The 55,726-nt window shown below is 72.2% G+C and carries 53 protein-coding genes (2 of these 53 only partly in view); 20 read left to right on the top strand and 33 right to left on the bottom strand.

All coding sequences use genetic code 11. The features are described from left to right. The 4 genes from DEJ49_RS02735 to DEJ49_RS02750 all read left to right on the top strand — a co-directional run. A protein-coding gene (locus tag DEJ49_RS02735) for a hypothetical protein (protein WP_150182206.1) crosses the window boundary here: on the top strand, positions 1-94 show its end. It extends 1,127 nt beyond the left edge of the window; only the last 94 of its 1,221 coding nucleotides appear in the window; its start codon lies beyond the left edge, outside the window; the stop codon is at positions 92-94. A 32-nt stretch (positions 95-126) separates the two neighbouring features. Continuing rightward, positions 127-639, top strand: a complete 513-nt coding sequence (locus DEJ49_RS02740; protein WP_150182207.1) for a hypothetical protein — start codon at positions 127-129, stop codon at positions 637-639. Positions 640-787: 148 nt separating this feature from the next. Then, the gene (locus DEJ49_RS02745) at positions 788-2,179 is read left to right on the top strand and encodes an aminopeptidase P family protein (RefSeq protein WP_223832694.1); all 1,392 of its coding nucleotides are present in this window, start codon (positions 788-790) and stop codon (positions 2,177-2,179) included. A gap of 259 nt (positions 2,180-2,438) precedes the next feature. Beyond that, positions 2,439-3,167, top strand: coding sequence for a hypothetical protein (locus DEJ49_RS02750; protein ID WP_150182208.1), 729 nt, complete (start codon positions 2,439-2,441; stop codon positions 3,165-3,167). A gap of 17 nt (positions 3,168-3,184) precedes the next feature. Here the strand turns inward: DEJ49_RS02750 and DEJ49_RS02755 are convergent, their stop codons facing one another. The 9 genes from DEJ49_RS02755 to DEJ49_RS02795 form a co-directional block, all read right to left on the bottom strand. Further along, a complete protein-coding gene (locus DEJ49_RS02755) occupies positions 3,185-4,846 on the bottom strand; it encodes an FAD-dependent oxidoreductase (protein ID WP_150182209.1) in 1,662 nt (553 codons plus the stop codon). A 33-nt stretch (positions 4,847-4,879) separates the two neighbouring features. Next, a complete protein-coding gene (locus DEJ49_RS02760) occupies positions 4,880-5,794 on the bottom strand; it encodes an AurF N-oxygenase family protein (protein ID WP_150182210.1) in 915 nt (304 codons plus the stop codon). A gap of 186 nt (positions 5,795-5,980) precedes the next feature. After that, positions 5,981-7,177, bottom strand: coding sequence for an MFS transporter (locus DEJ49_RS02765; protein ID WP_190329249.1), 1,197 nt, complete (start codon positions 7,175-7,177; stop codon positions 5,981-5,983). After that, positions 7,155-7,736: a GNAT family N-acetyltransferase gene (locus DEJ49_RS02770; RefSeq protein ID WP_150182211.1), complete on the bottom strand. Its 582-nt coding sequence runs from the start codon at positions 7,734-7,736 to the stop codon at positions 7,155-7,157. Before DEJ49_RS02770 ends, DEJ49_RS02765 begins: the two co-directional genes overlap by 23 nt. Beyond that, positions 7,733-8,929 (bottom strand): type III PLP-dependent enzyme, encoded by a 1,197-nt coding sequence (locus tag DEJ49_RS02775; protein ID WP_223832695.1) that lies wholly within the window; start codon positions 8,927-8,929, stop codon positions 7,733-7,735. The genes DEJ49_RS02770 and DEJ49_RS02775 overlap by 4 nt, the downstream gene beginning before the upstream one ends. Further along, positions 8,926-10,245 carry a DUF6271 family protein gene (locus DEJ49_RS02780; protein WP_150182213.1) on the bottom strand — a complete coding sequence of 440 codons (1,320 nt, stop codon included), beginning with the start codon at positions 10,243-10,245 and terminating at the stop codon, positions 8,926-8,928. The genes DEJ49_RS02775 and DEJ49_RS02780 overlap by 4 nt, the downstream gene beginning before the upstream one ends. Beyond that, positions 10,227-11,267, bottom strand: a complete 1,041-nt coding sequence (locus DEJ49_RS02785) for a phytanoyl-CoA dioxygenase family protein (protein ID WP_150182214.1) — start codon at positions 11,265-11,267, stop codon at positions 10,227-10,229. The genes DEJ49_RS02780 and DEJ49_RS02785 overlap by 19 nt, the downstream gene beginning before the upstream one ends. A gap of 325 nt (positions 11,268-11,592) precedes the next feature. Then, positions 11,593-13,071, bottom strand: a complete 1,479-nt coding sequence (locus DEJ49_RS02790; RefSeq protein ID WP_150182215.1) for an integrin alpha — start codon at positions 13,069-13,071, stop codon at positions 11,593-11,595. Between the two features lie 176 nt (positions 13,072-13,247). Beyond that, complete coding sequence (locus DEJ49_RS02795) at positions 13,248-14,159, bottom strand: glycoside hydrolase family 16 protein (RefSeq protein ID WP_150182216.1); 912 nt, start codon at positions 14,157-14,159, stop codon at positions 13,248-13,250. A gap of 219 nt (positions 14,160-14,378) precedes the next feature. Here DEJ49_RS02795 and DEJ49_RS02800 point away from each other — a divergent pair, with 219 nt between their 5' ends. Beyond that, positions 14,379-16,484 carry a choice-of-anchor A family protein gene (locus tag DEJ49_RS02800; protein ID WP_223832696.1) on the top strand — a complete coding sequence of 702 codons (2,106 nt, stop codon included), beginning with the start codon at positions 14,379-14,381 and terminating at the stop codon, positions 16,482-16,484. A gap of 24 nt (positions 16,485-16,508) precedes the next feature. Here DEJ49_RS02800 and DEJ49_RS02805 read toward each other — a convergent pair whose 3' ends face one another. Further along, positions 16,509-17,183, bottom strand: coding sequence for a L,D-transpeptidase (locus tag DEJ49_RS02805; RefSeq protein WP_150182217.1), 675 nt, complete (start codon positions 17,181-17,183; stop codon positions 16,509-16,511). Between the two features lie 133 nt (positions 17,184-17,316). On the opposite strand from DEJ49_RS02805, the gene DEJ49_RS02810 reads away from it, so the two are divergent. Further along, a complete protein-coding gene (locus DEJ49_RS02810) occupies positions 17,317-17,709 on the top strand; it encodes a DUF779 domain-containing protein (protein ID WP_150182218.1) in 393 nt (130 codons plus the stop codon). A 140-nt stretch (positions 17,710-17,849) separates the two neighbouring features. Beyond that, positions 17,850-19,055 carry a phosphodiester glycosidase family protein gene (locus tag DEJ49_RS02815; protein ID WP_150188004.1) on the top strand — a complete coding sequence of 402 codons (1,206 nt, stop codon included), beginning with the start codon at positions 17,850-17,852 and terminating at the stop codon, positions 19,053-19,055. Positions 19,056-19,064: 9 nt separating this feature from the next. Here DEJ49_RS02815 and DEJ49_RS02820 read toward each other — a convergent pair whose 3' ends face one another. From DEJ49_RS02820 to DEJ49_RS02875, 12 genes are all read right to left on the bottom strand, one after another. Further along, a complete protein-coding gene (locus DEJ49_RS02820; protein WP_150182219.1) occupies positions 19,065-20,633 on the bottom strand; it encodes a hypothetical protein in 1,569 nt (522 codons plus the stop codon). A gap of 79 nt (positions 20,634-20,712) precedes the next feature. Further along, a complete protein-coding gene (locus DEJ49_RS02825) occupies positions 20,713-20,907 on the bottom strand; it encodes a hypothetical protein (RefSeq protein ID WP_150164565.1) in 195 nt (64 codons plus the stop codon). Positions 20,908-21,036: 129 nt separating this feature from the next. Beyond that, on the bottom strand, positions 21,037-21,897 hold the full coding sequence (locus tag DEJ49_RS02830; protein ID WP_150182220.1) for a phosphatidylinositol-specific phospholipase C/glycerophosphodiester phosphodiesterase family protein: 861 nt from the start codon (positions 21,895-21,897) through the stop codon (positions 21,037-21,039). Positions 21,898-22,057: 160 nt separating this feature from the next. Next, on the bottom strand, positions 22,058-22,726 hold the full coding sequence (locus DEJ49_RS02835; protein WP_150182221.1) for an ABC transporter ATP-binding protein: 669 nt from the start codon (positions 22,724-22,726) through the stop codon (positions 22,058-22,060). Continuing rightward, positions 22,719-23,648, bottom strand: a complete 930-nt coding sequence (locus DEJ49_RS02840; RefSeq protein ID WP_150188005.1) for an ABC transporter ATP-binding protein — start codon at positions 23,646-23,648, stop codon at positions 22,719-22,721. The genes DEJ49_RS02835 and DEJ49_RS02840 overlap by 8 nt, the downstream gene beginning before the upstream one ends. A gap of 44 nt (positions 23,649-23,692) precedes the next feature. After that, entirely contained in the window at positions 23,693-24,586 is an 894-nt protein-coding gene (locus DEJ49_RS02845; RefSeq protein WP_150188006.1) for an ABC transporter permease, read from the bottom strand. A 1-nt stretch (position 24,587) separates the two neighbouring features. After that, complete coding sequence (locus tag DEJ49_RS02850) at positions 24,588-25,553, bottom strand: ABC transporter permease (protein ID WP_150188007.1); 966 nt, start codon at positions 25,551-25,553, stop codon at positions 24,588-24,590. Positions 25,554-25,612: 59 nt separating this feature from the next. Then, positions 25,613-27,202, bottom strand: coding sequence for an ABC transporter substrate-binding protein (locus DEJ49_RS02855; RefSeq protein ID WP_150182222.1), 1,590 nt, complete (start codon positions 27,200-27,202; stop codon positions 25,613-25,615). 141 nt (positions 27,203-27,343) lie between these two features. Further along, positions 27,344-28,447 (bottom strand): acyl-CoA dehydrogenase family protein, encoded by a 1,104-nt coding sequence (locus tag DEJ49_RS02860; protein ID WP_150182223.1) that lies wholly within the window; start codon positions 28,445-28,447, stop codon positions 27,344-27,346. Continuing rightward, on the bottom strand, positions 28,444-29,631 hold the full coding sequence (locus DEJ49_RS02865) for an acyl-CoA dehydrogenase family protein (RefSeq protein WP_150182224.1): 1,188 nt from the start codon (positions 29,629-29,631) through the stop codon (positions 28,444-28,446). The genes DEJ49_RS02860 and DEJ49_RS02865 overlap by 4 nt, the downstream gene beginning before the upstream one ends. Next, positions 29,628-30,596, bottom strand: coding sequence for an NADPH:quinone oxidoreductase family protein (locus tag DEJ49_RS02870; RefSeq protein WP_150182225.1), 969 nt, complete (start codon positions 30,594-30,596; stop codon positions 29,628-29,630). The genes DEJ49_RS02865 and DEJ49_RS02870 overlap by 4 nt, the downstream gene beginning before the upstream one ends. A gap of 98 nt (positions 30,597-30,694) precedes the next feature. Beyond that, entirely contained in the window at positions 30,695-31,336 is a 642-nt protein-coding gene (locus tag DEJ49_RS02875; protein WP_190329250.1) for a cupin domain-containing protein, read from the bottom strand. A 90-nt stretch (positions 31,337-31,426) separates the two neighbouring features. Between DEJ49_RS02875 and DEJ49_RS02880 the strand changes: the two genes are divergently transcribed. Then, on the top strand, positions 31,427-32,500 hold the full coding sequence (locus tag DEJ49_RS02880) for an NAD(P)/FAD-dependent oxidoreductase (RefSeq protein ID WP_411757132.1): 1,074 nt from the start codon (positions 31,427-31,429) through the stop codon (positions 32,498-32,500). Here DEJ49_RS02880 and DEJ49_RS02885 read toward each other — a convergent pair. Further along, positions 32,487-33,020, bottom strand: a complete 534-nt coding sequence (locus DEJ49_RS02885) for a GNAT family N-acetyltransferase (RefSeq protein WP_150182226.1) — start codon at positions 33,018-33,020, stop codon at positions 32,487-32,489. The two genes, DEJ49_RS02880 and DEJ49_RS02885, sit on opposite strands and share 14 nt — an antisense overlap. A 37-nt stretch (positions 33,021-33,057) precedes the next feature. After that, a complete protein-coding gene (locus DEJ49_RS02890; RefSeq protein ID WP_150188010.1) occupies positions 33,058-33,966 on the bottom strand; it encodes a GlxA family transcriptional regulator in 909 nt (302 codons plus the stop codon). 166 nt (positions 33,967-34,132) lie between these two features. Between DEJ49_RS02890 and DEJ49_RS02895 the strand changes: the two genes are divergently transcribed. From DEJ49_RS02895 to DEJ49_RS02910, 4 genes are all read left to right on the top strand, one after another. Then, a complete protein-coding gene (locus DEJ49_RS02895; RefSeq protein ID WP_150182227.1) occupies positions 34,133-34,726 on the top strand; it encodes an MBL fold metallo-hydrolase in 594 nt (197 codons plus the stop codon). Between the two features lie 180 nt (positions 34,727-34,906). Further along, positions 34,907-36,373 (top strand): aldehyde dehydrogenase family protein, encoded by a 1,467-nt coding sequence (locus tag DEJ49_RS02900; protein ID WP_150182228.1) that lies wholly within the window; start codon positions 34,907-34,909, stop codon positions 36,371-36,373. A gap of 54 nt (positions 36,374-36,427) precedes the next feature. Further along, the gene (locus DEJ49_RS02905) at positions 36,428-37,996 is read left to right on the top strand and encodes a GMC family oxidoreductase (protein WP_150182229.1); all 1,569 of its coding nucleotides are present in this window, start codon (positions 36,428-36,430) and stop codon (positions 37,994-37,996) included. Further along, positions 37,993-39,477, top strand: a complete 1,485-nt coding sequence (locus tag DEJ49_RS02910; protein WP_223832697.1) for an APC family permease — start codon at positions 37,993-37,995, stop codon at positions 39,475-39,477. The genes DEJ49_RS02905 and DEJ49_RS02910 overlap by 4 nt, the downstream gene beginning before the upstream one ends. Before the next feature lie 22 nt (positions 39,478-39,499). On the opposite strand, the gene DEJ49_RS02915 is transcribed toward DEJ49_RS02910, so the two are convergent. Next, positions 39,500-40,264 (bottom strand): NAD(P)-binding domain-containing protein, encoded by a 765-nt coding sequence (locus DEJ49_RS02915; RefSeq protein WP_150182230.1) that lies wholly within the window; start codon positions 40,262-40,264, stop codon positions 39,500-39,502. Positions 40,265-40,366: 102 nt separating this feature from the next. Between DEJ49_RS02915 and DEJ49_RS02920 the strand changes: the two genes are divergently transcribed. Further along, positions 40,367-41,350, top strand: a complete 984-nt coding sequence (locus DEJ49_RS02920; RefSeq protein WP_150182231.1) for an SDR family oxidoreductase — start codon at positions 40,367-40,369, stop codon at positions 41,348-41,350. Here DEJ49_RS02920 and DEJ49_RS02925 read toward each other — a convergent pair. The 3 genes from DEJ49_RS02925 to DEJ49_RS02935 all read right to left on the bottom strand — a co-directional run bounded on the left by DEJ49_RS02925 (position 41,277) and on the right by DEJ49_RS02935 (position 44,260). Next, positions 41,277-42,110, bottom strand: coding sequence for an enoyl-CoA hydratase/isomerase family protein (locus tag DEJ49_RS02925; protein ID WP_150182232.1), 834 nt, complete (start codon positions 42,108-42,110; stop codon positions 41,277-41,279). The two genes, DEJ49_RS02920 and DEJ49_RS02925, sit on opposite strands and share 74 nt — an antisense overlap. Before the next feature lie 23 nt (positions 42,111-42,133). Beyond that, complete coding sequence (locus tag DEJ49_RS02930; protein ID WP_150182233.1) at positions 42,134-42,895, bottom strand: PIG-L deacetylase family protein; 762 nt, start codon at positions 42,893-42,895, stop codon at positions 42,134-42,136. Positions 42,896-42,958: 63 nt separating this feature from the next. Next, positions 42,959-44,260 (bottom strand): alpha/beta fold hydrolase, encoded by a 1,302-nt coding sequence (locus DEJ49_RS02935; RefSeq protein ID WP_150182234.1) that lies wholly within the window; start codon positions 44,258-44,260, stop codon positions 42,959-42,961. Between the two features lie 120 nt (positions 44,261-44,380). On the opposite strand from DEJ49_RS02935, the gene DEJ49_RS02940 reads away from it, so the two are divergent. The 4 genes from DEJ49_RS02940 to DEJ49_RS02955 are packed head-to-tail and all read left to right on the top strand — an operon-like array spanning position 44,381 to position 48,483. Further along, positions 44,381-45,142 (top strand): (Fe-S)-binding protein, encoded by a 762-nt coding sequence (locus DEJ49_RS02940; protein WP_150182235.1) that lies wholly within the window; start codon positions 44,381-44,383, stop codon positions 45,140-45,142. Continuing rightward, a complete protein-coding gene (locus DEJ49_RS02945) occupies positions 45,139-46,638 on the top strand; it encodes a LutB/LldF family L-lactate oxidation iron-sulfur protein (RefSeq protein WP_150182236.1) in 1,500 nt (499 codons plus the stop codon). The genes DEJ49_RS02940 and DEJ49_RS02945 overlap by 4 nt, the downstream gene beginning before the upstream one ends. Further along, positions 46,635-47,297 (top strand): lactate utilization protein C, encoded by a 663-nt coding sequence (locus DEJ49_RS02950; RefSeq protein WP_150182237.1) that lies wholly within the window; start codon positions 46,635-46,637, stop codon positions 47,295-47,297. Before DEJ49_RS02945 ends, DEJ49_RS02950 begins: the two co-directional genes overlap by 4 nt. A 22-nt stretch (positions 47,298-47,319) precedes the next feature. Then, positions 47,320-48,483 carry a betaine/proline/choline family ABC transporter ATP-binding protein gene (locus DEJ49_RS02955; protein ID WP_150182238.1) on the top strand — a complete coding sequence of 388 codons (1,164 nt, stop codon included), beginning with the start codon at positions 47,320-47,322 and terminating at the stop codon, positions 48,481-48,483. 64 nt (positions 48,484-48,547) lie between these two features. Here the strand turns inward: DEJ49_RS02955 and DEJ49_RS02960 are convergent, their stop codons facing one another. The 5 genes from DEJ49_RS02960 to DEJ49_RS02980 all read right to left on the bottom strand — a co-directional run bounded on the left by DEJ49_RS02960 (position 48,548) and on the right by DEJ49_RS02980 (position 52,788). Then, positions 48,548-49,489, bottom strand: a complete 942-nt coding sequence (locus tag DEJ49_RS02960; RefSeq protein WP_150182239.1) for an ABC transporter substrate-binding protein — start codon at positions 49,487-49,489, stop codon at positions 48,548-48,550. Next, positions 49,486-50,166, bottom strand: coding sequence for an ABC transporter permease (locus DEJ49_RS02965; protein ID WP_150182240.1), 681 nt, complete (start codon positions 50,164-50,166; stop codon positions 49,486-49,488). Before DEJ49_RS02965 ends, DEJ49_RS02960 begins: the two co-directional genes overlap by 4 nt. Further along, positions 50,163-50,852, bottom strand: a complete 690-nt coding sequence (locus tag DEJ49_RS02970; RefSeq protein WP_150182241.1) for an ABC transporter permease — start codon at positions 50,850-50,852, stop codon at positions 50,163-50,165. The genes DEJ49_RS02965 and DEJ49_RS02970 overlap by 4 nt, the downstream gene beginning before the upstream one ends. Positions 50,853-50,938: 86 nt before the next feature. After that, positions 50,939-51,841: a serine hydrolase gene (locus DEJ49_RS02975; RefSeq protein ID WP_150182242.1), complete on the bottom strand. Its 903-nt coding sequence runs from the start codon at positions 51,839-51,841 to the stop codon at positions 50,939-50,941. Beyond that, positions 51,838-52,788: a LysR family transcriptional regulator gene (locus DEJ49_RS02980; RefSeq protein WP_223832698.1), complete on the bottom strand. Its 951-nt coding sequence runs from the start codon at positions 52,786-52,788 to the stop codon at positions 51,838-51,840. The genes DEJ49_RS02975 and DEJ49_RS02980 overlap by 4 nt, the downstream gene beginning before the upstream one ends. 115 nt (positions 52,789-52,903) lie before the next feature. Between DEJ49_RS02980 and DEJ49_RS02985 the strand changes: the two genes are divergently transcribed. The 3 genes from DEJ49_RS02985 to DEJ49_RS02995 all read left to right on the top strand — a co-directional run. Beyond that, on the top strand, positions 52,904-54,376 hold the full coding sequence (locus tag DEJ49_RS02985) for a peptidoglycan D,D-transpeptidase FtsI family protein (RefSeq protein WP_150182244.1): 1,473 nt from the start codon (positions 52,904-52,906) through the stop codon (positions 54,374-54,376). Between the two features lie 109 nt (positions 54,377-54,485). After that, the gene (locus tag DEJ49_RS02990) at positions 54,486-55,046 is read left to right on the top strand and encodes a hypothetical protein (RefSeq protein ID WP_150182245.1); all 561 of its coding nucleotides are present in this window, start codon (positions 54,486-54,488) and stop codon (positions 55,044-55,046) included. An 89-nt stretch (positions 55,047-55,135) separates the two neighbouring features. Next, a protein-coding gene (locus DEJ49_RS02995; RefSeq protein ID WP_150182246.1) for an NAD(P)-binding domain-containing protein crosses the window boundary here: on the top strand, positions 55,136-55,726 show its beginning. The gene runs 603 nt beyond the window's last position; only the first 591 of its 1,194 coding nucleotides appear in the window; its start codon is at positions 55,136-55,138; its stop codon lies off the right edge, out of view.

Here is a 55,726-nt window from a genome sequence, read left to right on the forward strand (position 1 = left end):
CGCGTTGACCGGCCGGACCTGCCACGTGGAGCACCGCGACCACGTGCCGATCGGGCGCTCCGGCAAGTACGCCTGGCTGGCCGCGCCCCAGTGACAGCGCAATCGACCCACCGGACCGGAGTCCCCATGCACACTTCCGTCTCGCACGCCCCCACCGCCGAGGAGCTGCTCGGCGCCGATCTGCACGCCGAGGTCGTACGGCACTTCGCCGCGAAGCCCGACGCCCCGGACGTCGCGTACGTCACCCACCAGGTCCGCGAATGCCTCCGCTACCTCTACCTCGTCTCCCGCCACCCGGACCGCCTCGCCGGTCTCTTCCTCCCCGTCGAGCAGGACATCGACGAGATCTGGCACTACCTGATCCTGCAGACCCGCGAGTACCGGGAACTGTGCGAACAGCGGCTGCCCGGCGGGCACTTCATCCACCACCGGAGCGTGTCGTACGACGCCTACCAGCAGGAGCCGGGGCGCGAGACGGCGGCGGAGGAGGCGCTGCGCTGGATTCCCCTCTACACCGCCGCGTTCGGCCCGTACGACGAGGAAGCGCTGCCGCACTGGACGGTCGTGCGGTTCCTCCACGAGGTCCTTGAGCTCTCGCTGCCGGAGATCGCGGCGCTCGCGGACAGCTCCGAAGGCTGAAGCCCTTCGCCGCAACTCGGTTTCGCAGCAACGGATTTGGTGCCGCACAGCGGACGCCCCATGGACCGCGCCACAGTAATGTGACATTTTACTGACCGGCCTCCGCGCCTCCGCCCGTCCGTCCGTGCGTCGTCCCCAGGGAGTCCTCGTGACCGCATCCGGCCTGCCGCAATCCGCCGCCCCGCTCCACACCGGCAGCCACGACCTGCCCGTCTCCGCCGAGCTGTCCCGCTTCATGGCGGAGTCCTGGGCGCCGTCCGCCCTGCCCGACTCCGCACGGGTCCCCGCGCACGCCGTCACCCCGGCCCGCCGGGCACGGCTCTCCGCACGCTTCCCCGGCGAGCGGCTGATCGTGCCGGCGGGTGAGCTCACGGTCCGGTCGAACGACTGCGACCACCGCTTCCGTCCGCACAGCGCGTACGCCTGGCTGACCGGCCTGACCGGGGAGGACCAGGCCGGCGGCGTACTGGTCATGGAGCCTTCGGGGCCGCACGGGCACGAGGCGGTGCTGTATCTGCGGCCGCGCTCCCCGCGCGTCGAAGGCGACGAGGAGTTCTACCGTGACCGGCGCTACGGCGAGTTCTGGGTGGGCCGCCGCCCCGACCTCGCCGAGGCGGAACGGCTCACCGGCATCCGCTGCGCCCACCTGGACACACTCGGATCGCCCACGGGCCGCAGCGCCGCCGCCGACCCCGAACTGGCCGCCGCGCTCTCCGAGTTGCGGCTCGTCAAGGACGCCTGGGAGGTCGAGCAGCTGCAGCTGGCCGTCGACCACACCACGGCCGGGTTCGAGGACGTCGTCCGTGCGCTGCCCCGCGCGCTCGCTCATCCGCGCGGGGAACGCTGGATCGAGGGAGTGTTCGGTCTGCGCGCCCGCGCCGAGGGCAACGGCACCGGCTACGAGACCATCGCGGCCTCCGGAGCTCACGCGTGCGTGCTCCACTGGATCCGCAACGACGGGCGCCTGCACCGCGACGACCTCCTGCTTCTGGACGCGGGCGTGGAGACGGACAGCCTCTACACCGCCGACATCACCCGCACCCTGCCGCTCTCCGGCCGCTTCTCCCCCGTGCAGCGCCAGGTGTACGAGCTGGTGCTCGCCGCCCAGGACGCGGGCATCGCGGCGCTGCGTCCCGGTGCGCGCTTCCGTGACTTCCACCGGGCGGCCATGGGGGTCATCTCGGAGGGGCTCGCCGAGTGGGGGGTGCTGAAGGACGCGCGGGGCGACCTGCACCGCCGCTACACCCTGTGCGGCAGCGGCCACATGCTCGGCCTCGACGTCCACGACTGCGCCAAGGCGCGCGCCGAGACGTACCTGGACGGCGTCCTGGAGGAGGGCCAGGTCCTCACCGTGGAGCCCGGCCTCTACCTCCAGCCCGACGACGAGACGCTCCCCGCCGAACTGCGCGGCATCGGCGTCCGGATCGAGGACGACCTGGTCGTCACATCGGAAGGCGCCCGCCTGATGTCGGCCGCGCTCCCGCGCACGGTCGCGGGCATCGAGGAGTGGATGGGCACGCTGCTCGACGCCCGCGCCTGAGAGCCGGTGCCCTGGCCGCGCATTTCTCTTCCACCCGCGCCATGGGGTACAGTCGATCATGTGCTCGACGCCGGAACGACGGCGCAGGGCCCGCGCGTTGGTGGTCCAAGGAAAGGCGCCCCACTTCCTGTGGGGAGATGCAGGTGCAAGGCCTGCCCAGCGCTCAGGGAAAGAAGGCCCCGGCCTCCGTCACGGAGACCGGGGCCTTCTCGCGTACCCCGAGCCCGTTCCTCCTCGCCCCGCAGGCGACACTGGGGCCATGTTCGTCGACCGTCTTCCGCCCCCGCACGTCTACGGCCGTCTCCGCGTCGAGCGGCACGACCTGTCCCCCGCCCGCTGGCTGGAGCAACGCCCGCCGGGTGCGGACGGGTTCGGGACGGTCGCCGGGGTGTGTGCCCCGGGGTTCGAGGCGTACGCGCGGATCCTGCACCCCGCACGGCTCGGCACCGCACCGGTGCGGTGGGACCGGGCCGCCGCCGCGTACGGCGCGACGGTCGGTGCGGCGACGCGCTGGCACGAACTGATCGGCGCCGAGGACCGTCTCCTCTACCGCAACGACGACACCCCGGCCGTCCCCGGCGTCTGGGACGAGCACCCGCACGAAGGGCCGACGCCCGGCGATGTGGCCCGCGCCCTGATCCCCGTCCTGGCCCGGCACACCGGGACACCCGGCCGGTGTTGGTACGGACTGTGGGCCGGCTACGGGCACATCGAATGGGACGGCGTGCCCGCCTTCGACACACCGGGCCGCGAGGAGATCCTGCTCTCCGGCCCCCTCGACGACGCCGACTCGCCCGCGCCGGGCTCCGTCGACGGGGTGCCCGAACTCCCCGACCTGTGGTGGCCCGATGACCGCGCCTGGTGCGTGGGCGGCGACGTCGGCCTCGTCAGCACGTACGTCGGAGGTTCCGCGCGGTGCGTCGCCGACATCCTCGCGACCCCGGGTCTTGAGGCGTACGAGGTCGACGAGACGTCCCCGGTGGACTGACCCCCGCGCAGAGCCGGTCAGCGCAGGAGGCCCGCCCGGCCCGACCGTGCCGTGGAGACGAGTTCGGCGACCGTGGCGATCTTGACGCGTGGTCGTCCCGCGCTCGCGCCGCGGGTGACCTCGGCCCGTTCGATGGCGGCGAGTCCGCGCGCGTCGACGACGTGACGGTTGCGGCGGCGCGCAAGACGGTGGAAGGCCTTCGTGGCGTGCCGCGGGGTGGGCAGCACGCCCGCGACCGCGTCGGCGAGGAGGGTGGTGACCGTTTCGGCGGCGCAGGTGCGGTTGGCGCCGATGCCGCCGCTGGGGCCGCGCTTGATCCAGCCCACGACATAGGTGCCGGGCCGTCCCTCGACCCGGCCGCCCTCGTGGGGCACGGTGCCGCCGGTCTCGTCGAAGGGCAGGCCTGCGACGGGTGTGCCGCGGTAGCCGATGGCGCGCAGGAGCAGGCCCGCCGGTATCGACCGCTCCCCCGCCGCCGTCGTCACGCGCACCGCGTCGACCCGTTCCGTGCCGAGGACTTCGACGGGTTCGCAGTGGAAGCGCAGCACGATCCTGCGGCCGGGCTCGGGCTGCCGTGCCCAGTCCGGCCGTGCGCGGGTGACGCCCCGCAGGACCGCCGCCTTGTCCTTCGCGTCCGCCGTGTCGATGGCGTCCGCGACGCGCGGGTCGTGGTCGTCGACGACCAGGTCCACGCCCGGCAGGTGCTTGAGGGCGAGGAGTTCGGACGTGGTGTACGCGGCGTGCGCGGGGCCGCGCCGGGCGAGCAGGACGACTTCGCGGACCTTGCTGTCGCGCAGGGCGCGCAGCGCATGGTCGGCGATGTCGGTGCGGGCGAGGGTGTCGGGGTCCGCGAGCAGGATCCGGGCGACGTCCAGGGCCACGTTTCCGTTGCCGACGACGACCGCGCGCTCCGCCGAGAGATCGATGCCGTCCGGCTTCGCGTCCGGGTGGGCGTTGTACCAGGCGACGAACGAGGTCGCGGAGATGCTGCCGGGCAGTTCCTCGCCGGGGATCGACAGACGGCGGTCGGCCGAGGCGCCCACGGCGTAGACGACCGCGTCGTGGTGGGCCGCGATCTCCTCGGGGGTGACGTCGGTGCCGACGTCGAGGCCGAGGTGCATCCGTACCCGCGGGTGGGCGTGGAAGCGGGCGAAGGTCTCGCCGACCTTCTTGGTCGCGGGGTGGTCGGGCGCGACGCCGTAGCGCACGAGTCCGCCGGCGACCGGGAGCCGGTCGATCAGGGTGACCTCGGCGCTGGTGTGGAGCAGCAGGTCCTGCACGGCGTACATCCCGGCGGGGCCCGTGCCGACGACTGCGATCTTCAGCGGTGCGAAGTCCGCGGGCAGCACGCGGGGGAAGGACGGCTCGCCCCAGGCGTGGAAGTTGGGCCCGTCCCGGTCCGGCTCGGGCGTCTCCTCCACCGTCGCGTCGTCGTAGTAGGCCGCGTTGATGGCGGCGTACTCCTTCTGCGCGAGCGGCAGGGTGTCCACCGGGAAGATCGCGTCGACGGGGCAGGCGTCGGCGCAGGCGCCGCAGGAGATGCACGTCTTCGGGTCGATGTGCAGCATCTCCGTGCTGCCGAACGCCCGCTCCTCCGGCGTGGGGTGGATGCAGTTGACCGGGCAGACGGCGACGCAGGTGGCGTCGTTGCAGCAGGTCTGGGTGATGGCGTAGGTCATGTTCGTCGGCTCGCTCGGCTCAGGTGGGTCGGCTCAGATGAGGTGGGCGCGCTTGTAGAAGACCAGGGCCGGTTTGGTGAGCAGGCCGCACGAGGCGAGGAACTCCATGAGGCCCGAACAGCTCGACCGCATCATGGACTTGTGGTGCTCGTTGGCCTTCGCCTCGGCGACGGCGCGTTCCTCGTCGAGTCCGGCGTTCGCGTACACCTTGCGGTTCACCATGCTGGTGACGATGACGTACGACGCGATGGCGATGATGAGCGAGTTGATCTCGCGGCGCACCCGGCCCGCGCCCGCGAGCTGCTTGCGCGTCTGGTCGCGGGCGAACTTCATGTGCCGCGACTCCTCGACGACATGGATGTTGTTGATGGTGCGGACGAACGGCACGACGCGCTCGTCCCGCATCCAGTCGCGCTGCATCACGTCGAGGACTTCCTCGGCGACGAGGATCGCGGCGTACGCGGCCTCCCCGAAGGCGACGGACTTGAAGACCCTGCCGAGTTCGGTCGCCCAGCGGCGCGGCCGGTAGGCGGGGGCGCCCAGCTTCTCGGCGCCGCGGGCGAACATGATGGAGTGGCGGCACTCCTCGGCGATCTCGGTGAGCGCCCACTGCACCTCGGTGCTGGTCGGGTCCTTGGCGTAGACGTCGCGCAGCACCATCTGCTGCAGGATCATCTCGAACCAGATGCCCGTGCTGGCCACTGAAGCGGCTTCCTGCCGGGTCAGCTCCTTGCGCTGCTCCTCGGTCATCTCCTGCCAGTAGGCGGTGCCGTAGAGCGTGCTCCACTCCGGGCTGGCGCCGTGGCAGTCGCGGTCGAGGGGCGTGTCCCAGTCGACTTCGACGGCCGGGTCGTACGCCAGCACGGCGGCCGAGTCCAACAGCCGCCGGGCGACATCGCCCTCCGGGGAACTGCCCTGTGTGCTCGGCCGAACAGTGCTGCTTGCCATGCTGCGGCTCCTTGGCTCGGTGACGCGTCGGCTCCGACGGCGTCAAGGCAGCGGGCACGGCGCCTCGTCACACGGCAGGCCGCGACCCCGTTGTTAGACAGAACGTATAACAAGGGGGTCGGGTACGCCTACCCTCGAGTAAGTAAGAGATTGGACAGAGCCGGTGGAGCCGTAAAGCCGCGCAGGTCAGCCGGTCGTGGCCGGCCAGCGGATCCGCGTGCTGCACGCCGAGACGACCAGCGCCGAGGCTGCGACGGCGGCCAGACCCCACACCAGGCTGCTGGCGTGGGCGATGAAACCGATCAGCGGCGGCCCGGCGAGCAGACCCGTCGTCCCCATGGCCGCCACCAGGGTCAGCGAGTCCGAGCCCTGTCCGGCCGCGGCCACGTAGACGCAGGGGGTGACGGCCGCGATGCCGAGGCCGACACAGGCGAAGCCGAGCAGCGCGGGCACAAGGCCCCCGCTCAGCAGGGCGAGCGCCAGACCCGCCCCGGCCAGCACGCTCCCGGACAGGACGACGCGGCCGTCGCCCCAGCGGCTGCGCCAGCCGTCGGCGAAGAGCCGGGCGACGACCATCATTCCGGAGACGACGGCGATGCCCAGGGGCGCCAGCTCGGCGGACGCCTCGGCGACGTCCTCCAGATAGAGCGCCGACCAGTCGTTCATGGCGCCCTCGGTGACGGTGCCGAAGGCCATGGCGACGCACATCCACAGCGTCACCCGGGACGGCACCGTCCACTTGGACTTCTTCTTCCCGGGCGCCGCGTCCTGCGCCGCACCCGACTCCTCCGCCGCACCGTCGGCCGGCTGCTGCTCGGCGAGCAGCCCCGTACGGGCGCAGAGCACCAGCAGGAGCAGGAAGAGCGCGGCCGCCCCGAAGTGCGCGGCGACCGCCGAGGTCACCGCGTTCATGCCGGACGCCAGCAGCGCGGCGAGCAGCGAACCGCCGCTGAACGTCGCGTGCAGGCGCGCCATGGCATTGCGCTCGTACCGCTTCTCCAGCTCGGCACCCTGCGCGTTCATGGCCACGTTGAGACAGCCCACGAGGACGCCGTCGACGCACATGACCAGCAGCGCCACGGGATAGTTGGGCGCCCCGGCCAGGGCGAGGAGGAGCAGCGCCAGACAGAGCGCCGACAGGAGCGCGAGTCGCTGCGAGCCGAGGCGCCGCATGAGGACGGCGACGAGCGGGAACGACACGGCCGCGCCGATGCCCGCGGCCATCAGGAGCACGCCGACCTCGGCCGCGGACAGGCCGAGGTCCTCCTTGATGGCCGGGATGCGCGACGCCCAGGTCGCGTACTGGAAGCCGAGCGAGCAGAACAGTGCCGCGATCGCCAGCTGGCTCCGATGGAAAGGATCACGCACGCGGAGCACCCGCATCAGCCCACTTCTCTGGTTCTCGCGCCGGTACGGTCACCGGTCGTGTGGTTCTCGTTGTCGTCGGGCCCGTCGTTCTCGACATGTAGACAGCCGTCGGGCCGTAGCCGGCCGGTGGCGGGCCCGCGTGTGCGGTGAAGCCGCGGCCCGACCAGAACGTCTCGCTGCCGCCGACGGCGACCAGGGAGATCTGCTCGTACCCGTGCGCGCGGGCCGTGGCCATGAGGTGGCGCAGGAGGTGCCGGGCCAGGCCGCGGTGCCGCAGGTGTTCCGCGACGACGATGTCGTGCAGGTGCAGGTTGCGCGAGGCGGGTGTCGGCCCGCGCTCGGGCCCGTTCAGCTCCGGGTACGCGGACTCCGGATACGGCAGGGCGAGCAGATAGCCCCCCAGGTGCTGTCCGAAGTCCAGTGCGAAGCACGTCCCGGGCGACGCGTCCACCCGGGACTCCAGCGCCTCCCGCCCCTCGGAGAGGCCGAGGGGCGCGTAGGCGCGGGACTCCAGTTCCACGATGCCGGGCCAGTCGGCGTCGGCGATGCGGCGTATGCGTACGACGTCGCTCATGCCGCCTCGCCGTCGATCCAGGTGTACGGGAGCGGGCTGAAGCCGTTGAAGCCCTGTGTCATGTAGCTGGTGGCGTAGGCGCCGCAGGACATCACCCAGACCGGGTCGCCGGAGGCGAGCCCCTTGGGCACCGGCACGAGGCCGTCCTCGTGCGAGTAGGCGTCGTCGCTGTCGCAGGTGGGCCCGGCGACCACGGCCGGGACGGACTCGGCACCGCGGTGCGAGGGGAAGACCAGCCGGTACTGCAACTGGTCCATTTCGTAGAGGCCGTTGAACTTGCCGCAGCTCAGGTACAGCCAGTACTGGCGCTCGCCGTCCGGCCTGCGGCGCGCCGAGAGCCGGGAGACATGGGCGCGGATGGCGCCGTGGTCGGCGATGAGGTAGCGGCCCGGCTCGATGACGAAGCCCAGGTCGTGTCCGGGCAGCGCGCTCAGGCGTGCCATGCCCTCGCGGATGACGGTGAAGATCTTGTCCATCGGCGGTTCGAGGGTTCTGCCGTGCTTGTCGCGGTAGCCGAGCGCGGGCAGGCCCCCGCCGAGGTTGACGTGGTCGAGGGCGATGCCGCGGCCCGCGAGCGCGGTCAGCACGTCGGCGATCCGGTCGAACGCGCCGTTCCAGGCGTCGGCGGTCATCTGCTGCGACCCGACGTGCACGGAGAGGCCCGCGGGCGTGAGCCCCAGGTCGCGTGCCGTCTCCAGGATCGCGAGGGAGTCCTCGGGCGAGCAGCCGTACTTGTTGCTGAGCCCCCAGAGCGCGCCCTCGCCGGTGGTGGCGAGGCGGCAGAAGACCCGGCTGCCCGGGGCGTGTTCCGCGACCGCCCGCACGTCCTCCAGGCTGTCGGTCGCGAAGTCCCTGATGCCGAGCCGGAACGCGTCGGCGATGTTCCGGTCGGACTTCACGGTGTTGCCGTAGTGCACGCGCCCGATGGGCACGCCCGCCCGCAGCGCCTGCTCCACCTCGATGGGGCTCGCCGCGTCGACGCCGGAGCCGCGCCGGGCGAGGAGGGCGAGGATCTCGTCGACGGGGCAGGCCTTCATGGCGAAGCGGACGGCGACGCCGGGGAGTTCGCGCAGCAGCGTGTCGTACCCCTCCTCGATGCCGGGGAGGTCGTAGACGATCTGGTCCTCGGCGGCGGCCGCGAGGGCGTCCAGAAGCGAGGCGCTGTCGGGCCGGTACGTCGTCGTGGTGCTCACGCGGGGGTTCCCGTCGTCGTGAGGGAGCCGATGTCCTGGGCGGCACGCATCAGCGGCTGCCATGCCTCGGTCAGCAGGGCGAAGTCCTCGATGTCGCCGCGTGCCTCGTCGAGGAGGCGTTCGCGGTGCGCGGCCAGGTGGTCGGCGACGTCCGTGTAGCGGCCGCCGAGCGTGCGGTGGGCGGCGTCGAGGCGGTCGAGGCGCCGGACGTTCTCCGCCTGGTCGAGTGCGGCGCTCCGCCGGGCGAACTCGGCGATGACGGAGGGACGCACGTGGCCCTGCCCGTCGAGCAGGTCCTCGCCGGCCTCGGCCATGCGGTCGTAGATGTGGTTGAAGTAGAGCATCGACAGGAGGAACTTCGCGTAGCGGGTCTGGTACGCGAGGAAGCCGGCGTCGGTCCTGCGTTCCCCGGTGTAGTAGTTGACGATGTTCCTGTTGTGCAGGACGCCGGGCAGGGCGGCGTCGTGGACCAGGTGGATGAGGAAGTAGTCGCTGCCGATGGTGTCGGTGGCGGGCGGCAGCGGCACGCGCTCGTGCACGTCGTGGAAGCTGATGTTGCACATGTCGACGCGCATCGGGTCGACGAGGCCGAGGAGTGCGTGGTCGCGCTCGAACGGGTCGGTGCCCGCGCCCCGGAAGGACTCGTCGACCAGCGCCCGCTTCTCGGCGTCGGACCAGTGCTCGGGCGCCCAGAGGCTCACCACGTCGTGGTACACGTCGGGGTCGATGTGCTGGATCTCGCCGATGTCCACGGAGAGTTCCCCGACGAAGGAGCTGCCCACCATCGCCACGCGCCGGTCGGCGAGGCACGGGTCGAGAGCGCTCTCCGAAACGCCGTGCGCGGCCTCCCGCGCGGGCTTGCCGAGCGACATGAGCTCGTGGTGCACCGGGAAGACGGGCTCGCCGTCGACGCTCTGGTAGCGGCTGTCGGAGTCCCTGCGGTGGACGGACTCGCAGCCGAGGGCGCGGGCGACGAGGAAGGCTCGGTTGGTGCAGGCGCCGTAGGAGAGGCGGTCCGGCAGCATCAGGCCGAGCATCAGCTCGGGCTTGGCGACCTCGGCGCGGTCGATCACGTCACGCAGGAAGTCGCGCTGCGCCGCCTCGTCGAGGTGGTGCACGACGACGTGCGGCACGTCGGGCAGTGCGGCGACGGCCCGGGTGTGGTCGGCGAACGTGGCGGTGTCGGAGGAGTCCAGGATCAGCAGGTACGCCTCGACACCGAAGTGCGCGGCCGCGTACGCGGCTTCCTCGCCGATCGCGGCGATGGTCTCGGGGCAGGACCGGTTGGTGGGGAGGGTCAGGCAGATGCGTCGCATGCGGCTTCCCCGTTCCAGGACTTGAGGCCGAGGAGCTTGGCGCCCAGGTCGTTGAGGGCGGCGGTGCCGTAGCGCAGGGACTCGTGCTTGTGTGCGTCGCCGAGCAGCGTGGCGTTCCACTCCGGGGTGCTCAGGTTGGACCAGGAGTCGATGCGCGAGCGGCGGAGCTCCTCGTGGGTCTCCAGGGCGGGCATCATCGAGAGGTACTGGACCGCGCGGACGCCGTCCTTCGAGGTGTTGGGGGCCACGCCGTGGGCCAGCAGACCGTTCCAGATCAGCAGGTCGCCGGCTTCCAGCTCGGGCCGGACGACGGGCATCTCGTCGCGGTCGATCGCGGGGCGGATGGGGTCACGGCCGTCCGGCTGGAGCGCCTTCCAGCGGTCGAACTGACGGAACAGCTCGGGGCAGCACTGGAAGCCGCCGTGGTCCTCGCGGGTGTCGTCGAGGGCGATGATGCCCTGCACGCGCTGGGGCAGCACGCCGAGGGTGGTGTCGACGTCCCAGTGGAGGTTGATGTCGAAGCCTCGCTCGGTGGGCGCGATCAGGGAGCGCGAGCGGTTCTTGACGTTGGGCGGGTTGAGGTTGAGGCGGTCCAGGGTGACCCAGAGCTCCTCGCAGTCCCATACGTCGACGAAGGCGTCGTAGACCCGCTGCGTCTGGCGGCTGTCCCAGATGAGCTGGTGGTGGTAGGCCTCGACGAAGCCGTAGACGTGCAGCTCACGGTCGAGGTCGGAGCGCCACTCGCGCTCCTCGTACCAGGTCTCGGGGCGGCCGCGGTCCAGGCCCTGGAACTCCCAGGCGAAGTCGAGGAGGTCCTTGGCGGCCTCGCGGGGGATCGCCTGCTTCACGACTATGTAGCCGTACGTCTGCCAGTGGGCGAAGTCCTCCTCGGAGAGGACGCGCAGGGGCCGGGTCTTCTCGAGGTCGCGCAGCTGGGTCTGGGCCAGGTACGTGTCGGCGTCCGAGCTGAAGTACGGGACGGCGGAGGGGGCTCGATGGAGGTAGCGGTCACTCGCTGCCATGTGGTGCTCCAAGGATCGGTTCTCATCTCCGGCGGCAGATCTCCACGCCGGATCACCAAAATGGACTAGACCAACTCTCCGTGTCAACAATTGAATTGGGCGCCTTGGGAGGCAAAAAGGCGACATTTACCCCCAGTTCACTCGCCCGTCATATGTGGATTCGGCAAAGATCCTGCAGCTCAACTCGCGCCTACCGGCGGGTAGTTGGTCCGGACCACAACAGAAGAGGCGCCACCGCACGCGGTGACGCCTCGTGAGACCCGGGGCAGGAGCAACCCGCCCCGGGGACCTGCTTCTACACGCTGTTACGCACTGTCACGCACCCTTACTCGTCGATCGCCGCACCGAACGCCGCGTCCGCGGCCGGCGCCCCGAGCGAACCGGCCCCGTACGTCCAGGACCCGGCGGCCGTGACCCCGCCGGAGTTCGCCGACAGGACCCACACCACGCCGTCCCCGGTGTTCTCGCCGGGCGCCGCCGCGAGGAGCCCGAAGCGCCCGTCGCGGTTCGGGTCCGTGAGCCGCACCTGCGCGCCCCACTTGTCGCCCTTCTCGGCCTCGCCGGGGATGTCCGCGGAGTTCTGGTCGAACGACTTCGCGCCGCTCGCCGTCATCCCGTTCTCCGAGCCGCGCAGGACCCAGACGGCGCCCGCGTCGGCGACGGTCCCGATGTCCTCGCCCGGCGCGCCGATCGCCACGTCGGCGTACCCGTCGCCGTTGGTGTCCGCGACCGACAGGTCGGCTCCCCAGCCGTCACCGGGCTCGGCGACGCCCGGCACGCCCTCGGCGTCCTGCGTCCACCACTTGGCCTCGTTCACGAGGCCGTCCTCGGTTCCGTAGCGCACGCCGACCAGGCCGCCGGTCATCGTCTCGCCGCCGTCGTCCGGGGACGCGGGCTCGCCTGTCACGAGGTCGTCGTAGCCGTCGTTGTTGATGTCGCCGGAGGCCGCGACCGGGCCGCCGCGCAGGTCGTTCTTGTACGTCAGGCCGTCGGCGCCGCCCGCGAACTGCACGGACCAGCCGTGCCCGGGCTCGTCCCCGTCGGTGGTTCCGGAGGCGACGAGGTCCGCGTAGCCGTTCTTGTCGTAGTCGCCGGTGGTCAGCGACTTGGACACGATCGCGCTCGCGGCGGCCGACCTGCCGAGCCGCTCGGAGGCCTGGCGGCGGAGCGGCGCCTCGCCCCTGGCCTGCGGCGCGGGCTCGTACACGTACAGGTCCACGTTGTCCCGGTCGAGGACGGCGAGGAGGTCGCCCGGCGTGTCCGCGGTGAAGTGCGCCGCGGCGAGCCCGAGACCGAACTGCTGGCCCGCGGCGGCGTCCTGGCTCTGCAGCCAGTCGCTGGCAGAGCCGGTGAGTCCCGACTTCGAGCCCCAGAGGACGGCGACGCCACCGGCGTCCGCCCCTGCGTCGAGGTCCTCACCGGGGATGCCGATGACCGCGTCGTCGTAGCCGTCGCCGTCGAGGTCGCCGGTGGCGACGGCCTTGCCGAAGTTGTCACCCGCCTCGGCGGCGCCGGAGACGCCGGACGTCGACTGACTGAATCTGGCGACGTTGCTGGTGTTGATGCCCCCGGTGGAGCCGTACTGGACCGTGACGAGCCCCGCGCCCTTGGCGCCGCTCACCGTGGCGCCCGGGGCGCCCACCAGGACGTCCTCGTATCCGTCGCCGTTGAAGTCACTGTTGCGGTCGTCGGCCCGGGTGCCCCCAGGGGTGCCGGCGAAGGCGGAGGGGGCGGCGGCGATACCGGCCCCGGTCAGCAGAAGGAACGATGCCGCGGCGAGGGCGGCCGAACGGTTCTTGCGCACGAGCGGCTCCTGTGAAGGAAGGTGGCCGGGCAGGCGCGGGGGGTGTCCGGAAAGGGCCCGTTCCTTGTCCGGCGCCCTGTTCGACACGGGATGGGGCGCCAGGGTTGTACGGGGTTCACGATCTGCTTCCGGAGCGTGTGTTCGCAGTTCCCGGAAGCGTCACTTCCCCTCTGCGGTCACTTCCACCCGTAGGCGTACGCCGCCACCCAGGTGATCTCCAGTTGTGCGCTGCTGCCGGGTGCGGCCCCCGGCCCTTCCAGGGCGCTCTCGTTCTGCAGGACCCAGGAGAGCGGGCGGTCCGGGACGCCGCGCGTGTCGTGCCCGGTCTCGCGTCCGTCGACGAAGAACCGGACATGGCCGGGCGTCCACTCGGTGGAGACGGTGTGCCACGCGGTCCAGTCGTCGGCGCCCGGGTACGCGCCCTGCTCCCCTCCGCCGCAGGGGTGGTGGAAGGCGGTGAGGGAGCCGGTCCACTCGCCTTCCGGGTGGTCCATCTCGCAGCCGCCGCCGTAGTGCAGCCAGGCCGACTTGTAGCCGGGAGCCGACTTGGTCACCTTGATGCGTGCGCTGTACTTGCCGTACTTCATCTGCATGACCGCGCGTGGTACCACCGCCGACGCGTGGACGGGCCCTCCGTCGGCGGGCCGCCACATACGGATGCGCATCCGGCCGTCGCCGTCCGCCGCAGGCCCCACGCTCACCGTGTCCTCCGGGTGGTAGACGCCCACGACGTCCCGGCCCCGGCCGCCCGCCGTGTCGGGCCAGCCGGTCGGGTACGCCCACCAGTTGTCCCGGTACGGCCCTTCGAGCCCCGCGCAGTACGCGGCGGAGGTGTCGACATGGTGGTCGCAGTCGCTGAACGCGCCAAGCGGCACCCGGTCGCCGTTGAAGTCCTCGGCGAGCACCTGCCAGAACGGCCCGCAGTCGCCGACCGGCAGCGCACTCCCCGCCGTGCGGCAGGCGTCCGCCGGAACCGGCGCTCCCCCCGCGCTCGGAACGCAGAGCAGGACCCCCAGCAACGCCGCGCCGAGCGCCCCGAACACGACCGGCCGCCGACGCCGCCGTCCGGCCGCAGCATGTGATCCCATCGCGCCGCCTCCGCTCCACGGACGCCCCCGCGAGAGGGGCCACGCCTCGTCGAGGGGGGACATCCTCGTGGAGACACGGAGATGCCGCCACACGGACGGCGCAACGCTCGTCCTTTGCAGTGCTCTTCTTATGAAGCGCGGATAGGTTGAACGGTCCCGGACGTCGATCGTGCGAGCCTCCCCACGTCTCATTTGACCCTCGTGGGAGCTGATGTGCGCGTGACCTTTCCTTCCCTCGTCCGGACCGGGACGAGGTACCTCTGTCTCCTCGGCGTCGTGGCGGGGACGAGCCTGTCGGCCGTGCCCGTCGCCGAGGCCGCCGCGAAACCCTTGCCCGGCGGCCTCGGCCCGTGCGTGCCGGGCAACTGCCCCGACGGCGACTATCCGCCGATCAACAACGGGGGGATCAAGTACCGCGACAACGGCATCAACATCTACGTGGGCGGGGACTTCCTCGTCCGCGAGAAGGCCGCGGAAGCCGAGGGGCGGGTCGTCGTCCTCGGCGACTTCGACCAGGACAAGGCGGCCGGCGTCAGCGGTGTCTACAACGTCGGCGAGGCCGGCGTCGGCTCCCGGGTGGCGCCGCCCGTCGGCGCCGACTGGCTCACCGCGGGCGGCGACGTCACCGTCGCCGGCGGGGAGCGGCTCCTCGCCGAGGACGGTGTGGTGCGGTACGCGAAGGACGCGAGCGGCACGATCGTCGGCACCAAGCGCAAGGACCCCGACGCCGCCAAGCCCTACATCCCCCTGCGCGACGAACTGACCGCCGCCAGCCAGTGCTACGCGCACCCCGAGGGCGGCACCCGCACGCCCACCGGAACCGCCACCCACGCGGGCGGCGAGACCCTGTTCCGCGGCGACAACACCTCGATGCTCCAGGTCTTCAACGTCGACTTCGACCTGATGGGAGGCAGCGGCGGCCAGGAGGGCATCCGCTTCGAGGGCATCCCGGACGGCGCCACGATCCTGGTCAACATCCTCGGCACCAAGCGCACCATCAACACGTACAGCGGCACCATCGACGACAGCAGTCAGCTCAACAAGCTGCGCAGCCGTCTACTGTGGAACTTCCCCGACGCCACCTCGGTGGAGGTCAAGGGCACCGGACAGTTCCAGGGCAGCGTCCTGGTCGGCGACCAGGCCTCGATGACGACGGTCAGCGTGCCGGGCATGAACGGCCGCTTCTTCACCACGGGCTCGCTCACCCACACCAGCTCGGCGACGGGTGGCGGCGGCCAGGAGTTCCACAACTATCCCTTCCTCGGTGACCTGCCGGACTGCGCCACCGCGCCTGCCACCGGCGAGGTCAAGGTCGTCAAGACCGACGAGGACGGCGGAAAGCCCCTGAAGGGCGCCGAGTTCGAACTGTGGCGCGAATCCAACGGCGCAGCCGGACTGCAGACCGGCGGCGACGACCCGGACACGAAGGTCGGCGACCCCTGCGTCACCGAGGCGCAGGGCGAGTGCGCGCGGACCGTGCCGCTCGGCACGTACTACTGGCGCGAGACCAAGGCGCCGAAGGGGTACGAGCGCCCCACCCCGAACGTCTTCGGGCCGCTGGAGCTGACCGAGGCGAACGCCACCGAGGGCGTGTCGGTCCCGGCCACCAACAAGAAGAAGGACGAGCCGTCCGCCAAGGAAGGCCTGGTCTCCGTGGTCAAGAAGGACCAGGACACCGGGAAGCCGCTGCCCGGCGCCGTCTTCCAGCTCTGGCGCGAGACCAATGGCACACCCGGCCTCCAGCGGGGCGGCGCGGACCCGGACACCGCCCAGGGATCGCCCTGCACGACGAACGCGAACGGCGCCTGCCGCGAAACCGTCAAGCCCGGCACGTACTACTGGGTGGAGACCAAGGCACCGAACGGATACGAGCTCCCGGACCCGGCGGTCTTCGGACCGCTCGTCCTCACCGAGTCCGACGTCGCGCTCGGAGCCTCCGTCGAGGCGCTGAACCGCAAGCAGGCGAAGCCCGACGTCCACGGCTCGCTCACGGTCGTCAAGAAGGACAGGAAGACGGGCAGGCCACTGGCCGGCGCGGTCTTCCAGCTCTGGCGCGAGAGCAACGGCACGCCCGGCCTCCAGACGTCGGGCGCGCGCCGGGACACCCTCGCCGACCGGGGCTGCGCCACGGACGGCCGCGGGCGGTGCGCGTTCCAGGGCCTCACACCCGGCTCGTACTACCTCAGGGAGACCGCCGTCCCCGACGGTTACGTCATGCCCGCGAAGAGGGTCAGCGGACCGCACAAGGTGACCGGCCACAAGCCCGCCAAGGACGTCACGGTGACGCTCACCAACCAGCGGGGCGGAGGCAAGAAGGGGAAGTGACCCGCGTTCCGGGCGCGGGTGGCGTCAGCCGCCCGTGCCCGGCTTCGATCCCCAGAGGTAGACGCGGTCGCCCATCTGCAGCAGGTCGTAGAGGCGCCGGGCGTCGTCCACGGCGAGGTTGACGCACCCGCCCGAGCCGGACCTGAAGAGGTCGGAGCGGGTGCCGTGCAGAGCCTGTCCGCCGTTGAAGAACTGGGCGTACGGCATGGGGACGCGGTAGATCGTCGAGTAGTGGTCGCGATGCCTCAGGTAGATCCGCTGCCAGCCGCGGCGGGTCTCCAGACCGTCGCGGCCGCTGCGCACCGGTACCGGATCGAAGACCAGCCTGCGGCCGCTCTGCGCCCACAGGATCTGCCGGGTCAGGTCCACGCAGGTGATCCGGTACGGCTTGACGGGGCAGGCCCGCCGTTCCGCCGGGTCGCGCCGGATCTTGTCCGCGACGAGGAAGCGGTACGTGCGCAGTGTGGCCCTGCCGTCGGCAGGGCGGACGCCGAGCCGCTGCTGGAGCCGCCGGATGGCCTCGCAGTCCGCGGCGGACTGCCGGCCGTCGACGGGCCGCCGCAGCTCCCGCTCCAGTTCGCGCTGGTAGGGGGCGGTGCCGGTTCGGCACGCGGGACCCTGGACGGGTCCGGGAGGCGCCGCGTACGACGCGGGGACGGCCAACGACAGGGCGGCGATCGCCGGAAGGAGCCAACGCATCGCACCAGCTTCACCCGTGCGCCGCCGCACCCCGGGCGACACGACCCGACCATCCCACGATTGCTCCGAACAGCGGGCCCCCGGCCACCGCCTCGCAACCCTCTTGCAACGTGCCGGAGGGCAGAGTCCCGCCATGGACCGTCATGACCCTCATGAGACGAAGGCCATCGGGGACGACGTCCCCCTGGTGGAGCTCACCCCCGCGGCGGCCCGGCTCCTGCGGCGGTTGCGGGCGGTGCACGGGCCGCTGATGTTCCATCAGTCCGGCGGCTGCTGCGACGGCAGCGCCCCCATGTGCTACCCGGACGGCGAGTTCCGTACCGGCCAATCCGACGTCCACCTCGCGTCGCTGACGGTCGAAGGGGTGGCCGAGCCCGTAGCGTTCTGGATGTCGAAGAGCCAGTACGAGCTGTGGAGCCACACCCGGCTGATCGTGGACGTCGTGCCGGGGCGCGGCAGCGGCTTCTCACTGGAGGCCCCGGAAGGCGTACGTTTCCTGATCCGTTCTCGGCTGGTCGGAACGTAGCCACCGGCATCTGGTGAACTCCTCTGGCTGCTGCGACAGTTGGTTCGCTGCCCGGTCGGAAACCAGGGGGATCTGTGACTCGCCAGAATCTGTGCGGTGGACGGTTCAGAACGGCCCTGACCCTTGTCACGACGCTCGGCATGCTGGCCGGCGCGGCTCTCACGGGAGCGGCGCCGGCCACTGCCGTAGGGGGTGGGAAGCGCGCGTCCGGTCCTGTGGCGCCAGGTGTGCAGTATCGATACTTCGACGTGGCTGGATCCCACGGCGCGGCCCGCGCGCACGTGCTCGACGTGGATCTGCGCGACCCGCGCACCAGCGTCGGGCTGCTGTACCCGGGCAAGGTCGCCGCGCGGGCGCCCGTCTCGGCGCTGGCGGACGGCGCCGGTGCCGTCGGTGGCATCAACGGCGACTTCTTCAACATCACCGAGACGCAGCACCCGGGCGTCGAGGCGACCGGCGCGCCCGTCGGGCCCGCGATCGCGGGCGGCCATGTGCTCAAGGGCGCCGTGCCGAACGGGCAGCGGTTCGGGCCCGCGATGCCGCCGGGCGTGACCACCGAGGCCGTACTCGGCGTCGGGTACGACCGCAGGGCCCGCCTGGACAGCCTCGCCCTGGACGGACGGATCCGCACCAAGGACGCCCGGCTGCCGCTGGGCGGCCTCAACCAGTACGCGCTGCCGGTGGGCTCCGTCGGCGCGTTCACCAGCGACTGGGGTTCCGTGTCACGGGTGCGGGCGACCTGCGGCACCGACACGAGCCGCGGCGCGCCGTGCAGCACGGACACCCACGAGGTGACGGTCCGCGACGGACGCGTGGTGGCCTCGGCCGACACGCCGGGCACCGGACCGATCGACCGCGGCACCACGGTCCTGGTGGGCCGTGAGGCGGGCGCGCAGGAGCTGCGGAAGCTGTCGACGGGCGACTGGGTGCACGTCAGTCACCGCCTGGTGGCGGCCGAGTCCCACATGCCCCTGCGCTTCGCGCTCGGCGGCTATCCGGTGCTCCGCGACGGCGAGCCGCTGCCCGGCCTCGACGGGACCACGTCGGCGGTACGGACCGCCGCGGGGATCGCCGACGGGGGACAACGCCTGCTGCTCGTGTCGCTCGACGGGTCGCCGGAGTTCCGTACGGGCCTGACGATCGCCGAGATGGCGCGGCTCCTCCAGGACCTCGGGGCACGGGACGGCTTCAGCCTGGACGGCGGCGGCTCCTCCACGCTGGTGTCCGCCACGTCCACGCTGGTCGCGCGGCTCCCGGGCGCCGAGGCCGTGACGGTCCGCAACAACCCCAGCGGTGGGATCGAGCGGCCCGTCCCGAACGGCATCGGCGTGTTCTCCCGGTCCTGAGCCGCTCGCCTACTGACCGTCGCGCACCGCCACGAGCCCGTTGAAGGCGCCCACATAGGCGGTCCCGTCGGGTCCCAGGGTCACGGGCGCCCAGTTGTTGTCGTACGCGATGCCCGTGCCGGCGAGCCGCTTCCAGCGGGTGTCGCCGGTGCGGAAGTCGACGGCGGTCAGGTACCAGGCGTCGATGCCGAGGCGGTTGGGTTCCTTCGTGTAGAAGTACAGGAGCCCGTTGGCGGTGGACAGTTTCGGCACCGTGGACGGTGAGCGTTCGCCGCTCTCCCAGACGGTGTCGCAGCCGGTGCCGTCCTCGCGTACGTCGATCCTGCTGACGCCGCCGACGACACTGCGGCCGAGGGTGAGCGAGGTGATGTTCTCATAGCCGTAGTTGTTCTCGACGACGATGCTGTCGCCCCAGGTGATCAGCGAGTTGTCGGTGGTGGAGGCGCCGGAGCCGAAGACGGGGACCTTGCAGACGAGCCGCTCGTCATCCGGCACGCCGCCGCCGCGCCGGTAGACGAGGACGTTCATTCGGTCGTCGGCGTTGTCGGTGATCGCCACGTAGTCGTCGTGCGCGCCGAAGAGGTCGGGCGTCGTGCCGGAACCCTGGTTGACCGAGCCGGGCTTGGTGCCGGTGCCGCGGTCGTACGTCTGGCGCCAGATGATCTCCGGCGTGCCGTCGGCGGTGGCGCGGAAGCTGTACAGGGCGTGGTCGGAGACGATCGACACGCCGTCCTCGGCGACGGAGAACGAGTTCTGGATCTCCTCGCCGTCGAGCCGGACGGAGCGGATGTCACCGGACTTCGGGTCGACGGTGCCGATGCGGCCCTGCCGGGTCACCCACCAGATGCGCCCGTCCCAGTCCGGCATCACGGACGTGACGGGGTCGCACGCGCCGCTCGGGTAGAGGTTGGTCCAGCTCACGCAGTCGTGCGGGACGTGGTCCGTCAGGTCCCACTCCCTGTCGACGACGAAGCGCCAGGTCCCGTCCGCGGCGCGTTCGTGCGCGAGCCGCACGATGTGCTGGCGCGAGTCGGCGAGGACGAGCCGGTCCTGGTCGTCGAGGTACGAGTAGGCGCCGCCGGACGTGTCCTTGAAGATCTTCGAGAAGTCGAGGCGGGTGATGGCCTCGACGGTCGAGGGCCGCTGCGGCAGCTTGTACTCGGCGAGCGTGTCCAGCGTCTTCGGGTCGAGCAGCTTGACCAGGAACCCGGTGAACGTGCCACACACGGTGACGATGCGCCCGTCGCGGTCGAAGGTGACGGTCGCGCACTCGCCGCCGAGCGCGGCCATCTTCTCGCTGTCGACGGCGGGCCGCTTCCCGAGGGGCCCGCTCCAGGGGTACGTTCCGCTGCCGGCGGCGTCGGCGTGCATGCCGCTGCGGCCGTTGGCGGCGAGGTACGGGTGCTGGGGAGGCGGGGTGCCGGGCAGCGGGCGGGCCTCCGCGGGGGCACCCTCGTACTGCTCGACGAGCCGGTGCCCGGGGGCGTTGGGTATCTCGTCGGCGTACGCGGGAACCGCGAGGGACACGGTCAGGGCCACGACACCGGCGGGCACGATGCGGCGCAGTCTGCTGGACATGCGCCGAAACTAGAGGGCGCCTCTACAACTGTCCATGACGTGGCGTCAGTTGTTCATGAACCCGAAAGACTCGCTGTCCTCACGGCCGGATCGAACTGACGATGTCGGCGGTGGCCGTGAGTCCGTCGTGGATGGTCGGCGCCATGCTCGTGCTGGCCAGATAGAACCCGAGGAGCCCGCAGACGACGGCGTGCGACACCTTCAGCGCTCCGTTGCGCAAGAAGACCACCGCAAGGATCACGAGCAGCAGCACGACAGAGATCGAAACAGCCATGGGAAGTACCTCCTCCGCCACGTGGAACCGCAGCTTCCGGCCGTCAGTCTGGCGTAGCGGAGGGAGCGTCCGGGCGTCTGACCTGTGCTCCGAACGGGTGTTACTTGTGCGAGGGTTGATCCTCGAAGATCATCCGCGGTGTGCGTCGAGGAACGCTTCGAGCCCCGCGAGGTCATCGGTGTTGAGGTGATCCACCCCGGCGGCCAGCAGCTCGCCCCAGACCGCTTCGCGCTGCGGCCCCGGCAGGTCGGGCGTGGCCCAGAAACGCACGCGCTGCCGGCGCGCGTGGGCGGCGGAGACGATGCCGCGCAGCTTCTCGCGCTCGGCGGGCGGTATGGGACCCACTCCCTGCCAGCTGAAGTTGAGGGACCAGTTGTCGCTGATCAGCGGGATGAGCGAGGCGGGCGCGGGCCCGCCGAGATCGGCGAGCCGCCCGTCGTAGAAGGCGTACCGCACCCGCTGCGCCTCCATCGGCCCGCGCGCTGCCCGGTCCCCGGAGACGACGGCGGTGACGGCGCCGCGGCGCACTTTCCCGTGGCTGTACGTCGTGAAGAGGCGCCGGTAGGGCCGCAGATGGCGGTGGAGCTCGGCGTACGTCGACGCGCCCTCGGTCTTGATGTCGATGAGCAGCTGGAAAGGGGTGCGGTGGTACCCCCGGTACACGGACCCGTGCTGGGCGCGCACCCGTTCGGCCAGGGGCTCCAGGTAGAGCGACTCCAGGGTGCGGCTGGGGTCGAGGTCCACCGGGTCGTGCGCGACGAGCAGTTGCCCGTCCACGAGGTAGATGTCGGCCTCGACGCTCCCGAAGCGGTGGTCGAGCGCGTCGAAGAGCGGCCGGGGGTGCTCGTAGTCGTTGTGGGCGTGGGCGCGGATCAGGGGCCGCGGGTGGTGCCCGCCTCCGGTCGCGTACGCATGGGCGGGCATCGCGACGCCGCCGACGAGGGCGGCTCCGAAGGTCGTGAGGGCTCTGCGACGGGTGGTGAGGGCCATGTCTGCCTCCCGGGGGCGAGTGGGATACGGGGCGTCGCCGTACGACGACGGGCGGAACCACAGTGAGTATGGGGTCCCGCCCGGCCCAGGAAACCCCGCCTGTCCGGGAGTTGGCGCTATCGACGCCGTGCGTTCACGGCCGGGCCGCGGGGCCGAGACGTCAGCCGGGACGCCGGGCCGTCAGCTCGTCCCAGTGCGTCGTGCGGTCGCACCACCGTTCCAGGAGTACGCGGTCGTGGCCGACGGCGAGGAGGCCCGCGTCGTGTTCGGTGCGGTACTCCTCCACGACGTGGACGAGCGCCGCCGTCGTGGAGGCGTCGAGCATCGCCGTCATCTCGTCGCAGATCAGCCAGCGGGGGCGGAGCACCAGGGCGCGGGCCAGGCAGGCCCGTTGCAGCTGGCCGTCGCTGACCTCGTGCGGGCGGCGGTCCAGGAGGTCCGTGCCGAGGCCGACCCGGGCGGCCAGCTCCGGGACCGCGGCGGCCGCTTCGGTGCCGCGGCCCACGGCGCGCAGGGGTTCGGCGATCAGGGCGGTGAGGGTCAGGCGGGGGTCGGCGGAGAGCCGCGGCTGCTGGAAGACGACGCCGAAGGCGGTGCGCAGTTCGCGGGGTGCGCGGTGGCGCCAGCCGCGGGCGGTCTCGCCGTCGACGACGACCTGTCCGGCGTCGGGGCGGTGCAGGAGCGCGGCGACCCTGGCCAGGGTGGACTTGCCGCAGCCGCTGGGGCCGAGGAGGCCGACGGACTCGCCGGGCGCGAGGGTGAGGCTCACGTCGCGGACGACGGGGGCGCGGCGGTCGTAGCCGGCGGTGATGGAGCGCAGTTCAAGCACGGGGTGCCTCCAGCACGTCCGCGTGGGGGTGGTGGCAGGCGGCGCCGTCGGTGAGTGCGGGCAGCGCGCCGCACGCGTCGTCGGCCCGGTCGCAGCGCGCCGCGAACGCGCACCCCGCGGGGAGCGCGGAGAGTTCGGGCGGCATGCCGGGGACGGGGGTGAAGGCGCGCTCGGGCAGGGCGTTCAGGAGGCCGCGGGCGTAGGGGTGGCGGGGGCCCGGGGTCCCGAAGAACGCGTCGGCGTCGGTGAGTTCGACGACGCGGCTCGCGTACATCACGGCGACCCGGTCGGCGATGCGCTCGGCGGCGGCGAGGTCGTGGGTGATGAGGAGCAGCGCGCGGTCGTCGCCGACGTGCCGGCGCAGTTCGTCGACGGTGCGGTCGACCAGGTCGCGGTCGAGGCCGGTGGTGGGTTCGTCGGCGAGGAGGAGGGGTGCGTCGCCGATGAGGGCGAGCGCGGTGGCGGCGCGCTGGGCGAGGCCGCCGGAGAGTTCGTGCGGGTAGCGGTCGAGGTGGCCGAGGGGGAACGCGGCGCGTTCGGCGGCCGCTTCGGCGGCGGCCCCGAGCTGCGGCTTCCGTACGCCCGCGAGCTCGCGGAGGGTCTCCTCCAGCTGGGAGCGGACGGTGCGGACGGGCGTCAGGTGGGCGGCGGGGCTCTGCGGTACGAGGCCGACGCGGCGCCCGCGCACGGTGCGGGCCAGCGTGCGCTCGTCGGCGGTGAGCAGGTCGACGGGGGCCTGGCCGTCGGAGCCCGCGATCAGCGCGGATCCGACGGTCTGCGCGTTCTCCGGGAGCAGGCCGAGGAGCGCGGAGGCGAGCACGGACTTGCCGCAGCCGCTCTCGCCGACCAGGGCGAGGCACTCCCCCGCCGCGAGGTCGAAGGTGGCGTCGGTGACGGCGGAGACGTGCGTGCCGCCGCGCATGCGGAAGCGTACGGAGAGACCGCGCACGGAGAGGACGGGGTCCGTCACAGCATGAGCTCCGATCGGCGCCGGGGGTTGATCCGTTCCCGCCAGGCGCCCGCGAGGCCCGCGATCGCCAGGGTGGGCACGATGATGAACAGGCCGGGGAACAGCGTCGGCCACCAGTCGCCCGCGAGGAGCGAGCCGCGGGCGCTCTGCACGAGCGTGCCGAGGCTGGCCTGGTGGGAGGGGAGTCCGAGGCCGAGGAAGGACAGCGCGGACTCGTGCCAGATGGCGTGCGGCACCATCAGGACGGCGGCGAGTCCGGCCTGCGGCAGGACGCCGGGCAGCAGGTGCCGCACGGCGACGCGCAGGCGTGAGGCGCCGCCGGAGATCGCCGCGTCGACGTAGGGCCGCGAGCGCAGCGACAGGACCTCGGCGCGCACGATGCGGGCGGTGGACAGCCAGTGGGTGAGCGCCACGGACACGACGACCGGCCAGACGCCGGGCCGGAACATGGCGACGATGAAGATGCCGAGCAGCAGGTGCGGCACGGACGCGAAGACGTCGACGAGCCGCATGACGAGCCGGTCGACCCAGCCGCCGGAGGCAGCCGCGAGCGCGCCCACCGCCGTGCCGATGACGGTGGCGACGACGGCGGCGACGACACCCACGAGGAGCGAGACGCGGAGCCCGTACACGCAGCGCAGCAGCAGATCGCGGCCGACGTCGTCGGTGCCGAAGGGGTGCGACAGCGACGGCGGCCGCAGCTTCGACGCGAGGTCGACGGCCTGCTCGTCGAGTTGGACGAGCGGCGGCACGAGAAGGACGGCGAGGACGACCGCCGCGACCAGCACCGCGGAGGTGCGCACCCGCCACGCGCGCGTGGAGCGGCGCACACCACCCCGGTCGCGCCACACGACGTCACGCTTCTGAGCCACATCAGCCACATCAGCCATCTCAGCCATCGAATCCCACCCTCGGATCGGCGAGGCCGTACAGGATGTCGGCCACGAGGTTGCCCAGCAGGACCGCGGCCGTGGCGAGCGCGGTCAGCGCGGCGAGCAGCGGGAAGTCCACGGAGGTCGCGGCCTGCACGGTGGCCGCGGCGATGCCGGGCCAGCTGAAGACGGTCTCCACCAGGAGCGCTCCGGTGATCAGTTCGGGCACGCGCGAGCCGATGAGCGTGAGGACGGGCAGCATGCCGGAGCGCAGCGCGTGGCCGAGGAGCACGGTCCGTTCGGCGAGGCCACGCGCGCGTGCCCCGCGCACGGGGTCGTCGCCCAGGGCGTCGCCGACCCCCTGACGCACGTACAGGACGAACCACGGCAACTGCGAGATCGCGAGCACGGCGGCGGGCAGCACCAGGTGGCTCGCGACCTGTCCCGCCGTCACGGTCGAGCTGGCCGTGTCGGTGAGTCCGCCGGAGGGCAGGACGCCGAGCTTCAGCGCGAAGAACCAGACGGCGAGGAGGCCGAGCCAGAAGGGCGGCGCCGCTTCGAGGGTGTACGCGAGGGACGTCACGGCGCGGTCGAGCCAGCCGCCGGGCCTGCGGGCGGCGAGGACGCCGAGCGCGGTGCCGAGGAGGATGGCGACGACGAACGCGGTCGCGGCGAGCAGCACGGACCAGCCGATGCGTTCGCCGATGGCGTCCGCGACGGGCTGCCTGAGGGTGCTCGAGTCGCCGAGGTCGCCGGTGAGGGCCGAGGTCAGCCAGTCCCACCAGCGGGCGGTCAGCGGCCGGTCCACGCCGAGATTGGCGCGCAGCTGGTCGAGGTTCTCCTGCGAGGCGGTGAGTCCCGCCGTGCCCGCGTACGCCTTGACGGGGTCGAAGGGCGACGCGGCGGCGATGGCGAAGACGCCGAAGGTGACGAGCAGCAGCACGGGTACGGCGAACAGGGCCCGCCGCCCCACGAGCCGCGCCATGGGGCCCCAGGGGAGGCGACGGCGCGTCGCCTCCCCCGCGGCCTTCGATATCGCCGGTGTCACTTCTTCGGCTGCCAGTCCTCGACGTTCCACCAGGGGCCGGAGGCCAGGCCGTGGTCGTGCGGCTCGACCTGGGTGCTCAGGTCGCCGAACTTCTTGTCGACGACGTAGAGGTGGTCGATGTGCGTGAGGAACGTGTAGCCGGGGTTCTTCACCAGCTCGCGCTGGATCGTGTCGTACGCGGCCTGGCGCTTGGCGTGGTCACCGCTCTTGCGGGCGTCCTCCAGGGCCTTGTCGACCTTGGGGTTGTCGTAGTGCGCCATGTTGTTGAAGCCGTCGCCGGCGAGGGAGGACTTCAGGAGCGTGTACTGGTCGAAGTCGGGGTCGGCCGGGGAGCCGCCGCCGGCGAGGACCGCGTCCTTGGGCATGCGGGGCTCGATGACCTCCCACGTGCCGGACTGCACCTCGACCTTGATGCCGAGCTTCTTGGCGTCGGAGGCGTAGGCGAGGGCGTGGTCCTGGCGGAGCTTGTCCCCGGAGAGGTACCAGAGCGGGAACGTCGCCCGGACGCCGTCCTTCTCGCGGATGCCGTCCTTGCCGGGCTTCCATCCGGCGTCGTCGAGGATCTTCTTCGCCTTGTCGGCGTCGAACTCGCGCTCGGTGCCCTTGGTGAACCAGGGGCTGTCGGTCGGGACGGGCCCGTAGGCCTCCTTGCCCTCGCCGTACAGGATCGAGTCGACCATGGCCTTGCGGTCCACGCCGGTGTCGAGGGCGCGGCGGATGTCGGTGTCGCCCGCGACCTTGTTGCCGGTGGGCAGGGTCACCACGCGGTAGTCGAAGGTCTTGGCGGCGTAGGTGTTCTTGCCGCTGTCGCTCTTGTACTTCTTGGCGAGGTTGGGCGGCAGGATCGCGCCGTCGAGCTCACCGGCGTCGAGCCGGGTGGCGCGGATGTCGTCGTCCTTGATGATCGCCATGGTGAAGTTCTCGACCTTCGGCGCGCCGCCCCAGTAGTCGGGGTTGGCCTTGAAGGTCAGCTTCTCGCCCTTGGACCACTTGACCAGCTTGTACGGTCCCGTGCCGACCGGCTTGGTGGTGAAGGTGCCGGTGTTCACGTCCTGCTTGCCCGCGACGTGCTCGGGGGCGATCGGCAGGACGGTGCGCTCGGCGAACGGCGCGTAGGGGTACTTGAGGTGGAAGACGACGGTGTCGTCGCCCTTGGCCTCGACGCTCTTGACGGCGTCCAGCTCGGTCTTCGACGCGTTGTTCGTCTTCTTGTCGAGGATCGTCTCGTACGTGAAGACGACGTCCTTCGACGAGAAGGGCTTGCCGTCGCTGAACTTGACGCCCTTGCGGAGCTTGTACGTGTAGGTCTTGCCGTCGTCGGCGACCTTGGGCAGCTCGGCCGCGAGGGCGGGCTTGAGTTTCATGTCGGCGTCGTGCGTGAGCAGCCCGTCGAAGATCTTCGAGTTGCCGTCCTTGCCGTAGCCGAGGAGCGGGCTGAGGGTCTCCGGTTCGTAGGCGATGCCGACGACCGCGGAGTTCTTCGCGTCGCCGCCGCCGTCGCCGGGCGCCGAGCACGCGGAGGCGGCGACCGCTATCGCGGCCGCCGTCGCCGTCGCGCCTGCGCCCCGTATCGATCGGGCCCTCATGCTCCACACCCCTACTGAAGATCAACCGTTGTTGCGAACGGGTCGCAATTATGCCTTATGTAATAGCGACGTAAAACGCGCAGCCCGCACCTGGTGGGTGCGGGCTGCATGGATATGCGGGGGTGGGGCGTCGACGGGGTCTCAGGGTGCCTGGAGGTCGACCAGGTCCGCCAGCGCATCGCGGTGCCTGCCCGCCGTGCCGTAGGCGATCGAGTCCGCTTTGGCGCGCTTCAGGTACAGGTGGACGGGGTGCTCCCAGGTCATGCCGATGCCGCCGTGCAGCTGGAGCGCCTCCTCGGCGGCGTGCACCGCCACGGGTGCGGCGTAGGCCTGGGCGAGGGCGGCCGCCACGTCCGCGTCGGCGCTGTCCGTGGCGAGCGCGTCGGCGGCGTTGCGCGCGGCGGCGCGGGTGTTCACGACCTCGAGCCACAGTTCGGCGAGCCGGTGCTTGAGCGCCTGGAAGGAGCCCACGGGCCGGTTGAACTGGTGTCGCTCCTTCGTGTACCTGACGGTCTCGGTGAGGCACCACTCGGCGATCCCGAGCTGTTCGGAGGCCAGCAGCGCGGCACCGGTCCGCAGACCACGCCGTACCGCCGCGCCCGCGTCCGGCGTCAACTCACGCGCCGCGGCACCCTCGAAGGTCACCGCGGCGAGCGGCCGGGTCAGGTCGAGGGAGGTCCGCGGGGTGACGGTGACGCCGTCCTGCGCCGTGTGCACGGCGTAGAGCGCGCCGTCGTCGGCGGGGACGAGCAGGACGTCGGCGCCGGCCGCGTCCGCGATGCCGGTCAACTGGCCGTGCAGCGCGCCCGCTTCATGACGTACGCCCGGGAAGGGAGCGCCCGGGGCGGCCGCGAGGCCCACCGCGAGCGCGCCAACGGTGCGCCCGGCGGCGAGCGCGCTCACCCACTCGGTCGCCTCGCTTCCCCCGCACGCGAGCAGCGTCTCCGTGGCCACGACGGCGCTGCTGAGGTAGGGCACGGGCGCGACCGCGCGGCCCAGCTCCTCCAGGACGACGGCCGCTTCGCGGTGCGAGGCGCCCTGACCGCCCAGGTCCTCGGGGACGAGGAGCCCGGCGAGGCCCATGCCGTCGGTGAGCGCCTTCCACAGTTCACGGTCGTGCGGTCCGTCGGCGGCCGGCGCTTCGGCGCGGGCGAGGACGCTGGCGGCGTCGCACCGGTCGGCGAGCAGGTCCCGCACGGCGCGGCGCAGCGCCTCTTCCTCTTCGGAGTACAGCAGGTCGCTCATCGCGCGAGGTCCTTCCAGGCGACGTCCTTGTCGGTGCGCGGCTCGGCGGGCAGGCCGAGGACGCGCTCGGCGACGATGTTCAGCAGGACCTCGCTGGTCCCGCCCTCGATGCTGTTGCCCTTGGAGCGCAGGTAGCGGTAGCCCGCCTCGCGGCCCACGAAGTCGACCAGCTCGGGCCTGCGCATCGTCCAGTCGTCGTACGACAGCCCTTCCTCGCCGAGGAGTTCCACCTCAAGGCCGCTGATCTCCTGGTTGAGGCGGGCGAAGCCCAGCTTCATGCCGGAGCCCTCGGGGCCCGGCTGCCCCGCGACGAGCTGCTGGCGCAGCCGCTCGCCGGTCAGCCGGGCGACCTCCGCGTCGACCCACAGCTTCAGGAGCCGCTGGTGCAGGTCGTGGGTGCGCAGGTCGCGGCGGTCGCGCCAGGCCTTGGCGACGGGGCCGATCATGCCGCCCTCGCGCGGGATGCGCATGCCGCCGATGGAGACGCGCTCGTTCATGAGGGTGGTCTGGGCGACCTTCCAGCCGTCGCCGACCTCGCCGAGCCGGTGCGCGTCGGGGATGCGCACGTCGGTCAGGAACACCTCGTTGAACTCGGCCTCGCCGGTGATCTGGCGCAGCGGCCGCACCTCGACGCCGGGGTCGGTCATGTCGCACACGAAGTACGTGATGCCGCGGTGCTTGGGCAGGTCCGGGTCGGTGCGGGCGATGAGGATGGCCCAGCGCGCGGTGTGGGCGCTGGACGTCCACACCTTCTGGCCGTTCACCACCCAGTCGCCGGTCTCCGCGTCGCGGACGGCGCGCGTGCCGAGCGCCGCGAGGTCGGAGCCCGCGCCCGGCTCGCTGAAGAGCTGGCACCACACCTCCTCGCCGGTCCACAGCGGGCGCAGGAAGCGCCGCTTCTGCTCATCGGTGCCGAAGCCGAGGACGGTCGGAGCGGCCATGCCGAGGCCGATGCCGATGCGGCGCGGGTCGTTGTCGGGCGCGCCCGCGGCCTCCAGTTCGGCGTCGACGACGGCCTGGAGGGAGCGCGGCGCCCCGAGACCGCCGAGGCCCTCGGGGTAGTGCACCCAGGCGAGCCCGGCGTCGAAGCGGGCCTTGAGGAAGTCGGCGCGGTCCGTCGTGGCGGGCGGGTGCGCCGCGAGCAACGCGCGGGTACGGGTGCGCAGTTCAGCGGCGTCGATCACGCGGCACCTCCGTGCGGCAGGACGACCACGCGGCCGGTGGTGACGCCGTCGGCGACGCGCTGCACGGCGGAGGCGCCGTCGGCCATCGGCACGCGCTCGCTCACCAGCGGCTTGATGGCGCCCTTGGCGGCGAGCTCGGTGAGCTCGTCGTGGCAGCGCAGGATGGAGCGCGGGTCCTTGGTCTTGTAGAGGCCCCAGTGCAGGCCCAGGATCGAGTAGTTCTTCACGAGGGCGTGGTTGAGCGCGGGGGTGGGGATGGTGCCGCTCGCGAAGCCGATGACGACGATGCGTCCCTCGAAGGCCACGCACTTCGCGGACTTGGTGTAGGCGTCACCGCCCACGGGGTCGTAGATCACGTCGGCGCCGCGTCCGCCCGTCGCTTCCTTGACGGCGCCGATCACGTCGTCCGAGCGCCGGTCGAGGACGAGGTCGCAGCCGAGCTCGCGGGCGACCCGTACCTTCTCCTCGCCGCCGACGACGCCGATGACCTTGGCGCCCGCGGCCTTGCCGAGCTGCACCGCGGCGCTGCCCACGCCACCGGCGGCCGCGTGCACGAGGAGCGTCTCGCCCTCCTTCAGATGCGCGCGGCGGTGCAGGGCGAACCACCCTGTCTGGTAGCCGATGTGGAGCGCGGCGGCCTCCGCGTCGTCGAGCGCGTCGGGGGCGGGCAGCAGCCCGGCGGCGTCGGCGACGGCGTACTCGGCGAGGCCTCCGTACGGCAGCACGGAGTTGGCGATCACGCGCCGCCCGTCCTCCGTCTCACCGCAGATCTCCACGCCGGGCGTGAACGGCAGCGGCGGCCTGACCTGGTACTGACCCCGGCAGAGCAGCGCGTCCGGGAAGTTGATGTTCGCGGCGCGGACCTTCAGCAGCACCTGCCCCTCTTCGAGCGGAGGGCGTTCCACCTCGGCGAGGCGCATCACCTCGCCCGGCTCGCCGTTCTCGTGCACTTGCCATGCCTGCATGCGGGGCCTCCACGGGGCTGTCGTAGACCGTGCTCGACCGCATACTAAGCGGTCGCTTGCACTCAAGGGAACAGCCCTGGACACCCTCCGCGCCTACCTCACCCGGCCTCGCCCTTGCGCGTGGGCCGGGCCCGTACATGCATGCGCTCCCCCTGCGGCCCGAACAGGCTGATGAACTCCGCGCCGCCCTCGCTCGTCGCCCCGAACCAGTGCGGGACCCGGGTGTCGAACTCCGCGGCCTCCCCCGGCCCGAGCACCACGTCGTGGTCGCCGAGGATCAGGCGCAGCCTGCCCGAGAGCACGTACAGCCACTCGTACCCCTCGTGCGTCTGCGGGTCCGGGGCGGGCGAGGTGCGCGCGGGCTCGACGACCTTGTACGCCTGGAGGCCGCCGGGCTGGCGGGTCAGCGGCAGCATGGTGCGCCCGTGCCGGACGATCGGCTTGGCCCGCACGCGCGGGTCGCCGACCGGCGGGGCGCCGACCAGCTCGTCCAGCGGGACCTGGTGGGCGCGGGCGATCGGCAGGAGCAGTTCGAGGCTGGGCTTGCGGTGTCCGGACTCCAGGCGGGACAGGGTGCTCACGGAGATGCCGGTGGCAGCGGAGAGTCCGGCGAGGGTGGCGCCGCGCTCCTTTCGGATGCGGCGGAGCCGGGGCCCCACCTCGGTGAGGACCTGATCCATGGCTTCCGGTTCCGCGCCGTCGCCGCCTTGCCGACCGGGCCCTGCGTGCTTCTCGCTCATGCCGACCATCATGCCAGTTCTTGCGGTATCGGCAAGCTCACTTGTTGATTCGGCATCGTCGGGCGCATGGTGCGAGTGGAGGTGGTCACGATGACCGAGAACGCTCAGGACAGCGACAACGCTCAGGACAGGCGGAACGAGATGGGGAGCGGGCAGGTGTACGACGTGGTGGTGGTCGGCGGAGGGACCGCGGGGCTGAGCGCCGGCCTCGTGCTCGGCCGCTCCCGCCGGCGGGTCCTCGTGGTCGACGCGGGCGAGCCGCGCAACGCGCCCGCCGCGCACATGCAGGGCTACCTGTCGCGGGACGGCATGCCGCCCGCCGAATTCCTCGCCGAAGGACGACGGGAGCTTGAGCGGTACGGGGTGGAGGTCGTGCGCGACCGCGTGTCGGCCGTGCGGCCGGACGGCACCGGAGAGTTCGGGGTCGGGCTGGCGGACGGCGGGCAGGTGCACGCGCGCCGGGTCGTCATGGCGACGGGCCTCGTGGACGAACTCCCCGACGTGCCGGGCGTCGCCGAGCGCTGGGGCCGTGACGTGCTGCACTGCCCGTACTGCCACGGCTGGGAGGTGCGGGACGAGCCCTTCGGCGTCCTCGCATCCGAACCCTTCAACAGTCACCAGGCGCTCCTTGTGACCCAGTGGTCCAAGGACGTGACCCTGTTCCTGCACACCGTGCGGGACCTGCCGGACGAGGAGTGGGAGAGGCTGGCCGCCGCCGGGGTACAGGTCGTGGAGGGCGAGGTCGCGGGCCTCGCGGTCGAGGACGACCGGCTGGCGGGCGTGCGGCTCGCCGACGGCCGGGTCTTCCCCCGCTCGGTGCTGTTCGTCGCCGCGAAGCCGGTCGCCCGGGGCGGTCTCCTGGCCGACCTCGGCGCCAAGCACAAGGACACCCCGTTCGGCCCGTACCCGCAGGTGGACGAGGTCGGCCGCACCAGCGTTCCCGGCGTCTGGGCGGTGGGCAACGCGGCGAGCCCCATGGAGCAGGTGATCAACGCGGCGAGCGCCGGCTACCGGGCCGGTGTGACCATCAACGCCGAGCTCGTCATGGCCGACCTCGACGTGGAGGTGGCCCGGCGCCGGGCGGGCGTCTTCTCGCCCCGCGCGGAGGCGGAGGTGGCCCGCGTGTCGGCCGGCGCCCGCACCCACGAGCTCACCGCGGGCTAGGGCTCTCCGTGTCCAGCAGGATCCACTGGTCGTCCGGCGCGTGCGCGGCCACGGAGGCGGGGACGGGCCGCGACTCCTCGCGCCAGTCGGACCCCACGGCGGCCGTCGCGACCCCGCGCCAGAACCGGGCGGCGCCCGCGTTGGCGGGCTGGAACGCGATCGCCCAGGCACCCGGCCGGGAGCGCAGCAGCTGAAGCGCCGCCTCCCGGCCGACACCGCGTCTGCGCAGCGCCCGTACGACGAAGAACGCGGAGATCGAGGTCGCACCCTCGGGCATCGGGCGGGTCAGCACGAAACCGGCGGGCGCCGACCCGTACTGGATGAGCAGGGCCGACCGCCCCGGCTCGTCGAAGAACAGCGGCAGCCTGCCGAACTCGAACGTCCCGTCGGGCGAGGGAAGGTACCCGAGGAACTCCGACATGTCGTGCCGGTAGAGCTGAGCCAACCGCTCGACCACGGGCCGGAGTTGGGCATCGGCCGGGCGGAGAACGGTTCGTACGGGTTCGTCGGCGCAGGTCATCCGGGGATTCTCGCACCGCACACGAAGTGCGCACCTGTCAGGGCGCGTTCGTGAAGGATCGGCGGTACGAGCGCGGCGGCACGCCCCGGCGGCGTACGAACTGTTCACGCAGGACGGCGGCGCTTCCGTAGCCCACGCGGCGTGCGATCTCCTCGACCGGCAGGTCCGTGGTCTCCAGGAGTTCCTCCGCGCTGCTCAGGCGCAGGCTCCGCAGCCAGGCGTGCGGCGTGGTGCCGGTCGCGGCGGTGAAGCGGCGGGCGAAGGAGCGTGGGCTCATGACGGCCCGCCGGGCCAGTTCCGCGACGGGCAGCGGCTCGTGCAGGTTCTCGCGGGCCCAGGCGAGCACGTCGGACAGCCGGTCGTCATGGCAGTCCTCGGGAACGGGGGCGGCCAGATACTGCGCCTGGCCTCCGTCGCGGTGCGAGGGCAGGACGACGTCACGGGCGACAATGTTGGCCAGCGCGGCGCCGTGTTCCCTGCGCAGCAGATGCAGGCAGAGGTCGAAGCCCGCCGCGGCGCCCGCGCCGGTGATGACGCGCCCTTCGTCGATGTAGAGGGCGTCGGGTTCGACGGTGACGTCCGGGTGGCGCTGTGCGAGCAGGTCCGCGAACCGCCAGTGTGTGGTGGCCCGTCGGCCGTCGAGCAGCCCCGCGGCGGCGAGTGCGAAGGCGCCGACGCAGTGGGCGGCGACGAGCGCGCCGCGCTCGTGTGCCGCCGCCAGCGCGTCGAGAACGGGGGGCGCGGGCGGCGTACGGAAGTCGGCCCAGGGCAGGGCGATCACGAGGTCGGCGGTGGCGAGGCGGTCCAGGCCGTGCGTGAGGGCGAGCGGTACGCCGAGGTCGGTGGGGACCGGGCCCGGCCGGTCGGTGCAGAGGACGAAGTCGAAGCCGGGCGCGGCCTCACCGTGCGGCCCGAAGACCTCGGTGACGATGCCGACGGCGAGCATGCCGACGCCGGGCGGGGTGTAGGCGGCGACGGTCCTGAAAGGGGCCGAGGGAGGTGCGGGCGGCGAGGTGGACACGGGCGCAGTCTGGCACGGCTGGCAGTAATCCTGCGATCAGCGGCAGGCGTGCCACTCGTTTCCGGGTCCGCCGCCCGGAAGGATCACGGTCATGACCACCGCACCGCTCGGCCGCAGCGCCGCATACACGATCCTGACCACCGGTTACGTCGGCTCCACCGGCCCCGGAGTCGCCGCCACCGTCTCCTACATAGCCGACGGCGACCGCCATGTGATCTTCGACCCGGGCATGGTCCCGAACCGCGACAGCATCCTCGCCCCGCTCGCGGCGGCGGGCCTCGGCCCCGACGACATCACCGACGTGGTGCTCAGCCACCACCACCCGGACAACACCATGAACGTGGGCCTCTTCGGGCGGGCCAGAGTGCACGACCACAAGGTGGAGTACCGCGGCGACCAGTGGCACAACCGGGACGCGGAGGGGTACGAACTCACGCCGTCACTAAGGCTGATCAGGACTCCGGGCCACAGCACGGAGGACATCACACTGCTCGCGGGCACGGAGACGGGCGTGGTCGCCTTCGCGGGCGACCTGTGGTGGCACGCGAACGGCCCGGCGGAGGACCCGGTGGCCCCCGACCGCGCGGTACTGCGCGCCTCCCGGCTGCGGGTGATCGGCGTCGCGGACCTGGTCGTGCCGGGTCACGGCGCGCCGTTCCGGCCGGACGGGACTACGCCTCGCTAGGGTCTGTGCCCCGCGGGCCCGACCCCTCCCCCTAGCCCAACCAGGTCACATCTGCGCCCAACCCTCCCCCCGTCGGTGCGTCCCCGCGGCCGGTGCGGGCCGGTCGGACGATGTTGGTGCCGGTGTGCGTGCCGGTTCCGACTTCGGCACCGGACAGGGACCAGAGCGAGGGAGCACACGATGCCGGAACTGTTCGTCGACGGGGAGTGGACGGGGGCCGCCGGAGGGGCGCGGCGGGACGTGATCAATCCGTTCGACGCGTCCGTCGTCCAGCAGGTCGACGACGCGGGGGAGGCGGACGTCGACCTCGCCGTGCGGGCCGCGCGGCGCGCCTTCGACCGCGGCGACTGGTCGTCGGCGCCCACCCGGGAGCGGGCCGACGTCCTCCTCAAGGTGTCTCGGTTCCTGCTGCGGGACCAGGAGGAGATCGCCCACGTCGAGTCCCTCGACACGGGCAAGACGCTCGCCGAGGCCCGCATCGACGTCGAGGACGTCTCGAACGCGTTCCGCTACTTCGCCGAGATCGCGGACAAGGACGGGGGCCGCGTCGTGGACGTCGGCCCGGACGTGCTCAGCCGGGTCACGTACCACCCCATCGGGGTCTGCGCGCTCATCGCGCCGTGGAACTACCCGCTGCTCCAGGCCTCCTGGAAGGTCGCCCCCGCCCTGGTCGCGGGCAACACCTTCGTCCTCAAGCCCAGTGAGATCACACCGCTCTCCACCATCCACATGATCAAGCTGATCGCCGAGGCGGGCGCTCCCGCCGGAGTCGCGAACCTCGTGCTCGGGCCGGGCGGCACCGTCGGCGCGGCCATGTCCTCGCACCCCCAGGTGGACCTGGTCTCCTTCACCGGCGGTCTGGCCACCGGACGCCGCATCATGGAGGCGTGCGCGCCGGGCGTGAAGAACCTCGCCCTGGAGCTCGGCGGCAAGAACCCCAACGTGGTCTTCGCGGACTGCGACTTCGAGACGGCCGTCGACCACGCGCTGGAAGCATCGTTCCTGCACTCCGGGCAGGTCTGCTCGGCGGGCTCGCGGCTGCTCGTGGAGGACTCCCTGCACGACCGGTTCGTGGAGCGGCTCGCCGCCCGCGCGCAGGCCATCCGGCTCGGCAACGGGCTCGACCCGCGGACGGAGAGCGGTCCGCTGAGCTCGGCGGAGCACCGGGACAAGGTCGAGGGCTATCTGGAGGTCGCCCGGGAGGAGGGCGCCCGTCTGGTGTGCGGAGGCCGCAGGCCCGACGACCCCGAGCTGTCGCGCGGCTTCTTCCTGCTGCCCACGATCTACGCCGACTGCGACCGCTCGATGCGCATCGTGCAGGAGGAGGTCTTCGGCCCCGTCGTCACGGTGGAGCGCTTCCGCTCCGAGGAAGAGGCCGTGGAGCTGGCCAACGACACCCGCTACGGCCTTGCGGGCGGCATCTGGACGAACGACGCGAGCCGCGCCCAGCGGGTCGCCGCCCGGCTGCGGCACGGCACGGTCTGGATCAACGACTTCCACCCCTACGTCCCGCAGGCGGAGTGGGGCGGCTTCGGCATGTCCGGTTTCGGCCGGGAGCTCGGCCCGACGGGCCTGCGCGAGTACCAGGAGGCCAAGCACATCTACCAGAACCTCAGGCCGGGCCCCTCCGGCTGGTTCAAGGGCTGAACGTACTCAGAGCTCCACACGGACGAGCACACGGACGACAGGGAAGGCGGCGGCATGGCCGACGAGACGACGACTTACGACTACCTGATCATCGGTGGCGGTACGGCGGGCTCCGTACTGGCCGCCCGGCTGAGCGAGGACCCGGCGTCCCGGGTCTGCGTGGTGGAGGGCGGTCCCAGCGATGTCGGCGACGACCGGATCCTGAAGCTCCGCAACTGGATCAATCTGCTCGGCGGCGAGTTCGACTACGGCTACACCACCGAGGAGCAGCCGCGCGGTAACTCCCACATCCTGCACTCGCGGGCCCGTGTGCTCGGCGGCTGTTCCTCGCACAACACCCTGATCAGTTTCCTGCCGTTCCCGCAGGACCTCGACGAGTGGGTGGCGAGCGGCTGCGAAGGGTGGGGGCCCGAGACGATCCTGCCGTACCGGTCGCGGCTGCAGAACACGATCGTGCCCGTCGGCGCCGCCGACCGTAACCCGATCGCCCAGGACTTCGTGACGGCGGCGGCCGGCCGGCTCGGCGTGCCCGTCGTCGAGGACTTCAACGCCCGTCCGTTCACCGACGGCGCCGGTTTCTTCTCCCTCGCGTACGACCCGCAGACCAACAACCGCTCCTCCGCGTCGGTCGCGTATCTGCACCCCATCATGGACCGCCCGAACCTGACGCTCCGCCTGGAGACGTGGGCGTACCGGCTGCTGCGCGACGAGGAGGGCCGCTTCACCCGCGTGCAGGTCCGCAACCCCGACGGCTCGGTGTCGATCCTGGAGGCCGAGGCGGAGGTCCTGCTCTGCGCCGGCGCCATCGACACGCCCCGGCTCCTGATGCTCTCCGGGATCGGCCCCGCCGACCAGTTGCGCGACCTCGGCATCGAGGTCGGCGCGGATCTGCCGGGGGTCGGGGAGAACCTTCTCGACCACCCCGAGTCGGTGATGGTGTGGGAGACGGACGGGCCGCTGCCGCCCAACTCGGCCATGGACTCAGACGCCGGTCTCTTCCTGCGCCGCGACGCGGCGGGCGGGCCGCGCCCCGACCTGATGTTCCACTTCTACCAAGTGCCGTTCACCGTCAACACGGAACGCCTCGGTTACCCCGTTCCCGAGCACGGCGTCTGCATGACGCCGAACGTGCCGCGCGCCCGCTCCATCGGCCGCATGTGGCTGCGCAGCGCCGATCCGACCGTCAAACCCGCCCTGGACTTCCGGTACTTCACGGATCCGGAGGGGCACGACGAGCGCACGATCGTCGACGGTCTGCGCATCGCGCGCGAGGTCGCCGCCACCGCTCCGCTCAGCGACTGGCTGCTGCGCGAGGTCGCCCCGGGCCCGGACGTCCAGTCGGACGCCGACCTCTCGGAGTACGGGCGACGCGCCGCGCACACCGTCTACCACCCGGCGGGGACCTGCCGGATGGGCGCCGAGGACGACCCGATGGCCGTGGTCGACCCGCAGCTGCGGCTGCGCGGACACGACGGTCTGCGCATCGTGGACGCGTCCATCTTCCCGACCATGCCGTCCATCAACCCGATGGTCACGGTGCTCCTGGCGGCCGAACGCGCCGCGGACCTCATCATGGCCAGGCCCGCCCCCGGGTCCGCGGGCACGGAAGGGGCCCACCAGTGACCACCGCTCCAGGTACCCCGGACGGCACCGCGGACGCGGACGCCGCTCCCGGGGAGGCGAAGTCGGAGTTCCGCAAGGAGATGGGACCGTGGGCGAACTTCGCCCTCGGCTTCACCTACCTCTCCCCCGTCGTCAGCACGTACACCCTTTTCGGCACGGCCCTCGCCGACGGCGGCCCGCCGATGATCTGGGCGTTCGTCATGGCCGGGTGCGGACAGTTCCTCGTCGCGCTCGTCTTCGGCGAGGTCGTCGCGCAGTACCCGGTCGCGGGCGGCGTCTACCCGTGGGCGCGGCGGCTGTGGGGCGTGCGCTGGGCGTGGATGACCGGCTGGGTCTACATGTGGGCGCTGCTCGTCACCATCACCAGCGTCGCGTATGGCGCGGGCCCCTACATCGCGATCCTGCTGGGCTTCCGCCCGACCGTGCACACCACGGTGCTGTGCACGATCGCCCTGATCGTGATCTCCGTCCTCATCAACTACGCGGGCACGAAGGCCCTTTCGTGGGCGGCGCTCATCGGGTTCAGCGCGGAGCTGCTCGGCGCGCTCGTCGTCGGCATCATCCTGCTGACCACCCACCGCTTCCACGGTCTCGGCGTCCTCTTCGACGACTACGGCGCGGCCGGTGACAGCTCCTACCTGCCCGTCTTCCTCGGCGCCGCGATCATCGGCTTCTACCAGTACTACGGCTTCGAGGCCTGCGGCGACGTCGCCGAGGAGGTCAAGCACCCCGGCAAGGTCATCCCGAAGGCGATGCGCCGCACCATCTACGTGGGCGGGGCCGCGGCGACGTTCACCTGTCTGACGCTGCTCCTCGCGGTCGTCGACTACCGGGCCGTGATCTCGGGGAAGGACCCGGACCCGGTGGTCAGGGTTCTCTTCGACGCCCTGGGCGAGGCGGGCGCGCGGACGGTCATGGCCGTCGTCCTCATCTCCTTCCTGTCCTGCACGATCAGTCTGCAGGCCGCCGCCGGGCGGCTGATCTACTCGTACGCCCGCGACGAGATGATCATCGGCCACCGGCTGCTGCGGAAGTTCTCGGCGGCACGCGCGGTCCCCCCGTACGCGCTGCTCATCGCGGCGGTCGTGCCCGCGCTGATCGCCGTCGGTTCGCTCATCTCGGAGGACGCCCTGACGAAGATCGTGTCCTTCGCGATCCTCGGTATCTACGCGTCCTTCCAGATGGTCGTCCTCGCCGCGCTGCGGGCCCGCCTGAAGGGGTGGAAGCCGAGCGGTGAGTACCGGCTCGGGCGGTGGGGGCTGCTGGTCAACGTCGGGGCGCTGGCGTACGGCATCTTCGCCATCATCAACATCGCCTGGCCCCGCACGCCCGAAGCGCCCTGGTACGACAACTGGATCGTGCTGCTGAGCGGCGGCGTCGTGGTGGCCGCGGGCCTGGTGTACATGTTCACGACGCACCACTACGGACGCAGCGACGCCCCGTCGGACAACGCGGTGCCCGACGAGGCCGACACCGCGTGACCCCGTGACTGTCCCAAGTGGGCTATCGGAGGTGGGTGAGGAGCGCGTCGAGTGCCTTGGTGAGGGACTCGGCGTTGCCCGCGTCGAACCACGTGGTGCGGATGCGCTCGTTGCTTCCGCCGGGCGTCTCGTGGTCGCCCGCCAACTGCCGCGGTGAGCGCGTCTCGTCGCCGAGCGCCCGTCCGACGGCCTGGAAGAGGCCGCGGACGTACCGGTCCGCCTCCGCGGCGGGGATGCCCTGCCGTGCGGCCCAGTCGGTGAGGGTCGCCAGGTACGCGTAGTGGGCGCTGAGCGTGCCCGTCAGCGTGGAGAACACCGCGAAGTCCGCCTCGTCCGCGACCGGCAGCGCGCCGCCGAGCCCGTCGAAGAAGGCGTCGACGACCGGGTGGGACGGGAAGGTCACGGTGACGGACCGGCGCTCGCGCACGGCGGGCAGCGGGATGGCGCGCACCACGGGGGCGGCGGTGCCGAGCAGGTCGCGCACCTCGTCGACGCCGACGCCCGCCATGACGCTGAGCACGACCTTGTCATCGGCGACCCGGAGCCCGTCGAGGGCCTCCGTGCGGTCCTGCGGGCGGACGGCGAGGATCACCAGGTCGGCGCGGTCCGCGACCTCCTGGTTGTCCGCGCACACCCGGACGTCCGGATACCGGCCGGCCAGCTCGGCGGCCGTACGGGCCCCGCGTGGCGAGAGGTGGATATCCGGCGGTTCCCGGGTGCCGTCGCACAGGCCGTCCACCATGGCCCGGCCTATCTCGCCGACGCCGATGATCCCGATGCGGTTCACCACTGTTCTCCCCTGTCGTGTCGGTCATGTCGTGTCCACCGTGCGGTGTCGATCATGTCGTGCCGATGGAGGTTTTGCCCCGCACGGAGTATCCATGCGCGCATGACGGACCACGACACGGAGGGCGGGCCCGGCGGGCCGCCCGGACTGCCCCCGCCTCCCCCGCTGGGCGCGGCCGCGCTGCCGCCGGGCACGTACGACGGGACGGTCGTCCTCGTCACGGGTGGCGGGACGGGGCTCGGCAAGGCCGTCGCCGCCGAGTTCGCGCGGCTGGGCGCCGACCTGGTGATCGCGAGCCGCAGGGAGGACCGGCTCAGGGCGGCACGGGACGAACTGGCCGCGCTGGGCGGGCGCGTGACCGCCGCGGTCTGCGACGTCCGGGACGCCGAGCGCGTCGCCGAGGTCTTCGACGCGGCGCAGGCGGCGTACGGCCTGCCGGGGGTGCTGGTGAACAACGCCGCCGCCAACTTCCCCGTGCCCGCCGAGGACATGTCGCCGGGCGCCTGGCGCGCGGTCGTGGACATCACGCTCACGGGCACGTTCCTGATGACGCGCGAGTTCGGCCGACGTCATCTGGCGGCGGGCACCCCCGGCTCCGTCATCGACATCGGGGCGTCGTACGCGTGGACGGGCGGCCCCGGGTTCGCGCACAGCGCGGCGGCCAAGGCGGGGGTGAAGAGCCTGGTCGAGACCTTGGCGGTGGAGTGGGGGCCGTACGGCATCCAGGTCAACGGTCTTGTGCCGGGGCTGATGCCGCACGACGACATGACCGCCGACATCCGCGGCAACCTGGACCCGGCCGGACCACTGGCCGCCCGCCAGCCCGCCCTGCGCGTCGGCCTGCCGCGCGAACTGGGCTGGGCCGCCACGTTCCTGGCCTCCCCGTACGCCCGCTTCATCACGGGCCACACGCTGGTGGCCGACGGCGCGAACTGGCAACGCAGGGGACTGGTCGGTTCGCCGGTGGTGACGGTGCGGGAGCAGATGGGGCGGGCGGCGTTCGACGGTGGCGCTACTTCCCCTCGAACCGCGCAGGACGGCCCGCCGCCTTCGCCGCGTACCCCTCCCGGGAGTCGTCCGACGTGAGCGTGAGCGCCGCGTTCATCGCGACGCGGTCGAGGGCTTCCGTCATCCCCGCGTCGGCGTACGCGTCGATGCCGCGCTTGATGCCCCGCACGGCGAGCGGCGCGTTCGCCGCGATCTCCGCCGCCACGGCCCGGGACGCCTCGCTCAACTCCGCGACCGGCACGACCTGTTGGAGGAGGCGCAGGCGTTCCGCCGTGGGCGCGTCGATCCGGCGGCCGGTGAGGGCGAGCAGCTTCGCCCAGCCCGCGCCCGCCTCACGGGCGATGCGCAGGTCGCCGCCCGCGTCCACGGCGACGCCGATGCCCGCCTCGGGCAGCGCGAAGACCGCGTCGTCCGCCGCGATCCGTACGTCCGCCATGAGCGCCAGCTCGAAGCCGAAGCCCAGGCAGTACCCCTGGACGGCCGCGACGACCGGCTGCGGGAGCCCCGCGAAGGCACGGAACCGCTCGTGCGCCCAGCGCAGCCCCTCGTAGTAGTGCTGGGTGCGCTCGGCGCCGGAGCGGCCGGTGATCGCGCCGCCCGGCGCCGTGACGTCGATGCCCGCGCAGAACGCCCGGCCCTCGGCGCGCAGCAGCACCGCCCTGATGGAACCGTCGAAGCGGATCCGGTCGGCGAACAGGCCGAGCTGGCGGGTGGATTCCCAGCTCCACGCGTTGAGCTTGCGCGGCCGGCAGAGGGTGAGGATGCCGAGTCCGTCCTCGACGTCGAGGCGCAGCCGCTCCTCGCCCTCCGGGATGTCCGTGCCGATGGTGTCGATCACGCGCGCAGGTTACGCGCACCGGCTCAACGACTGAAGACCTCGAACGCCACCGCGGGCTTCCCTCCGAACCGCGACGCCAGGGACTGCGCGTTGCCCGTCAGGAACGTACGGCAGTACTTCTCGGGGTCCTCGTCCGTCAACGCCTCGATGTATGTGCGGTGTTCGAGGAGCGAGGCGACCGAGCGCTCCAGACCCGCCGTCGCGTCCGCGGCGTGCGTGGGCGTCGACGAACCGGCGACGGCGACCCACCGCACGCCGTTCCACGGCTCGAGGCCCTGCTCTTCGATGAGCTCCGGGAAGATCCAGCGGTTGCCCGCGTCCGCCGCGGCGTCCAGCGTGGCACGGCCGACGGCCACGTGGTCGGGGGTGTTCCAGGCGACGCCGCCCCAGGTGTCGCGGTGGTTGAGCGTGATGACCAGCTCGGGGCGGTGCCTGCGGATCGCGGCGGCGATATCGCGGCGCAGCGCCGTGCCGTACTCGACGACGCCGTCCTTGTGGTCGAGGAACTCCACGGTGTCGACGCCGACGACGGCGGCGCTGGCGCGCTGCTCCCGCTCGCGCAGCGGTCCGCAGGTGGCGGGGTCGAGCGTGTCGATGCCGGCCTCGCCCCGGGTGGCCAGGAGGTACGCGACCTCCCGGCCGCCGTCGGTCCAGCCCGCGACGGCCGCCGCGCACCCGTACTCCAGATCGTCCGGGTGGGCGACGACGGCGAGCGCGCGCCGCCAGTCCTCGGGCATGGGGGTGAGCTGGTCGGCGTGGGCGGCTGAACTCTGCGGCTCGGTCATGATTCCCAGCCTATCCCCGGCGTCGGACAACGGGCCGAGCGGCAAACCGGAGTTGGGGGCTCCTCACACCTCGCCGCGCACGAGCGCGAGCAGCCGGTCGAGCACACGCGGTCCGCTCACGCGCAGCCCGTCGTGCTCGTACTCGTCGGTGACCCAGGTGCGCAGGCCCCGGATGGTGCGGGCGGTGCGCAGGGAGTGCTCCGTGTCGACGTACAGGTCGTCGTGGTAGATCGCGGCTGCGGCGGGCACCTCGTTCGCGGCGAGGCGCGCGGTGTCGTACAGGCGCGGCCAGTCGGTGCGCTCGGCGAGGAGGTCGGCGGTCTCGCGCAGGGGGCGCAGTGCCGGGTCGCTGTCGAACATCCAGTGCTGCACGGCCTCTCCGGTGAAGAGCAGCGGGGCGTCGCCCGCCAGGGTCTTCGCCGGGTCGAACTGCGGGAACTCGCCGCGCATCCGCTCGGCGGACCAGGCGGTGGGCCGCCCGCCCTGGCCGTAGATCGCCTCGTGCAGGACGGCGAAGAGCGGGTTGCCCGCGTACGAGAGGGCCGTCCGCATGTTCTCCAGGAAGGCGTCGGAGAGCGCGGGCCCGGCCGGGGTGGGCACGAAGGCGTCCTCCAGGAGGTAGTGGAGGCGGTGGCTGCCGTCGCCCGTGCCGAGGAGCATGCCGAGGGACTGGAAGGCCGGGACGGTCAGCCGGTAGCCGCCCCCCAGGACCGTGTCGTGCTCGGCGAGGTGGGCGGCGATGCGGCGGGCGCGCTCGACGTCCTGGGGGTAGCGGGCGTAGTGCGCGGTGGTCTTGCGCTCCATGCGCGGGTAGGCCGCGCGGTACACGTCGTCGGCGTGACCGTCGAGGGCGGGCAGGCCGCCGGTGATCAGGGCGGCGGTGAGGCCCTCGGGCGCCGACGACAGGTAGTGGGTGGCGCAGAAGCCGCCGAAGCTCTGCCCGAGGACGGTCCAGGGGGCGCCGCCGGTCACCTCCGGGCGGATCGCCTCGCAGTCGCGGACGATGGAGTCGGCGCGGAAATGGGCGAGGTAGTCGGCCTGTTCGCGGGGGCCGCCGCGCAGTGGGAGGGTCTGGCGGTTGGCGGGCGTGGAGCTGCCGGTGCCGCGCTGGTCGACGAGGAGGACGCGGTAGTCCTGGAGGGCGCGGGCGAGCCAGGACTCCGCGCCGCTGAAGCGGGTGGCGCCGAAGCCAGGACCGCCCTGGAGGTAGACCAGCCACGGCCGGTCGGCGCCGCCGCGCGACGCCGAGACCGCTTCACGCGCGAAGACCTCGATCCGCTCCCCCGCCGGGTCGTCGTGGTCGAGCGGCACGCTGAAGCGGCGGTCGGTGAGTACGACTCCAGGCTGACGGTACGAGAGGGTCACGGGAGCTCCTGGCGATGCGGCGGATCACTGTCTACGTAGGGCCAGTCCAGCACACACGTCCGGCCGGAGGGCTGCCGGGTACGCTGCATCCATCCGATGACCGACTGGGAGGAGCCCGCGATGCGTGTCGCTCTTTTCCTGACCTGCGTCAACGACACGCTGTATCCGGATACGGGTCGGGCAGTGGTGAAATTGCTGACCAGGCTGGGAGTTGACGTCGACTTCCCGATGGCGCAGACCTGCTGCGGGCAGGCGCACTACAACACCGGGTACCGGCATCAGGCCGAGCCGCTGGCGCGGCATTTCTCCGATGTCTTCGGTTCCGACGCGTACGACGCGATCGTGACGCCGTCGGGGTCGTGCGGGGCGATGGTGCGGGAACTGTACCCGCGCATGGGTGAGCGGGCCCGTGCGGAGGGCAGGGGCGACGGTCTGGCGCGGACGGTCGCCCCGGTGGTCCCGAAGACGTACGAACTCACGGAGTTCCTGGTCGACGTCCTCGGTGTCACCGATGTGGGCGCGTACTACCCGCACACGGTGACGTACCACCCGACCTGTCACGGGCTGCGCGCGCTGGGGCTCGCCGACCGGCCCACCCGGCTCCTGCGGGCGGTGGAGGGGCTGGAGTTGGTCGAGCTGCCCGGTGCCGATGAGTGCTGCGGGTTCGGCGGCACCTTCGCCGTGAAGAACGCCGACGTCTCGGCGGCGATGGGCGCCGACAAGGTGCGCAACGCCGAGTCGACGGGCGCCGAGGTGCTGTGCGCGGCGGACAACTCCTGCCTGATGCACATCGGCGGCACGATGGCGCGGCTGCGCACGGCCGTGCGTCCCGTGCACATCGCGGAGATCCTGGCCAGTACGGAAGAGGAGCCCCTGTCATGAGCGGCGGGACCTTCGTCGGCATGCCCGCGTTCCCGGCGGCCGCGCGGGAGGCGGTCGGCGACGCCACGCTGCGGGCCAACCTGCGGCACGCCACGCACACGATCCGCGACAAGCGCGCCCGCGCCGTCGCCGAGCTGTCCGACTGGGACCGGCTGCGCGAGGCGGGGAAGCGCATCAAGGACCACACGCTGCGCCACCTGGACCACTACCTCGTGCGGCTGGAGGAGTCCGTCGAGCGGGCGGGCGGCACCGTGCACTGGGCGGCCGACGCCGAGGAGGCGAACCGCATCGTCGCCGACCTGGTCAGGGCCACCGGCGAGACGGAGGTCGTCAAGGTCAAGTCGATGGCCACGCAGGAGATCGGCCTCAACGAAGCCCTGGAGGCCGAAGGCATCCGCGCCTACGAGACCGACCTCGCCGAGCTCATCGTGCAGCTCGGCCACGACCGCCCCTCGCACATCCTGGTGCCCGCCATCCACCGCAACCGCGGCGAGATCCGTGACATCTTCCGGAAGGAGATGGGCCACTGGGGGCGTCCGGCGCCGGACGGCCTCACCGACACCCCGGCCGAGCTGGCCGAGGCGGCGCGGCTGCACCTGCGGGAGAAGTTCCTGCGCGCCAAGGTGGGGATCTCCGGCGCGAACTTCATGGTCGCCGAGACCGGCACGCTCGTGGTCGTCGAGTCGGAGGGCAACGGCCGGATGTGCCTCACGCTCCCCGAGACGCTGATCTCCGTCGTCGGCATCGAGAAGGTCGTTCCGGCCTGGCGCGACCTGGAGGTGTTCCTCCAGACCCTCCCGCGCTCCTCGACGGCCGAGCGCATGAACCCGTACACGTCGATGTGGACCGGCACGACCGACCAGGACGGCCCGAGCGCGTTCCACCTCGTCCTGCTCGACAACGGCCGCACCGACACCCTCGCCGACGAGGTGGGCCGCCAGGCGCTGCGCTGCATCCGCTGCTCGGCGTGTCTCAACGTCTGCCCGGTGTACGAGCGGGCGGGCGGGCACGCGTACGGCTCGGTCTACCCGGGTCCGATCGGCGCGATCCTCAGCCCGCAGCTCCGGGGCACCGGGAGCGACATCGACGCCTCGTTGCCGTACGCGTCCTCGCTCTGCGGGGCCTGCTACGAAGTGTGCCCTGTGGCCATCGACATCCCCGAGGTCCTCGTGCACCTGCGGGAGCGGGTCGTGCAGGGCGGCGAGGCGACGCGGGGCGGCAACAGGGTGACGCTGAGGCCCGCCAAGGGGCATGCGGCGGAGCGGGCGGCGATGCGCGCGGCGGGTCTCGCGTTCGCCCGGCCGGGTGCGCTCCGCGCGGGTCAGCGTCTGGCGTCGCGGACCCGGCGGCTCCATCCGCGCACGCTCCCCGGGCCCGGCAGGGCGTGGAGCGCGACGCGGGAGCTGCCGGAGGTGCCGGCCGAGCCGTTCCGGGACTGGTGGCGGCGCACGCGGGGCGGCAACAGCGGCGGCACGACGGAAGGGAGCGACCGGTGAGCGCCAGGGACCGGGTTCTGGGGCGGGTGCGGCGCGCGCTCGCCGACGTGCGGGCCGACGACGTACCGGCCGACGACCTCGCGTACGAACAGGCGGTGGACCGCGGGTACGCGCGCGAGCACGGCGAGCGGACCGTCACCGAGACCGTGGACCTGCTCGCGGAGAACCTCGCCGACTACCGCGCGATCGTGCACCGCTGCACGGAGGACGAGGTGTCGGACCTGTTGATGCGGCTGTACGCGGAGCGCGGTGCCGAGACCGTGCTCGTGCCGCCGGAGCTGCCGCCGCACTGGCTGGCGGCCGCCGACCCCGTGCGCGTCCACGACCGGGCGGCGAGCACCCCGCACGATCTCGACCGGGTCGACAGCGTCATCACGGGGTGCGCCCTCGCGATCGCCGAGACCGGCACGATCGTGCTCGACGGCTCCCCGGACCAGGGCCGGCGCCGCATCACCCTGGTGCCGGACCACCACGTCTGTGTCGTCCGGGTGCCCGGCCAGGTCGTCGCCTCGGTGCCGCAGGCCCTCGAACGGCTCGATCCGCTGCGGCCGCTGACCTGGATCTCGGGCCCCTCCGCGACCAGCGACATCGAGCTGGACCGCGTCGAGGGGGTGCACGGGCCGCGCACCCTCGAGGTGGTGTTGATGAGCGGTGAGTGACGGGCGCGGCTAGCGTGAGGGCATGATCCGGTTCGAGCAGGTGACCAAGCGCTATCCGGACGGCACGACGGCCGTGGACGACCTCTCCTTCGAGGTCGCCGAGGGCGAACTGGTCACGCTCGTCGGCCCCTCGGGCTGCGGCAAGACCACCACGATGATGATGGTGAACCGGCTCATCGAACCGACGTCGGGCCGCATCTTCGTGAACGGCGAGGACATCGCCGACGTCGACCCGGTGCGCCTGCGCCGCCGTATCGGCTACGTCATCCAGCAGGTCGGCCTCTTCCCGCACCGCACGATCCTCGACAACACGGCGACCGTCCCCGCCCTGGTCGGCTGGAAGAAGGCGAAGGCGCGGGCGCGCGCGGCTGAGCTGCTCGAGCTGGTGGGCCTGGACCCGAAGACGTACGGCTCCCGGTACCCCGAACAGCTCTCCGGCGGCCAGCGCCAGCGCGTCGGCGTGGCCAGGGCGCTCGCCGCGGACCCGCCCGTGCTGCTGATGGACGAGCCGTTCGGCGCCGTCGACCCGGTGGTGCGCGAGCAGTTGCAGGACGAGTTCCTGCGGATGCAGGCCGCGGTCCGCAAGACGGTGCTCCTGGTCACGCACGACATCGAGGAGGCGGTCAGGCTCGGCGACCGGATCGCGGTGTACGGGCAGGGGCGCATCGAGCAGTTCGACACGCCGGGGGCGGTGCTCGGGGCGCCCGAGACGCCGTACGTCGCCGAGTTCGTGGGCGCCGACCGGGGGCTGAAGCGGCTCTCCGTCACCGAGATCCAGACCGACGACCTGGAGCAGCCGCCGCTCGCCCGGCTCGACGAGCCCGCGGCGCAGGCCGCGGCCCGACTGCGCGAGGAGGAGGCGCGGTGGGCCGTCGTGCTCGACACGGACGGCGATCTGCACGGCTGGGTGGGCCTGGACGAGCTGGCGCTGGCCGGCGCCGGTGGCACGGTCGGCGACCTGGCGCACCGCATGAAGTCCTGGGTGCCGGTCGGCGCCCCGCTCAAGCAGGCGTTCGGCGTGATGCTGCAGCACGACGCGGGCTGGGTCGCGGTGCTCGACGGCGCGCGCTTCCTGGGCGTCCTGACCCCGGCCAAACTCCACGAGGCGCTGCGCCGCTCGGTGGACGCGGACGCGCAGGGCGTGGCGAGGGATCAGGTGGAGTTCGATTCGGTGGCCGACGCGTAGGAGCGCCCGGCAGGGGCGCGGGGGACTGCGCGACCAGCCACGAAGCACTCGCACGGGTAAGCGCTCAGAGCAGCCCCTTCTTCTCCAGGTACGCCCGTGCGACGTCCTGCGGCAACCGCCGCCAGCTGTCGACCTGTTCGTTCAGCGACGCCAGGTCCTCCGTCGTGAGCACGGGCCCAAGGCGCCCCAGCGCGGCCGCGACGCCCTCGCTGCCCGCTCGGGAGCGGTTGACGACGGGCACCAGGTAGTCGGCGTTCTGCAGGTTCTTGTCGTCCTTGAGGAGGACCAGGCCGAAGTCGTCGAGGGTCGCGTCCGTGGAGGTGGTGAGCACCATCTGGTCCTGGCCGCCCTGGACGGCCTTCTTGGCCTGGGTCGTGCCGACGCCCTTGGGATCGACTCCGGTGATGTCGATGCCGTACACCTTCTTCAGGCCCGGGGCGCAGTAGGGGCGCTGCACGCATTCGTCGCCCGCGGCGAGCCGTACCCTCAGGCCCGATCTGCCGAGGTCGCTGAGGGTCTCGAGCTGGTGCTGCTCGGCGTAGGAGGCGGCGACGGCGAACGCGTTCTGGTCGACGGCCTTGCCGGGGTCGAGGACGGTGAGGCCGCGCGGGGCGGCGAGGCGGCGCAGGGCCTTCATGGTCGCGTCGAGGTCGGGTGAGCCGACGGGCCGCGCGTCGGCGCCGTTCTTCTTGGCGTTGAGCCAGTCGGCGAAGGTCGCCGCGTACTCGGGGACGACGTCGATCTGGCCGGACTCCAGGGCGGGTTCGTACAGCTCGCGGTTGGCGACGGACAGGATGCGCGTGCTGTAGCCCGCCTTGTTCAGGAGCAGCGTGTACATCTGGGCGAGCAGGTCGGACTCGGTGAAGCCCGCGGAGCCGACGACGAGGCTCTTGCTGTCGCCGGGCGGCCCGGTGACCTCGCCCCTGGTCTCCAGGGAGGGGCCGGTGGCACAGCCGCCGAGGAGCAGCAGGGCGGTGGCGCCGGCGATCCCCGTACGGCGCCTCATCCGGCCCTCCCCCTGTTCCGCGCCCACCCGGGCGCGCACCGTTCGGCCACCTCGAAGGCGCCCTCGACGAGCAGGGCGAACACGGCGACGAGGATGGCGCCGGCCACGACCTGCGGGGTGCTCGCCAGGTTGAAGCCGGCCGTGATGATCCGGCCGAGTCCGCCGCCGCCCGCGAGCGCGGCGATGGTGGCGGTGGCGACGAGCTGCACGGCCGCGATGCGGATGCCGCTGAGCACCAGCGGCAGGGCGAGCGGCAGTTCGACCCGCCACAGCATCTGCCCTCCGGTCATGCCCATGCCGCGGGCCGCCTGGACGACGCTGCGGTCGACGCCGCGCATGCCGACGTACGCGTTGGTGAGCAGTGGCGGTACGGCGAACAGGACGAGCGCGACGACGGTCGGGCCCTCGCCCCACGTGCCGAGCGGGGTGAGGAGCAGCAGGACGAGGACGGCGAAGGTGGGGACGGCGCGGCCGACGTTGGAGATGTTCACGGCGAGCGCGCCGCCCTTGCCGAGGTGGCCGAGGACGAGGGCGACGGGCAGCGCGATGAGGCAGCTGAGCAGCAGGCAGACGACGGTGAGGACGAGGTGCTGGGTGAGCCGGTGCCAGATGCCGTCGTCGCCGGCCCAGTGCGCCGAGTCGGTGAGCCACGACCAGGCGTCGCCGAGTGTCTTCATGGGCGTGCCGCTCTCGTCGCCCGTTCCCAGGGGGTGAGGACGCGTTGCACGCCGAGCAGCAGCAGGTCGGCGGCGACGGCGATGACGACGCAGAGCACGGACGCGGTGAGCACCTGTGCTTTGAAGTAGGTGTTCATGCCGGTGTAGATGAGGTTGCCGAGGCCGCCGAAGCCGACGATCGCGCCGATGGTGACGAGGGAGACCGCGGAGACCGTGGCGATGCGCAGTCCGGCCATGGCGGCGGGCAGCGCGAGCGGGAGTTCGACCGTGAGCAGGAGGCGGATCGGGCCGTAGCCCATGCCGCGGGCGGCCTGCCGGGTGTCCTCGGGGACGGCGCGCAGCCCGGCGAGGATGTTCCGCACGAGCAGGGTGAGCGAGTAGAGGACGAGGCCCGCGACGACGAGGGAGGGGGAGAGTCCGTACACCGGGAGCAGCAGCGAGAACATCGCGAGCGAGGGGATCGTGTACAGGACGGTGGTGAGCGCGAGGACCGGGCCCGCGGCCCACCCCCAGCGGCGGGCGAGCACGGCGAGCGGCACGGCGACGACGAGCGCGATCAGGACGGAGAGCGACGTCAGCTGCAGGTGCTGCACGACCGCGTCGAGCAGGATCTGGCGGCGGGTGCTCAGGTACTCACCGCAGATCCACTCGTTGCGCGCGAGGCAGTCGTCGGGAGGCGCTGTCACCCGTCCATTCAAGGCGCGGGTGCGGGGGGTCGGCGCGTTCTGGTGACCCGTACGGGTCGGGGTGGCGCCGTGTCCTGCAAAGGTGTTCAGCCGGTTACGCCCCGCGCCGCCCTCCCTGTCTGCGCCCGCAGTGCGTCGACCGCGATGCGGGACGCCGTGCCGATGACCGCGTCGGCCGCGGGGAGGATCGCCGCGGTGCTCGCGGCGCGGGTGAAGACGGCTACGGCGTAGCGGCCGCCGTCGGGGTATTCGACGACGCCGACTTCGTTGCGGAGCGTGGGGAGGCTGCCGGTCTTGCCCGCGACGTGGACGTCGTCGAACGGGAAGCCCGACGCCATCCGGTGCGGCCAGACCTGGAGGCCGAGGAGGCGGCGCAGGGCGGGGCCGTGTGGGGGGGCGCAGGCCTCGTCCCGCCAGACGGCGGCGAGGAGGCGGGTCATGTCGCGCGGGGTGCTGTGGTTGCCGCGGGCGGGGTCGAGGGCCCGGAGCCGGGCGATGACGTGGGGATCGGTGAGGGCCTGCGCGCCGCCGGGCCCCGCGTCCTCCTTCATCGTGGCGAGGAGTTCACCGAAGGTGTGCGTCGCGTGCGTGCGGTCCAGGCCGAGCGCGGCGGTGGTCGCGTTGACGGCGTCCAGGCCGACGCGGGCGAGGAGGAGGTCGGCGGCGGTGTTGTCGCTGACGGCCATCATCAGGAAGGCGATGTCGCGCAGGGACATGCGGACGGGGTCGAGCATGGCGGATAGGCCGGTGGGTCCCGGCGTACGCAGGTCCGCGGGGCACTCGACCTGCTCGGTGAGGTCCAACGCCCCGGCCGCGGCCCGCTGGTGGAGCGTGACGAGCAGGCAGAGCTTGTGCACGCTGGCGGTGACGACCGGCTGGTCGGCGCCGAAGTCGACGTCCGCGCCGGTGTCGATGTCGACGGCGTGCAGCCTGCCCGTGACACCGGCTCGGACGAACGTGTCGCGCAGGAGGCCCTGGGTGCTGCTCACAGGTAGTACTCCGCTGCCGGGCGCAGGTGGACGGGGCGCGAGGGCAGGTCGGTGGTCACCGCGGCAGTTTTCCACATGGCGTGCGTGGTGGCGTCGGCGAAGGCGGTGACGGCGGCGTCGCTGCGCCCCTGCGGCCACGCCACCGAGCTGCGCAGGGCCAGCGGCGCGCCGGCCAGCGGGCGCCACACGATCTCTGGGTCGTCGGCGGGGGCGTCGACGGCTCCGTCGGCGGAGCGGGTTTCGCGCGGCCGGAAGGCCACGGAGCCGGCGGAGCGGATGAGCCCGCGGATGAAGCTGGGGCCCTGGCCGTGCCGGATGGCGGCGGGCGTGTAGCCGTTGCGGGCGCAGGTGGTGAGCAGGTCGTCGTGGAGGGCGGGCGCGTTGGCGCGCGGGAAGAGGATCAGGTCGTGGTCGGCGAGGGCGCTCAGCGGCACTTCGCCGAGGGCGGCGGCGGGGGCGTCGCGCGGCAGCAGTACGCCCAGTTCGCGCCGGAGGACGGGGCCGAGGCCGAGGCCCGTGACGTCGCAGGGGTGGTGGATGAGCCCGACGTCGAGGTCGTGCGAGGCGAACCGGGCGAGCTGCTCCGAGGTGGACAGTTCGTGCAGTTCCAGTTCGACGTCCGCGTGCCGCCGCCGGAAGTCCGCCAGGATCTCGGCGACGGTCTCCCCGGCGATGTCGGGCGGCAGCGCGGCGCGCAGCAGTCCGGCGTCGCCGTCCCGGATGCGGCGGCTGGTGGCCATGAGCGCCTCGGCGCGGGCCAGCAGTTCGCGGGCCTCGTCGAGGAGGAGCATCCCGCCCTTGGTGATCGTCACCTGTCGGCTGTTGCGCTCGAAGAGCCGGACCCCGAGCTCACGCTCCAGTCGCTGGATGCGCTGGGACAGCGGCGGCTGAGCCGTGCCGAGCCGGGCGGCGGCACGGCCGAAATGTGACTCTTCTGCAACAGCCACGAAGCACCGGAGATGCAGGATCAGGTCCACGAGCAGGAACGATATCGCGGATTAATCATTACGCACTCCATATCCATCTTGGACACATCGGCCGCGAACCTGTTCTGCTCGGCCCATGAACAGGACAATGCGGCACATAGCCGTCTTCTGCGGGGTCCTCGTGCTGTCCTTGCTGGTACGGGCCACGTGGGTGCAGTTCGCCCGCGCCGACAGCCTCGCCGAGCACAAGAAGAACCGGCGGGTGCAGATCGACACGTTCAGCGCTCCGCGCGGTGACATCGTCGTCGGCGGCAAGCCGATCACCGGTTCCGTGGCGACGCCGGGCTCGGACCTCAAGTACAAGCGCACCTTCAAGGAAGGTCCGATGTACGCGCCGATCACGGGCTACTTCTCGCAGGCCCAGGGCGCGACGTTCCTCGAAGGCGTCGAGAACGACCTCCTGAGCGGCAAGGACCGCAGGCTCCTCGGCAGCCCCCTGGATGTCCTGACCAGGGAGAAGCCGCGGCCCGGCGATGTCGTCACCACCATCGACCCCAAGGCGCAGAAGGCCGCCTACAAGGGGCTGACGGATCTCGACGCGAAGGGCGCCGTGGTCGCCATCGACCCACGCTCCGGCAAGATCCTCGCGATGGCGAGCACTCCCTCGTACGACCCGTCGGTCTTCGCCGGAATCTCCGGCAAGGAGAGCGAGGCCTTCAAGGAACTCGACCGCCGCAAGGACAAACCGCTGAACAACCGGGCGACGCGCGAGACCTACCCTCCCGGCTCCACCTTCAAGATCCTCACCGCCGCCGCGGCCCTTGAGCACGGCACGGTGACCGACATCGACGCCCCGTCCGGCGCCAGAGCGCCGTACCGGCTGCCGCTCAGCAGCACGGAGATCGGCAACGTCGTACCCAATTCGATGTGCGACAAGGTGTCGATGAAGACCGCGATGCAGTGGTCGTGCAACAACGTCTTCCTGGACGCGGCGCTGAAGACCGGCAAGGACAGGATGCGGGAGACCGCCGAGAAGTTCGGGTTCAACAAGGAGCAGTTCACGCCCGTGCGGTCGGCGGCGAGCGCCTACCCGAAGGAACTGGACAAGCCGCAGACCGCGCTGACCGGCATGGGCCAGGGCAGCGTGACCAGTACGCCCCTGCAGATGGCCATGACCGTCGCGGGGCTCGCCAACGACGGCAAGGTGATGAAGCCGTACATGGTGGACGAGCTGCGCGGCCCCGACCTGTCGGTGATCGAGAAGGCCGAGCCCGAGGTGCTCGACCGCGCCGTCTCCGTGGACACGGCGAAGAAGGTGCAGGCCATGATGGAGCACACGGTGACGGACGGCACGGCGGACAAGGTGCGGATGCGGGGCGTCACCGTGGGCGGCAAGCCGGGCACCGCGCAGCACGGCGCGGATGTGCGCGACGAGCGTCCGTACGCGTGGTTCGTCTCCTACGCCAAGCAGGCGGACGGCACATCACCGGTGGCGGTCGCGGTGCTGGTCGACCCCGAGGACATGGACATCTCCCGCTCCGAGATCGCGGGCGGCAGGCTGGGGGCGCCGATCGCGAAGGCGGTCATGGAGGCGGTGCTCAAGCGCTAGCCGGGACGTCAACTTCCCTCCGATCACGGCTGGTTCATGGCTGAGGCGGGACCGCAGGCGAGTCACCCCGGGTGACAGTCGCGACCCGACCCACCATGATGGGTGGGTCATGGAGACTTCGGGACCGACGCCGCGCTCCCGGCCGCGCCACGGTCACAGGACCGTCGCGCCGCCGGGAGCGGCGGCATGGTCGGCCCCGGCACGTCCGGCGTCGCGGTCCGTCACCCTCTCGCTGACGGGCACCCTCTTCGCCGTCGCCGCCTACCACCTCGTGCTCGGACCCGTGCCCGGGTGGGACGCGCGGACGGTCGCCGCCGCGGTCCTGTTCCACGCCGCGCTGTCGCTCCGCCGCACCCCGCCGCAGGACGAGGCCCGCCGCACCCGGTGGGCCGCGGTCCGTGAGCGGTGGAGCCCGGACACCCGCGCCCCCGCGCCGGCCACCGCGCCCCGCCCACTCGGCGGCGGCTCCCTCACCAGGACCCTGCGCCTCCTCTGGGCGTTCCTGGCGCGACTGCTGCGCCCGTTCCGCACACCGCGGGCCCTCGCGCCACCACCCCCGGCGGCAACGCACCGTCCGGCGCGCCCGGCCCGCGCGCTCCCTCTCGCCCTCCTCCTCGCGGACGCACTGGTACGGCGGGGCCCTCCGGCCCGCCCGCCGCTCACCGTCTGACCCGGCCCCCGGCGCGTCCACGGCGCGGCCGACGCGGACGGGAGCGGCACCGGCCCGCCGATCCGCACGTTCCGCTGGGAGGGACCCCCATGTCCAAGACCGTCGTCGTCATAGGCGCTGGCCCCTATGGCCTGTCCGCCGCCGCACACCTCAGGGCACGCGGCATGCCCGTCCGGATCTTCGGCGCCCCCGTGGCGAGCTGGGCCCGGCGCATGCCCGCCGGGATGCTCCTGCGGACGCCGCCCGCCGCCACCGAACTGGCGACCCCGCGCGAGGGGTTCACGCTCGCCGACTACTGCCGTGACGCGGGAGAACGCAGGCTCGGCGACCACGACCAGGTGCCCGTCGGCCTGTTCCTGCGGTACGGGAGGTGGTTCCGGGAGCGGCTCGTACCCCGTGTCGAGGACGAGCGGGTGGCCGCGGTCGACCGGGGCGCGGACGGTTTCCGCGTGAAGCTGTCCTCGGGCGAGGTGCTCAGGGCGGGGGCCGTCGTCGTGGCGACCGGGCTCACCGGCTTCGCGCATCTGCCCGCGCCCCTCGCGGCGGCGGCGTCCGGCGGGCCCGCGGCCCTCGGCCTGATCTCGCACAGCTCCCAGCAGACCGACCCGAGCAGCTTCGCGGGGCGCAGCGTCACCGTCGTGGGGGCCGGTCAGTCCGCGCTGGAGAGCGCCGCGCTGCTC

Source organism: Streptomyces venezuelae, from assembly GCF_008642335.1.
In the GTDB taxonomy this organism is placed as follows: Bacteria; Actinomycetota; Actinomycetes; order Streptomycetales; family Streptomycetaceae; genus Streptomyces; species Streptomyces venezuelae_F.

What these genes read in the sequence shown, in the direction of transcription:
- DEJ49_RS02740 (WP_150182207.1), top strand. Translation starts at nt 127, where the DNA reads ATGCACACTTCCGTCTCGCACGCCCCCACCGCCGAGGAGCTGCTCGGC.
- DEJ49_RS02750 (WP_150182208.1), top strand. Translation starts at nt 2,439, where the DNA reads ATGTTCGTCGACCGTCTTCCGCCCCCGCACGTCTACGGCCGTCTCCGC.
- DEJ49_RS02755 (WP_150182209.1), bottom strand. Translation starts at nt 4,846, where the DNA reads ATGACCTACGCCATCACCCAGACCTGCTGCAACGACGCCACCTGCGTC.
- DEJ49_RS02760 (WP_150182210.1), bottom strand. Translation starts at nt 5,794, where the DNA reads ATGGCAAGCAGCACTGTTCGGCCGAGCACACAGGGCAGTTCCCCGGAG.
- DEJ49_RS02765 (WP_190329249.1), bottom strand. Translation starts at nt 7,177, where the DNA reads ATGCGGGTGCTCCGCGTGCGTGATCCTTTCCATCGGAGCCAGCTGGCG.
- DEJ49_RS02770 (WP_150182211.1), bottom strand. Translation starts at nt 7,736, where the DNA reads ATGAGCGACGTCGTACGCATACGCCGCATCGCCGACGCCGACTGGCCC.
- DEJ49_RS02780 (WP_150182213.1), bottom strand. Translation starts at nt 10,245, where the DNA reads ATGCGACGCATCTGCCTGACCCTCCCCACCAACCGGTCCTGCCCCGAG.
- DEJ49_RS02785 (WP_150182214.1), bottom strand. Translation starts at nt 11,267, where the DNA reads ATGGCAGCGAGTGACCGCTACCTCCATCGAGCCCCCTCCGCCGTCCCG.
- DEJ49_RS02795 (WP_150182216.1), bottom strand. Translation starts at nt 14,159, where the DNA reads ATGGGATCACATGCTGCGGCCGGACGGCGGCGTCGGCGGCCGGTCGTG.
- DEJ49_RS02805 (WP_150182217.1), bottom strand. Translation starts at nt 17,183, where the DNA reads ATGCGTTGGCTCCTTCCGGCGATCGCCGCCCTGTCGTTGGCCGTCCCC.
- DEJ49_RS02810 (WP_150182218.1), top strand. Translation starts at nt 17,317, where the DNA reads ATGGACCGTCATGACCCTCATGAGACGAAGGCCATCGGGGACGACGTC.
- DEJ49_RS02815 (WP_150188004.1), top strand. Translation starts at nt 17,850, where the DNA reads ATGCTGGCCGGCGCGGCTCTCACGGGAGCGGCGCCGGCCACTGCCGTA.
- DEJ49_RS02820 (WP_150182219.1), bottom strand. Translation starts at nt 20,633, where the DNA reads ATGTCCAGCAGACTGCGCCGCATCGTGCCCGCCGGTGTCGTGGCCCTG.
- DEJ49_RS02825 (WP_150164565.1), bottom strand. Translation starts at nt 20,907, where the DNA reads ATGGCTGTTTCGATCTCTGTCGTGCTGCTGCTCGTGATCCTTGCGGTG.
- DEJ49_RS02830 (WP_150182220.1), bottom strand. Translation starts at nt 21,897, where the DNA reads ATGGCCCTCACCACCCGTCGCAGAGCCCTCACGACCTTCGGAGCCGCC.
- DEJ49_RS02840 (WP_150188005.1), bottom strand. Translation starts at nt 23,648, where the DNA reads ATGCGCGGCGGCACGCACGTCTCCGCCGTCACCGACGCCACCTTCGAC.
- DEJ49_RS02845 (WP_150188006.1), bottom strand. Translation starts at nt 24,586, where the DNA reads ATGGCTGATGTGGCTGATGTGGCTCAGAAGCGTGACGTCGTGTGGCGC.
- DEJ49_RS02850 (WP_150188007.1), bottom strand. Translation starts at nt 25,553, where the DNA reads ATGGCGCGGCTCGTGGGGCGGCGGGCCCTGTTCGCCGTACCCGTGCTG.
- DEJ49_RS02855 (WP_150182222.1), bottom strand. Translation starts at nt 27,202, where the DNA reads ATGAGGGCCCGATCGATACGGGGCGCAGGCGCGACGGCGACGGCGGCC.
- DEJ49_RS02860 (WP_150182223.1), bottom strand. Translation starts at nt 28,447, where the DNA reads ATGAGCGACCTGCTGTACTCCGAAGAGGAAGAGGCGCTGCGCCGCGCC.
- DEJ49_RS02870 (WP_150182225.1), bottom strand. Translation starts at nt 30,596, where the DNA reads ATGCAGGCATGGCAAGTGCACGAGAACGGCGAGCCGGGCGAGGTGATG.
- DEJ49_RS02875 (WP_190329250.1), bottom strand. Translation starts at nt 31,336, where the DNA reads ATGAGCGAGAAGCACGCAGGGCCCGGTCGGCAAGGCGGCGACGGCGCG.
- DEJ49_RS02880 (WP_411757132.1), top strand. Translation starts at nt 31,427, where the DNA reads ATGACCGAGAACGCTCAGGACAGCGACAACGCTCAGGACAGGCGGAAC.
- DEJ49_RS02885 (WP_150182226.1), bottom strand. Translation starts at nt 33,020, where the DNA reads ATGACCTGCGCCGACGAACCCGTACGAACCGTTCTCCGCCCGGCCGAT.
- DEJ49_RS02890 (WP_150188010.1), bottom strand. Translation starts at nt 33,966, where the DNA reads ATGCTCGCCGTCGGCATCGTCACCGAGGTCTTCGGGCCGCACGGTGAG.
- DEJ49_RS02895 (WP_150182227.1), top strand. Translation starts at nt 34,133, where the DNA reads ATGACCACCGCACCGCTCGGCCGCAGCGCCGCATACACGATCCTGACC.
- DEJ49_RS02900 (WP_150182228.1), top strand. Translation starts at nt 34,907, where the DNA reads ATGCCGGAACTGTTCGTCGACGGGGAGTGGACGGGGGCCGCCGGAGGG.
- DEJ49_RS02905 (WP_150182229.1), top strand. Translation starts at nt 36,428, where the DNA reads ATGGCCGACGAGACGACGACTTACGACTACCTGATCATCGGTGGCGGT.
- DEJ49_RS02920 (WP_150182231.1), top strand. Translation starts at nt 40,367, where the DNA reads ATGACGGACCACGACACGGAGGGCGGGCCCGGCGGGCCGCCCGGACTG.
- DEJ49_RS02930 (WP_150182233.1), bottom strand. Translation starts at nt 42,895, where the DNA reads ATGACCGAGCCGCAGAGTTCAGCCGCCCACGCCGACCAGCTCACCCCC.
- DEJ49_RS02940 (WP_150182235.1), top strand. Translation starts at nt 44,381, where the DNA reads ATGCGTGTCGCTCTTTTCCTGACCTGCGTCAACGACACGCTGTATCCG.
- DEJ49_RS02945 (WP_150182236.1), top strand. Translation starts at nt 45,139, where the DNA reads ATGAGCGGCGGGACCTTCGTCGGCATGCCCGCGTTCCCGGCGGCCGCG.
- DEJ49_RS02955 (WP_150182238.1), top strand. Translation starts at nt 47,320, where the DNA reads ATGATCCGGTTCGAGCAGGTGACCAAGCGCTATCCGGACGGCACGACG.
- DEJ49_RS02960 (WP_150182239.1), bottom strand. Translation starts at nt 49,489, where the DNA reads ATGAGGCGCCGTACGGGGATCGCCGGCGCCACCGCCCTGCTGCTCCTC.
- DEJ49_RS02965 (WP_150182240.1), bottom strand. Translation starts at nt 50,166, where the DNA reads ATGAAGACACTCGGCGACGCCTGGTCGTGGCTCACCGACTCGGCGCAC.
- DEJ49_RS02985 (WP_150182244.1), top strand. Translation starts at nt 52,904, where the DNA reads ATGAACAGGACAATGCGGCACATAGCCGTCTTCTGCGGGGTCCTCGTG.
- DEJ49_RS02990 (WP_150182245.1), top strand. Translation starts at nt 54,486, where the DNA reads ATGGAGACTTCGGGACCGACGCCGCGCTCCCGGCCGCGCCACGGTCAC.